General features: G+C 66.2%; 49 protein-coding genes (2 of these 49 only partly in view). 21 read left to right on the top strand and 28 right to left on the bottom strand.

Features of this window, described 5'->3' with window-relative positions; all coding sequences use genetic code 11:
- The 3 genes from AC07WS_RS19300 to AC07WS_RS19290 form a co-directional block, all read right to left on the bottom strand.
- Positions 1 to 997 carry the 5' portion of an alkaline phosphatase family protein gene (locus AC07WS_RS19300; RefSeq protein WP_494730636.1) on the bottom strand. Its footprint begins 668 nt before the window's first position, so 997 of the gene's 1,665 nt are visible here — the first part of the coding sequence; it begins with the start codon at positions 995 to 997; the stop codon falls past the left edge of the window.
- A gap of 98 nt (positions 998 to 1,095) precedes the next feature.
- Positions 1,096 to 1,614, bottom strand: coding sequence for a GNAT family N-acetyltransferase (locus AC07WS_RS19295; RefSeq protein WP_494730635.1), 519 nt, complete (start codon positions 1,612 to 1,614; stop codon positions 1,096 to 1,098).
- On the bottom strand, positions 1,602 to 2,162 hold the full coding sequence (locus AC07WS_RS19290) for a helix-turn-helix domain-containing protein (protein WP_494730634.1): 561 nt from the start codon (positions 2,160 to 2,162) through the stop codon (positions 1,602 to 1,604). Before AC07WS_RS19290 ends, AC07WS_RS19295 begins: the two co-directional genes overlap by 13 nt.
- Positions 2,163 to 2,289: 127 nt before the next feature.
- Between AC07WS_RS19290 and AC07WS_RS19285 the strand changes: the two genes are divergently transcribed.
- The 7 genes from AC07WS_RS19285 to AC07WS_RS19255 all read left to right on the top strand — a co-directional run bounded on the left by AC07WS_RS19285 (position 2,290) and on the right by AC07WS_RS19255 (position 12,125).
- Complete coding sequence (locus tag AC07WS_RS19285) at positions 2,290 to 3,855, top strand: S53 family peptidase (RefSeq protein WP_494730633.1); 1,566 nt, start codon at positions 2,290 to 2,292, stop codon at positions 3,853 to 3,855.
- 168 nt (positions 3,856 to 4,023) lie between these two features.
- Positions 4,024 to 4,632, top strand: a complete 609-nt coding sequence (locus tag AC07WS_RS19280; protein WP_494730632.1) for an EF-hand domain-containing protein — start codon at positions 4,024 to 4,026, stop codon at positions 4,630 to 4,632.
- Positions 4,633 to 4,826: 194 nt separating this feature from the next.
- Complete coding sequence (locus tag AC07WS_RS19275; RefSeq protein WP_494730631.1) at positions 4,827 to 6,377, top strand: efflux transporter outer membrane subunit; 1,551 nt, start codon at positions 4,827 to 4,829, stop codon at positions 6,375 to 6,377.
- A gap of 37 nt (positions 6,378 to 6,414) precedes the next feature.
- Positions 6,415 to 7,560: an efflux RND transporter periplasmic adaptor subunit gene (locus AC07WS_RS19270; protein ID WP_494730630.1), complete on the top strand. Its 1,146-nt coding sequence runs from the start codon at positions 6,415 to 6,417 to the stop codon at positions 7,558 to 7,560.
- Positions 7,561 to 7,573: 13 nt separating this feature from the next.
- Entirely contained in the window at positions 7,574 to 10,675 is a 3,102-nt protein-coding gene (locus AC07WS_RS19265; protein WP_494730629.1) for an efflux RND transporter permease subunit, read from the top strand.
- 20 nt (positions 10,676 to 10,695) lie between these two features.
- Positions 10,696 to 11,730 carry a GGDEF domain-containing protein gene (locus AC07WS_RS19260; RefSeq protein WP_494730628.1) on the top strand — a complete coding sequence of 345 codons (1,035 nt, stop codon included), beginning with the start codon at positions 10,696 to 10,698 and terminating at the stop codon, positions 11,728 to 11,730.
- Complete coding sequence (locus AC07WS_RS19255) at positions 11,727 to 12,125, top strand: hypothetical protein (protein WP_494730627.1); 399 nt, start codon at positions 11,727 to 11,729, stop codon at positions 12,123 to 12,125. Before AC07WS_RS19260 ends, AC07WS_RS19255 begins: the two co-directional genes overlap by 4 nt.
- Before the next feature lie 4 nt (positions 12,126 to 12,129).
- Here AC07WS_RS19255 and AC07WS_RS19250 read toward each other — a convergent pair whose 3' ends face one another.
- The 12 genes from AC07WS_RS19250 to AC07WS_RS19195 all read right to left on the bottom strand — a co-directional run bounded on the left by AC07WS_RS19250 (position 12,130) and on the right by AC07WS_RS19195 (position 24,245).
- Complete coding sequence (locus AC07WS_RS19250) at positions 12,130 to 12,705, bottom strand: NnrU family protein (protein ID WP_494730626.1); 576 nt, start codon at positions 12,703 to 12,705, stop codon at positions 12,130 to 12,132.
- A 73-nt stretch (positions 12,706 to 12,778) separates the two neighbouring features.
- Positions 12,779 to 13,684: a MaoC family dehydratase gene (locus AC07WS_RS19245; RefSeq protein ID WP_494730625.1), complete on the bottom strand. Its 906-nt coding sequence runs from the start codon at positions 13,682 to 13,684 to the stop codon at positions 12,779 to 12,781.
- On the bottom strand, positions 13,681 to 15,072 hold the full coding sequence (locus tag AC07WS_RS19240; protein ID WP_494730624.1) for a serine hydrolase domain-containing protein: 1,392 nt from the start codon (positions 15,070 to 15,072) through the stop codon (positions 13,681 to 13,683). Before AC07WS_RS19240 ends, AC07WS_RS19245 begins: the two co-directional genes overlap by 4 nt.
- Positions 15,073 to 17,469: a TonB-dependent receptor gene (locus AC07WS_RS19235; protein WP_494730623.1), complete on the bottom strand. Its 2,397-nt coding sequence runs from the start codon at positions 17,467 to 17,469 to the stop codon at positions 15,073 to 15,075. It abuts the gene before it with no gap.
- Positions 17,470 to 17,601: 132 nt separating this feature from the next.
- On the bottom strand, positions 17,602 to 18,114 hold the full coding sequence (gene rrtA / locus AC07WS_RS19230) for a rhombosortase (protein ID WP_494730666.1): 513 nt from the start codon (positions 18,112 to 18,114) through the stop codon (positions 17,602 to 17,604).
- Between the two features lies 1 nt (position 18,115).
- On the bottom strand, positions 18,116 to 18,946 hold the full coding sequence (gene rhlP, locus AC07WS_RS19225; protein ID WP_494730622.1) for a rhombotarget lipoprotein: 831 nt from the start codon (positions 18,944 to 18,946) through the stop codon (positions 18,116 to 18,118).
- A gap of 70 nt (positions 18,947 to 19,016) precedes the next feature.
- Entirely contained in the window at positions 19,017 to 19,529 is a 513-nt protein-coding gene (locus tag AC07WS_RS19220) for a redoxin domain-containing protein (protein WP_494730621.1), read from the bottom strand.
- A gap of 9 nt (positions 19,530 to 19,538) precedes the next feature.
- Entirely contained in the window at positions 19,539 to 20,081 is a 543-nt protein-coding gene (locus AC07WS_RS19215) for a carboxymuconolactone decarboxylase family protein (RefSeq protein WP_494730620.1), read from the bottom strand.
- A 77-nt stretch (positions 20,082 to 20,158) separates the two neighbouring features.
- On the bottom strand, positions 20,159 to 20,812 hold the full coding sequence (locus AC07WS_RS19210; RefSeq protein WP_494730619.1) for a MarR family winged helix-turn-helix transcriptional regulator: 654 nt from the start codon (positions 20,810 to 20,812) through the stop codon (positions 20,159 to 20,161).
- A gap of 51 nt (positions 20,813 to 20,863) precedes the next feature.
- Positions 20,864 to 23,038: a TonB-dependent receptor gene (locus tag AC07WS_RS19205; protein WP_494730618.1), complete on the bottom strand. Its 2,175-nt coding sequence runs from the start codon at positions 23,036 to 23,038 to the stop codon at positions 20,864 to 20,866.
- 123 nt (positions 23,039 to 23,161) lie between these two features.
- On the bottom strand, positions 23,162 to 23,431 hold the full coding sequence (locus AC07WS_RS19200; protein WP_494730617.1) for a hypothetical protein: 270 nt from the start codon (positions 23,429 to 23,431) through the stop codon (positions 23,162 to 23,164).
- Between the two features lie 118 nt (positions 23,432 to 23,549).
- A complete protein-coding gene (locus AC07WS_RS19195) occupies positions 23,550 to 24,245 on the bottom strand; it encodes a response regulator transcription factor (protein WP_494730616.1) in 696 nt (231 codons plus the stop codon).
- Between the two features lie 141 nt (positions 24,246 to 24,386).
- On the opposite strand from AC07WS_RS19195, the gene AC07WS_RS19190 reads away from it, so the two are divergent.
- From AC07WS_RS19190 to AC07WS_RS19170, 5 genes are all read left to right on the top strand, one after another.
- Entirely contained in the window at positions 24,387 to 25,082 is a 696-nt protein-coding gene (locus tag AC07WS_RS19190) for a response regulator (RefSeq protein WP_494730615.1), read from the top strand.
- A gap of 117 nt (positions 25,083 to 25,199) precedes the next feature.
- Positions 25,200 to 25,469: a DUF1427 family protein gene (locus AC07WS_RS19185; protein ID WP_494730614.1), complete on the top strand. Its 270-nt coding sequence runs from the start codon at positions 25,200 to 25,202 to the stop codon at positions 25,467 to 25,469.
- Positions 25,469 to 27,379 (top strand): amidohydrolase, encoded by a 1,911-nt coding sequence (locus AC07WS_RS19180; RefSeq protein WP_494730613.1) that lies wholly within the window; start codon positions 25,469 to 25,471, stop codon positions 27,377 to 27,379. Before AC07WS_RS19185 ends, AC07WS_RS19180 begins: the two co-directional genes overlap by 1 nt.
- Entirely contained in the window at positions 27,379 to 27,783 is a 405-nt protein-coding gene (locus tag AC07WS_RS19175; protein ID WP_494730612.1) for a DoxX family protein, read from the top strand. The genes AC07WS_RS19180 and AC07WS_RS19175 overlap by 1 nt, the downstream gene beginning before the upstream one ends.
- On the top strand, positions 27,783 to 28,439 hold the full coding sequence (locus tag AC07WS_RS19170; RefSeq protein WP_494730611.1) for a YoaK family protein: 657 nt from the start codon (positions 27,783 to 27,785) through the stop codon (positions 28,437 to 28,439). The genes AC07WS_RS19175 and AC07WS_RS19170 overlap by 1 nt, the downstream gene beginning before the upstream one ends.
- On the opposite strand, the gene AC07WS_RS19165 is transcribed toward AC07WS_RS19170, so the two are convergent.
- Both AC07WS_RS19165 and AC07WS_RS19160 read right to left on the bottom strand, forming a co-directional pair.
- Positions 28,436 to 29,068, bottom strand: coding sequence for a response regulator (locus AC07WS_RS19165; RefSeq protein ID WP_494730610.1), 633 nt, complete (start codon positions 29,066 to 29,068; stop codon positions 28,436 to 28,438). The genes AC07WS_RS19170 and AC07WS_RS19165 overlap by 4 nt on opposite strands.
- A gap of 10 nt (positions 29,069 to 29,078) precedes the next feature.
- On the bottom strand, positions 29,079 to 30,032 hold the full coding sequence (locus AC07WS_RS19160; protein ID WP_494730609.1) for an MBL fold metallo-hydrolase: 954 nt from the start codon (positions 30,030 to 30,032) through the stop codon (positions 29,079 to 29,081).
- 112 nt (positions 30,033 to 30,144) lie between these two features.
- Here AC07WS_RS19160 and AC07WS_RS19155 point away from each other — a divergent pair, with 112 nt between their 5' ends.
- A complete protein-coding gene (locus AC07WS_RS19155) occupies positions 30,145 to 31,116 on the top strand; it encodes a LysR family transcriptional regulator (RefSeq protein WP_494730608.1) in 972 nt (323 codons plus the stop codon).
- 7 nt (positions 31,117 to 31,123) lie between these two features.
- Here AC07WS_RS19155 and AC07WS_RS19150 read toward each other — a convergent pair whose 3' ends face one another.
- From AC07WS_RS19150 to AC07WS_RS19140, 3 genes are read right to left on the bottom strand one after another with little or no spacing between them, the layout of a single operon-like run.
- A complete protein-coding gene (locus tag AC07WS_RS19150) occupies positions 31,124 to 32,041 on the bottom strand; it encodes a tetratricopeptide repeat protein (protein ID WP_494730607.1) in 918 nt (305 codons plus the stop codon).
- A gap of 41 nt (positions 32,042 to 32,082) precedes the next feature.
- Positions 32,083 to 33,354: a D-amino acid dehydrogenase gene (locus AC07WS_RS19145; RefSeq protein ID WP_494730606.1), complete on the bottom strand. Its 1,272-nt coding sequence runs from the start codon at positions 33,352 to 33,354 to the stop codon at positions 32,083 to 32,085.
- A gap of 44 nt (positions 33,355 to 33,398) precedes the next feature.
- Positions 33,399 to 33,992: a YdeI/OmpD-associated family protein gene (locus AC07WS_RS19140; protein ID WP_494730605.1), complete on the bottom strand. Its 594-nt coding sequence runs from the start codon at positions 33,990 to 33,992 to the stop codon at positions 33,399 to 33,401.
- Positions 33,993 to 34,157: 165 nt separating this feature from the next.
- Here AC07WS_RS19140 and AC07WS_RS19135 point away from each other — a divergent pair, with 165 nt between their 5' ends.
- Positions 34,158 to 34,637, top strand: a complete 480-nt coding sequence (locus tag AC07WS_RS19135) for a cache domain-containing protein (RefSeq protein WP_494730604.1) — start codon at positions 34,158 to 34,160, stop codon at positions 34,635 to 34,637.
- A gap of 17 nt (positions 34,638 to 34,654) precedes the next feature.
- On the opposite strand, the gene AC07WS_RS19130 is transcribed toward AC07WS_RS19135, so the two are convergent.
- Both AC07WS_RS19130 and AC07WS_RS19125 read right to left on the bottom strand, forming a co-directional pair.
- Positions 34,655 to 35,800, bottom strand: coding sequence for a flagellin N-terminal helical domain-containing protein (locus AC07WS_RS19130; protein WP_494730603.1), 1,146 nt, complete (start codon positions 35,798 to 35,800; stop codon positions 34,655 to 34,657).
- Between the two features lie 143 nt (positions 35,801 to 35,943).
- A complete protein-coding gene (locus AC07WS_RS19125) occupies positions 35,944 to 36,759 on the bottom strand; it encodes a hypothetical protein (RefSeq protein WP_494730602.1) in 816 nt (271 codons plus the stop codon).
- Between the two features lie 64 nt (positions 36,760 to 36,823).
- Between AC07WS_RS19125 and AC07WS_RS19120 the strand changes: the two genes are divergently transcribed.
- On the top strand, positions 36,824 to 37,585 hold the full coding sequence (locus AC07WS_RS19120; protein WP_494730601.1) for a hypothetical protein: 762 nt from the start codon (positions 36,824 to 36,826) through the stop codon (positions 37,583 to 37,585).
- 25 nt (positions 37,586 to 37,610) lie between these two features.
- On the opposite strand, the gene AC07WS_RS19115 is transcribed toward AC07WS_RS19120, so the two are convergent.
- Both AC07WS_RS19115 and AC07WS_RS19110 read right to left on the bottom strand, forming a co-directional pair.
- The gene (locus tag AC07WS_RS19115; RefSeq protein ID WP_494730600.1) at positions 37,611 to 39,470 is read right to left on the bottom strand and encodes a DUF885 domain-containing protein; all 1,860 of its coding nucleotides are present in this window, start codon (positions 39,468 to 39,470) and stop codon (positions 37,611 to 37,613) included.
- A gap of 66 nt (positions 39,471 to 39,536) precedes the next feature.
- Positions 39,537 to 41,066, bottom strand: coding sequence for an FAD-dependent monooxygenase (locus AC07WS_RS19110; RefSeq protein ID WP_494730599.1), 1,530 nt, complete (start codon positions 41,064 to 41,066; stop codon positions 39,537 to 39,539).
- 115 nt (positions 41,067 to 41,181) lie between these two features.
- Here AC07WS_RS19110 and bla point away from each other — a divergent pair, with 115 nt between their 5' ends.
- Positions 41,182 to 42,069, top strand: a complete 888-nt coding sequence (gene bla / locus AC07WS_RS19105; protein ID WP_494730598.1) for a class A beta-lactamase — start codon at positions 41,182 to 41,184, stop codon at positions 42,067 to 42,069.
- Between the two features lie 29 nt (positions 42,070 to 42,098).
- The gene (locus tag AC07WS_RS19100) at positions 42,099 to 42,611 is read left to right on the top strand and encodes a hypothetical protein (RefSeq protein WP_494730597.1); all 513 of its coding nucleotides are present in this window, start codon (positions 42,099 to 42,101) and stop codon (positions 42,609 to 42,611) included.
- Positions 42,612 to 42,617: 6 nt separating this feature from the next.
- Here the strand turns inward: AC07WS_RS19100 and AC07WS_RS19095 are convergent, their stop codons facing one another.
- The 4 genes from AC07WS_RS19095 to AC07WS_RS19080 all read right to left on the bottom strand — a co-directional run bounded on the left by AC07WS_RS19095 (position 42,618) and on the right by AC07WS_RS19080 (position 50,005).
- On the bottom strand, positions 42,618 to 44,441 hold the full coding sequence (locus AC07WS_RS19095; RefSeq protein WP_494730596.1) for a hypothetical protein: 1,824 nt from the start codon (positions 44,439 to 44,441) through the stop codon (positions 42,618 to 42,620).
- A 145-nt stretch (positions 44,442 to 44,586) separates the two neighbouring features.
- Positions 44,587 to 45,309: a polysaccharide deacetylase family protein gene (locus tag AC07WS_RS19090; RefSeq protein ID WP_494730595.1), complete on the bottom strand. Its 723-nt coding sequence runs from the start codon at positions 45,307 to 45,309 to the stop codon at positions 44,587 to 44,589.
- Positions 45,306 to 45,887 (bottom strand): 4'-phosphopantetheinyl transferase family protein, encoded by a 582-nt coding sequence (locus AC07WS_RS19085; RefSeq protein WP_494730594.1) that lies wholly within the window; start codon positions 45,885 to 45,887, stop codon positions 45,306 to 45,308. Before AC07WS_RS19085 ends, AC07WS_RS19090 begins: the two co-directional genes overlap by 4 nt.
- Positions 45,884 to 50,005, bottom strand: a complete 4,122-nt coding sequence (locus AC07WS_RS19080; RefSeq protein ID WP_494730593.1) for a Pls/PosA family non-ribosomal peptide synthetase — start codon at positions 50,003 to 50,005, stop codon at positions 45,884 to 45,886. The genes AC07WS_RS19085 and AC07WS_RS19080 overlap by 4 nt, the downstream gene beginning before the upstream one ends.
- A gap of 144 nt (positions 50,006 to 50,149) precedes the next feature.
- Between AC07WS_RS19080 and AC07WS_RS19075 the strand changes: the two genes are divergently transcribed.
- The 4 genes from AC07WS_RS19075 to AC07WS_RS19060 all read left to right on the top strand — a co-directional run.
- Positions 50,150 to 51,646: an AMP nucleosidase gene (locus tag AC07WS_RS19075; RefSeq protein WP_494730592.1), complete on the top strand. Its 1,497-nt coding sequence runs from the start codon at positions 50,150 to 50,152 to the stop codon at positions 51,644 to 51,646.
- A 183-nt stretch (positions 51,647 to 51,829) separates the two neighbouring features.
- Positions 51,830 to 54,715: a TonB-dependent receptor gene (locus tag AC07WS_RS19070; protein WP_494730591.1), complete on the top strand. Its 2,886-nt coding sequence runs from the start codon at positions 51,830 to 51,832 to the stop codon at positions 54,713 to 54,715.
- Between the two features lie 56 nt (positions 54,716 to 54,771).
- On the top strand, positions 54,772 to 56,124 hold the full coding sequence (locus AC07WS_RS19065; RefSeq protein WP_494730590.1) for an MFS transporter: 1,353 nt from the start codon (positions 54,772 to 54,774) through the stop codon (positions 56,122 to 56,124).
- A gap of 19 nt (positions 56,125 to 56,143) precedes the next feature.
- Positions 56,144 to 56,152, top strand: the 5' portion of a protein-coding gene (locus tag AC07WS_RS19060) for a glycoside hydrolase family 43 protein (RefSeq protein ID WP_494730589.1). It continues 939 nt past the right edge of the window; only the first 9 of its 948 coding nucleotides appear in the window; the start codon lies at positions 56,144 to 56,146; its stop codon lies off the right edge, out of view.

Here is a 56,152-nt window from a genome sequence, read left to right as displayed (position 1 = left end):
GGTCCACGCGCTGCAGGTGGTCGTGCGACAGCTTGCTCTCCGGGCCGAAGGCGTGGTTGACGTAGTCGTGCGCCGACAGGCTCACGCCCAACAGGTCCGGTACGCCGGCCGGGTTGCGGCCGAGGTTCTCGCCTTCCACCGCGGCGCGCGCGAAGTCCAGCGTCAGCTGGTCGAGGAAGGGGCCGGTCTTCAGGCTGTTGTAGTAGCTGGCGTCGATCTCGCCGCTTTCGCTGTAGTAGGCGTAGGGCAGGCGGTTGTGGGTGCCCGGCTTGACCTGGTTCAGGTCTTCGCTGGCGTCGCCGGCGTAGGCCGCCTCTGGCAGCAGCGGCGTCCACGACTTGCCGTAGTAGCGGTCCTGCGGCTTGCCGGCCTGGTATTGCTGCACCCAGGCCGGATGCGCCTTCATGTAGAAGGTGCTGCTGGCGAAGTTGCCGCTCTTGTCCATGTACATGTAGGCGGTGCCGGTCTTGCCCGCCAACAGGATGGCGCCGCGGTCCTTGCCGGACACGGTGACCACCTTGCTGCGGCCGCCGGTGGCGTAGCGCAGCTGGTCGCCCAGCGTGTCGACCTTCAGGCGGGTCGGCGCGGTGCCGTCGCTGGGCTTGGTCTCTTCGCCGATGTAGCTGTAGTTGGTGTCCTCGGTGCAGTACACCGATTTCTTCGTGACGGGGTCGATCCAGTTATTGCCGATCACGCCGTGCACATATGGGTAGGCGCCGGTCAGCACGGCGCTGTGGCCGATCGCGGTGACGGTGATGCCGTGCGCCTGGTGGGCGTTGCTGAACGACGCGCCCTGGTCCAGCATGCGGCGCAGGCCGCCCTGGCCGAACTGGTCGCGGTAGCGCTGCACCTGCTCGTTCGGCAGGCCGTCCACCACCAGCACCACCACCAGCTTGGGCTGGGCCGCGTCGGCGGCGGGCGTGGCGGCGTGCGCGGCTTGCAAGGCCAGGCAGGAAGTCGCGATTACAAGTGCGGGCAGGGACAGTTTCTTGGTCATGTTGGGTCGTCGTCAGGTTGTCGGGATGGTGCGCGCACAGCCTACCATGCGCCGCGACATGGTACGCCATCGTTGTGACGGCTCGATGACACAGTCCGTCAGAGTCGCAGGTGCATGAAGGTGGCCGGGCCCAGCGTGCCGTCGGGCAGGGCGGCGTAGTCGGGCACGACGCCGGTGACGGCGAAGCCCAGTTTCTCGTACATCGTTTGCGCCGGGAAGCCGGTGCAGGTGTCGAGCACGACCAGCGTGCAGCCGTGCGCGCGGGCCCGCTCCAGCGCGTGCCGCATCAGCGCCTGGGCGATGCCCCGCCGGCGTGCCGAGGAGTGCACCAGCATCTTGGAAATCTCGGCCCGGTGACGGCCGTTGGGCAGGCCGCACAACACCAGTTGCACCGTGCCGCACAGCGCGCCATCCGCGTCGAGCGCGGCGTACAGCAGCCGTTCGCCGCGCTCGACCTGCGGCGCCAGCGCCAGCCAGAACGCCTGCGCTTCCTCCAGCGGGCAGGGCAGCAGGAAGCCGACGCTGGCGCCGTGCAGCACGCAGTCGCGCAGTACATGGGCCAGGTCGGTCGCGTGGCGGCGCAGGCCGGCGGCGTCGAGTTGGATTATGGTGGACATAGGGCGATCAGGTAGCGGGCCGGCGACGGCCCCGGACAGAAAAAGGCGGTGGCGCCGAACAAGTGGAAGCGCAGGCAGTCGCCCGGCGCCAGCCGGTGCACTGCGCCGTCGAGGGTATATTCCAGCGCGCCGTCGAGCAGCCACAGGTGCTGCTCCATGCCGGGCACGGGAGCGCGCTCGTAGTCGATGCGGGCGCCGGGCGGCAGCCAGCCTTCCACCAGCTCGACCGCGTAGCCGCGCGCCGGCGGCGACACCATGCGGCGCCGGAAGCCGGTGGCGGGGTCCTGCCACAGCGACTGGTCGGCCGCGCGCAGCAGCTCGCCAGGCTGGGCCTCGGCCTCGGCCACCAGGCGCGACATGGGCAGGCCAAACACGGCGCACAGCTTGCCCAGCAGCGCGGCGGTGGGGCTGGTCTCGCCGCGCTCCATGCGCGACAGCGTGGCCCGGCTGATGCCGCTTGCGGCGGCCAGCTCGTCGAGCGACAGGCCGCGTTCCTCGCGCAGGGCGGCCAGGCGCTGGGCCAGGCGGGATTCGATTTCGTTTCTCATAAATGGGAATATATCTCCATTGTGAGAGGTCAGCAAGCAAAAATCAGCGGCACGTCTGCGCTGCATCAATCGCGCCGCCATCGCGGCCAGTATCGTCTGAGTAGAACTCATTCGAAAGGAGACGACGATGGCCACGACTTCCCACCCCCACATCATCCCCGGCAGCGGCCAGCTGGCCCTGCAGGGCGCGGTTCCGCTGGGTCCGGTAGCGGACGAGCAGACCATAGAAATCACCGTGCGGCTGCGCGCCGCGCCCGACCGCCCGCAGCTGGACCTGCAGTCCGCCACGGCCGACACCCAGCCGGTGGCGCGCCAGTACCTGAGCCGCGAACAGTTCGCCCAGGAGCACGGCGCCAGCGACGCCGACATCGCCAAGGTCGAGGCCTTCGCGGCCGGGCACGGCATGGTGGTCATCAGCAGCAACGCGGCCCAGCGGCGCGTGGTGCTGGCCGGCACCGCCGCGCAGATGAGCAGCGCCTTCGGCGTCGAGCTGCAGGAATACGAATATCCGGACGGCAGCTACCGCGGCCGGGTTGGCGAACTGAGCGTGCCGGACCAGCTGGCCGGCGTGGTCGAAGGCGTGTTCGGGCTGGACGACCGGCCGGTGGCCACGCCCAAGTTCCAGCGCCTGCAGGCGGACGGCTTCGCGCTGGCGGCGGCGGCCAACATCTCGTTCTCGCCGCCGCAGCTGGCGCGCCTGTACAACTTCCCGCAAGGGCTGGACGGCAGCGGCCAGTGCATCGGCATCATCGAGCTGGGCGGCGGCAGCCGTACGCGCGACCTGAAGCTGTATTTTTCCGAGCTGGGCCTGACCGCGCCGTGCGTCAAGACGGTCAGCATCGACCACGCCAAGAACCGTCCCACCACCGCCAACAGCGCCGACGGCGAAGTGATGCTCGACATCGAGGTGGCGGGCGCGGTGGCGCCGGGCGCGCTGATCGCGGTCTACTACGCGCCCAACACCGAGCGCGGCTTCCTGGACGCCATTACCGCCGCCGTGCACGACGCGGTCAACCGGCCCTCGGTCATCTCGATCAGCTGGGGCGCGCCGGAATCGGCCTGGACCGGGCAAGCCATGACCGCCTTCGAACAAGCCTTCGCCGACGCCGCCGCCATGGGCGTGACCATCTTGTGCGCGGCCGGCGACAACGGCTCCACCGACGGCGTGGCGGACGGCGCCCAGCATGTGGACTTCCCGGCCTCGGCGCCGCACGCGCTGGCCTGCGGCGGCACCCGCGTGGTGCTGCAGGATGGCGGCGCGGCGGTCGAGACGGTCTGGAACAGCGGCCCCAACAGCGCCACCGGCGGCGGCTACAGCAGCTTTTTCGCCCGCCCGGACTACCAGCAGGGCGTGCTGGACGGCCAGGCCAGGCGCGGCGTGCCCGACGTTGCCGGCGACGCCGACCCGGCCAGCGGTTACAAGGTGCGGGTCGACGGCCAGAACCTGGTGTTCGGCGGCACCAGCGCGGTGGCGCCGCTGTGGGCGGGCCTGCTGGCGCTGATCAACCAGCGCCTGGGCCGTCCGGTCGGTTTCCTCAACCCGCTGCTGTACGGTTCGCTGCAGGGCAGGGGCGTGACCAGGGACGTTACGGCCGGCAACAACGGCGCGCAACAGGCTGCGCCGGGATGGGACGCGTGCACCGGTTGGGGCTGTCCTGATGGGGAAAAACTATTGCAAGCCTTGAGTGATTAATTTTGCAAATTAAGGTGATGCTTTCATGCAAGTTTCGCATGGGAAAAAGACACTTTTTCGCGCTACGTGCCGCTAAAAATGGTGATTGTTGCCAAATCCTTGTTAGAATGACGGGGTAGAAGTTTTTATTGTTCGACAGTCCCAGGCGTCGTCAAACAGGAGTCGATTATGATTATGGTGAACAACATTGGTGGTCCTGGCTTGACCGCGGCGAACGTCGCGGAGAAGGCGTTCGAGCCCAAGAAAATCGCCGCCGACGCCAACGTGGATTTGAACGCCTCGGTGGCCGCCTATCTGTCCCTGCCTGGCTTCAATGCCCCGCTGCAAACCGACCCCGCGCATCCCGTCAACGCCGCCGACCGCGCCAGCGCCGTCGTCAAGGCGGTGGCGGAATCGGACGACGATGGCATGAAGCTGGCGTTGAAGCAATTCGACGAGGGCTTGAAGCGCCTGGTGCAGCGTCCCGAGACCCAGTTCTTCAAAGCAAAGTTCGGCCTCGACGCCAGCAACGACGACAGCGCCAAGCTGGTGTCGCCGGAGCCGCTGCCGGGCGTGGATGAAAATGGCGTGTTGGGCAGCGGCAAGGTCGACCTGGCCGTCGCCGACACCAACAAGGACGGCAAGGTCAGCCCGGAAGAGCTGCGCCGCTACCTGATGCCGATCACCTACCGCAGCAGCGAACGCACGGCCGATTCCGTGGTCAACGGCCCTTCGGCCTTTTCGCTGACCGAAGCCAACCGCGCCTACGGCGTGGTGGCCACTGCCGAAGCCGCCTGACCCCCTGCACACCCCATCCCGAAAGCGGGCTACGCCATCACGGCGGAGCCCGTTTTTTTTTCGTCTTGCAAGTTTCTCGGCGCACAGCTCATACAAAAAACACACTCAGCACAAAAAAAGTGCGAATATGTCGGGCAAAAGTGCAGTTCAGTTAACCTTTTGGCCGGGCATGAACCTCAGGTGGGAGTTTTTTTGTGAGAAAACAGAACTTCAGGCAATTCCAGCGGCAGGCGTTACGCGCCGGCGTGGCGGCACTGGTGGCGGCACTGGTGGCGGCAGGCCTGGCCGGCTGCGCGCTCGGTCCCGATTTCAAAACCCCGGCCGCTCCGGCCGCGGCAGGCGATAGCTACACCCCCACGCCGCTGGCGGCCCAGACCGCCGCGTCGCCCGGCGCGGCCGGCGCCGCCCAGCAGTTCGCGCCGGGGCAGGACATTCCGGCGCAGTGGTGGACGGTGTTCCGCTCGCCCGCGCTGGACCAGCTGATCCGCAGCGCGCTGGAACAGAATCCGAACATGGCGGCGGCCGAGGCCGCGCTGCGCCAGGCGCAGGAAAGCTACAACGCCCAGGCCGGCAGCCTGGTCTATCCGTCGGTGAACGGCCAGCTCGGCGCGGCGCGCCAGAAGACGTCGGAAGCCGGCGGCGCCAAGGGCGGCGTGTTCAACCTGTACAACGCCTCGGTCAACGTGGCCTACACCCCGGACGTGTTCGGCGCCACGCGGCGCACGCTCGAAGGCGCCCGCGCCCAGGTGGACTACCAGCGCTTCCAGGTCGAGGCGACCTATCTGACCCTGAGCGCCAACGTGGTCACGACCGCCATCCGCGAAGCCTCGCTGCGCGCCCAGCTCAAGGCCACGCGCGAGGTGCTGGACGCGGTCAACCAGCAGATGGGCGTGATCGAGAAACAGTTCCAGCTGGGCGCCGTGCCGCGCAACAGCCTGCTCAGCCAGCGCAACCAGGCGGCGCAGATCGCCGCCACCCTGCCGCCGCTGGAGAAGGCGCTGGCGCAGAGCCGCCATCAATTGTCTGTGCTGGCCGGTAAGCTGCCGAGCGAGGCCGGCATGCCCGAGTTCGCGCTGGAATCGCTGACCTTGCCGGCCACGCTGCCGGTGTCGCTGCCGTCGGCGCTGGTGCGCCAGCGGCCCGACATCCGCGCCAGCGAGGAACAGCTGCACGCGGCCAGCGCGGCCATCGGCGTGGCGACGGCGGCCCAGTATCCGCAGTTCACGCTGAGCGGCAGCTACGGCTCCTCGGCCCAGACCTTCAGCAAGCTGTTCGACGCCGAAACCACGGCCTGGAACCTGGCCGCCGGCCTGAGCGCGCCGATCTTCAACGGCGGCGCCCTGAGCGCCAGGAAGCGCGGGGCCGAGGCGGCCTACGACGTGGCGGCGGCCCAGTACCGCGCCACCGTGCTCAACGCCTTCCAGAACGTGGCCGACAGCCTGCGCGCGCTGGACTCCGACGCCGCCGCGCTGAAGGCGCAGGCGGAGGCCGAATCGCTGGCGGCCGAGTCGCTGGCGCTGGCCACCCAGCAGTACAAGCTGGGCGGCATCAGCTACCTGGCGCTGCTGGACGCGCAGCGCAGCTACCAGCAGGCCCATGTGGCGCTGGTGCAGGCTCAGGCGGCCCGCTACGCCGACACGGCCGCGCTGTTCCAGGCGCTGGGCGGGGGCTGGTGGAACCGCGCCGGCGGCGAACCGGCCGCCACCGCCGTATCGGCCGCAGCGCCCTACGGCGCCGCCAAGTAAGCACCTCAAACAACACTAAAAAGCAGGAGAACGATACATGACCAAGCGTATGTTCATCATGATAGGCGCCGTCCTTGTCCTGATCGCCGTGCTGGCGTTCGGCAAATATTTGCAGATCAAGCAGCTGATCGCCAACTCGCCCAAGCCTGGCGCGCAGACCGTCACGGCGATCAAGGCCGAGGTGTCGGAATGGCAGCCGCAACTGAATTCGGTCGGCACGCTGGTGCCGGTGCGCGGGGTCGACGTCACCACCGAGATCGCCGGCCTGGTGCGCCAGGTGCACTTCAAGTCCGGCGACGAGGTCAAGGCCGGCCAGGTGCTGATCGAGATGAACGCCGACGCCGACATCGCCCAGCTGCGCGCGCTGCAGGCCGCCGCCGACCTGTCGGCCACCGTGCTCAAGCGCGACAAGCTGCAGCTGGCCGCCCAGGCCATCAGCCAGGCCCAGCTCGACAACGACGAGGCCGACCTCAAGAGCCGCAAGGCGCTGGCCGCGCAGCAGCAGGCCGTGGTCGACAAGAAGACCATCCGCGCGCCGTTCGCCGGCAAGCTGGGCATCACCGCCGTCAATCCCGGCCAGTACCTCAATCCGGGCGACAAGCTGGTCACGCTGCAAACCATCGATACCGTTTATATCGATTTCTTCGTGCCGCAGAAGCAGCTGGCCGGCCTGTCCATCGGCCAGAAGCTCAACCTGAGCAGCGACGCCTGGCCGGGCGTGGCCTTCCCCGGCAAGGTCACCTCGATCAGCCCCAAGGTCGACAGCGCCACGCGCAACGTGCAGGTCGAGGCCACCGTGCCCAACGCCAAGCGCCAGCTGCTGCCGGGCATGTTCGCCAACGTCAGCCTGGACCAGGGCGACAAGAAGAAATACCTGACGCTGCCGCAGACGGCCATCACCTACAACCCGTACGGCTCGACCGTGTTCGTGCTGGCGCCGCCGCCGGCCAACGCCAAGGACGCGCTCAAGGACGACAAGGGCAACGCCCACCTGGTGGCGCAGCAGGTGTTCGTCACCACCGGTCCCACCCGCGGCGACCAGGTCGCCATCCTCACCGGCCTGAAGGAGGGCCAGACCGTGGTCACCAGCGGCCAGTTGAAACTGAAGAACGGCACGCCGGCCGTGATCGACAACAAGGTGCAGCCGGCCAACAACCCGAATCCGACGCCGCAGGAACACTAAGGGAAGGCGCGCCATGAATTTCACCGACATCTTCATCAAGCGGCCGGTGCTGGCCAGCGTGGTCAGCCTGCTGATCGTGGTGCTGGGCCTGCGCTCGCTGTTCAGCCTGCCGATCAACCAGTATCCGAAGACGCAGAACGCGGTGGTGACCATCTCCACCACCTACTACGGCGCCGACGCCTCCACCGTGGCCGGCTTCATCACGCAGCCGCTGGAATCGGCCATCGCGCAGGCGCAGGGCATCGACTACCTGTCCTCGTCGTCCAACAGCGGCGTGTCGGTGATCACCGCCACCCTGCGGCTGAACTACGATTCCAACCGCGCGCTGACCGAGATCACCACCCAGGTCAACTCGGTGCGCAACCAGCTGCCGCAGCAGGCGCAGCAGCCGGTGCTGACGGTGCAGACCGGCCAGACCACCGACGCCATGTACATGGGCTTCTACAGCGACACGCTGCCCACCAACAACGTCACCGATTTCCTGGCGCGCGTGGTCAAGCCCAAGCTGGACTCGATCCAGGGCGTGCAGACCGCCGAGCTGCTGGGCGCGCGCCAGTTCGCGCTGCGCGCCTGGCTGGACGCCAACAAGATGGCCGCGCACGGCGTCACCGCGACCGACGTCAGCGCGGCGCTGGCGCAGAACAACTACCTGACCGGCCTGGGCGCCTCCAAGGGCCAGATGGTGACCGTGCCGCTGACTGCCGGCACCGACCTGCACACGGTCGACGAGTTCAAGGCGCTGGCCGTCAAGCAGGTGGGCGGCGCCATCGTCCACCTGGAGGACATCGCCACCGTCACGCTGGGCTCGGAGAACTATGACTTCAACGTCGCCTTCAGCGGCGTGCGCTCGGTGTTCATCGGCATCAAGGTCGCGCCCGAGGCCAACATCCTGGACGTGGCCAAGCGCGTGCGCGAGGCCTTCCCGCCGATCAAGGAACAGCTGCCGAACGGCCTGACCGGCGAGATCGTCTACGACTCGACCGAGTTCATCAACACCTCCATCGACGAGGTGGTCAAGACCCTGGTCGAGGCGCTGATCATCGTCACCATCGTCATCTACCTGTTCCTGGGCAGCTTCCGCGCGGTGATCGTGCCGGTGATCGCCATGCCGCTGTCGCTGGTGGGCACCTTCTTCGTGATGCTGATGCTGGGCTACTCGATCAACCTCTTGACCCTGCTGGCCATCGTGCTGGCCATCGGCCTGGTGGTGGACGACGCCATCATCGTGGTCGAGAACGTCGACCGCCACATGAAGGAGGGCATCAAGCCCTTCGACGCCGCCATCATCGCCGCGCGCGAGCTGGGCAGCCCGATCCTGGCGATGACGGTGGTGCTGATCGCCGTGTACGTGCCGATCGGCTTCCAGGGCGGCCTGACCGGTGCGCTGTTCACCGAGTTCGCCTTCACGCTGGCCGGCGCGGTGGCGGTGTCGGGCATCGTCGCGCTGACCCTGTCGCCGATGATGTGCGGCCACTTCTTCGACGCCAAGCAGGACGAGGGCCGCTTCGTCAAGGCCATCGACAAGGTGTTCGAGAAGGTCCACAACGGCTACCTGCGTTTGCTGCACAGCCTGCTCAACACCTGGCCGGTGCTGATTGTGCTGGGCGTCATCCTCAGCCTGCTGCTGGGCCTGATGTTCAAGATGTCGCAGTCCGAGCTGGCGCCGGAGGAGGACCAGGGCATCGTGCTGTCGCAGGTGGTCGGCGCGCCGACCGCCACCTCGGACCAGATGCAGGCCTACGCCAAGCAGATCTTCGACATCTCGCACTCGCTGCCCGAGTACGAGCAGATGTTCCAGATCACCGGCGTGCCGACCACCAACGCCGGCATCGGCGGCGTGCTGTTCAAGTCGTGGGACAAGCGTTCGCGCTCGGCGCACGAGATCCAGCAGGAGCTGCAGCAGAAGTGGAGCCATGTGGCCGGCGGCCGCGTGGCGGCCTTCCAGTTCCCGCCGCTGCCGGGCAGCTCGGGCTTGCCGGTGCAGTTCGTCATCACCACCACCGAACCGTTCGAGAACCTCAACACGGTGGCGCAGGCGGTGCTCGACAAGGCGCGCAAGGACAACAAGTTCTACTTCGCCGACGTCGACCTGAAGATCGATTCGCCGCAGGCGCGCGTCGAGGTCGACCGCGACAAGCTGGCCACGCTGGGCCTGACGCAGCAGGACTTCGGCAACGCCATGGGCGCGGCGCTGGGCGGCGGCTACGTCAACTACTTCTCGATCTCGGGCCGCTCGTACAAGGTGATCCCGCAGGTGCAGCAGGTCGACCGCCTCAACCCGTCGGACGTGCTGGACTTCTACATCAAGACCCCGAGCGGCGCCATGATCCCGGCCAGCACCGTGGCCAGCATCAAGTACAGCGTGCAGCCGGAATCGGTGACCCGCTTCCAGCAGCTCAACTCGGCCACCATCGCCGGCGTCACCGGCGCCTCGCAGGGCGAGATCCTGGAATACCTGCGCAACACTGTCAAGGAAGTGGCGCCGACCGGCTACACGGTGGACTACTCGGGCGGCTCGCGCCAGTTCATGAGCGAATCGGGCGGCTTCCTGGTGACGATGGCGTTCGCCGTCATCATCGTGTTCCTGGCGCTGGCGGCGCAGTTCGAGAGCTTCCGCGATCCGGTCGTGATCCTGTTCTCGGTGCCGATGGCGCTGTTCGGCGCGATGACCTTCATCTTCCTCGGCTTCGCCTCGATCAACATCTACACCCAGGTCGGGCTGGTGACGCTGATGGGGCTGATCTCCAAGCACGGCATTCTGATCGTGGAGGTGGCCAACCACCTGCGCACCGCCGGCAAGAGCAAGCGCGAGGCCATCGAGGAGGCCGCCGCCACCCGGCTGCGCCCCATCCTGATGACCACGGCCGCCATGGTGTTCGGCGTGGTGCCGCTGGTGGTGGCCTCCGGCGCCGGCGCGGCCGGGCGCCACGCGATGGGCCTGGTGATCTTCACCGGCCTGTCGATCGGCACCTTGTTCACGCTGTTCGTGGTGCCGGCCATGTATATGTTCCTGTCCGGCCAGCACAAGGCCGATCCGCAGGCCGACCCGCATGTCGACCCGCATGCGGCAGGGCACGGCGGCGCAGCACCGGCCCCCGCCGGCCAGCCGACCTGAAGCCGCAGGAGGTGTCCGGCATGAACCAGGGCGCGGGCCGCCGCTTCGGCTGGCTGCCCGGGCAGCGCAAGCGCAGCATCGAGGAAGTGATCCTGATGCTGTTGTGCGCGCTGACCGTCCCCAGCATCCTGCCGTTCGGCGTGTACCGGCTGGTGCAGCGCCAGTGGCTGTCGGCGGCGGTCGACATGGCGCTGGTGCTGGCCATGCTGGCGGTGATCGTGCACGTGTGGCGCACCGGCCGCCACCGCGTCGCCGGCTTCTGCGTCACGCTGTTCTATTCGGCCGGCCTGCTGGCCACCGTGCACCTGCGCGGCGTGTCGCTGATCTACTGGGTCTACCCGACCATGATCGCCTGCTACTTCGTGCTGCGGCCGCGGGTGGCGGTGGCGATCAACAGCGTCACGCTGGTGGCGCTGGTGGCCATTTTGATGACGCAGATGGCGGTGCTGAACCTGCTGACCATCGTCGTCACCATCGGCCTGGTCAACCTGTTCGCCTATATCTTCGCCTACCGCACGGGCGAGCAGAACAAGGCGCTGCACACCGAGGTCGAGCTGGATTTCCTGACCGGCGTGGGCAACCGCCGCGCGCTCGACCGCAAGCTGGCCGACCACGCCGACGAGCGCCGCCCGCAGCTGCCGGCGTGCCTGCTGTTGCTGGACCTGGACCATTTCAAGCAGGTCAACGACCTGTACGGCCACGCGGCCGGCGACCAGGCGCTGCGGCGGCTGTGCGACGTGATGCGCCTGCACACGCGCTCGACCGACCGCCTGTTCCGCTACGGCGGCGAGGAATTCGCGGTGATCGCCAACGGCGCCGAGCTGGCCGCGGCCAGCCGGCTGGCCGAGAACCTGCGGGCCGCCGTGGCCGCCGCCACGCTGATCGACGGCCATCCGTTGACGGTGTCGATCGGCGTGGCGCACATGGACAAGCGCAGCACTCCGGCCGACTGGCTCAAGCAGGCCGACACCCTGCTGTACGCAGCCAAGCAGGGCGGGCGCAACACCGTGCGCGTGGCGGGCCGGGAGACCGAATCGCAAGTGGAGGCCGGATGAGGGGAATCGTCGTAGCGGCCTGTCTGGCAGCCGTGCCGCCGGCCACGTGGGCGCTGCCGGAGGCGCCGGCCGCCAAGCCGGGCGAGCCGCTCGCGGGCGACCTGAGCCGGCCGCCCCCGCTGTCCGACGAGTTGATCCGCAAGGCCGTGCGCGAGATTATCGTCGCGGAACCGCAGCCGGTGGCGCCGGCCACGGGCGCGGCCGGCGTCTACGGCAGCACCGCGCCCAGCATGCACGACAAGATGAGCGCCGCCTTCGAGCAGGCCAAGGTGCCGGACTGCCTGCACGACGACGCGCTCAAGCTGCAGCCGGCCCATATCGGCCCGGTCGCGGTGGTGGGGCCGTACTCGCTGCCGTGGGTGATCGCGGCGGTGATCCGGGGCAAATGCCGCTGAGCGTTCAGAACGGGCTCACGCCGATCAGCATCCGGTGCAGCCAGTGGGCAAACACCACCGACACCGCAATCCCCGCCACCACCGTGACCGCCGTCGCCACGCCCTTGCCGGCCAGGTAGACGGTGCCGGCGGCGGCGTCGCGCCTGCGGGCCGAGCGGAACAGCAGCACCGACCACGCCAGGAAGCTGCCGAACAGGACGATGTCGTGCAGCGTGCCGTTGGCCAGCAGGTGGGCCAGCGCCCACACCTTGACGGCCAGCGTCATCGGATGATGCAGGCGCGCCTTGATGCCGTTGCGCGGCACATAGGCCGCCACCAGCAGGATGAAGGACAGCACCATCAGCGGCGCGGCGATGTGCCGCATGAACGGCGGCGGCGACCACACCACCACCGGTTGCTGGCGCGCCAGGCTGTAGCCCCACAACAGCAGCCCGAAGCTGGCCAGCGACAGCAGCGAATACACACCCTTCCAGGCGTTCCCGCCCAGGCGCTCGCGCATGGCGGTGCGCCAGCCGTCGGCGAAGATGCGGACTGAGTGCAGTCCGAGGAAGATCAGCAAGCCCAGTATCAGTATCGTCATCGTCGCATCCCCAGGTGTTGGTTGAACTGCGCTGACGATACACCGGCCGGCGGCGCCACGCAACGGTTACGCGTCAACGCAGCCGTCCTGCCAGATGCACGGTGCCGCCGCTGCCGGCCAGGCGCAGCGCGCGCCAGCCGTCGGCGTCGGCCGGCTGCGCCAGTTGCACCGACAGCGCGCCGCTGGGCAGCGCCACCGGACGCAGGAAGCGCACGTCAAGCTCGCTCCAGCTACCCGGCGCCAGCGCTTCGACGCTGCGCGCCAGGCTGCCGAAGCCGTGCAGCACCAGGCCGCCGAACAGCGAGCGGCGCGCCAGCGGCCCGCACCAGTGGATGGGATTGAAGTCGCCGGTCAGCAGCGCGAAGCGCAGGCCGTCGCCGGCTTCGGCGCGCCAGCTGCCCGCCGTGTGCCACGCGGGATCGGGCGGCCGCGCCGGCGCCGCGCCAGCGCTGCGCGCACCTGGCACGCGCACGCGCAGGTGCAGCCGGGTCTCCACCAGGCAGGCCTGCTGCGCCGTTCCGGTGAGGACGGCCACCACGATCCTGGCCCAGCCATCCGCATGCGTGAGCTGCTCGAGCGAGGCGCGCAGCACCAGCGGCGTGGCGCGCGGCAGCGGGCCGTGCACCTTCATCGATACGCCCTGGTTGATGATGCCGGTGAGGGGGTAGGGCAGCTGCATCAGCAGCGCGCTCACCAGCGGCAGGCTCCATTGCGACACCATGTGCGACGGCAGTTCGCCGTCATAGCGTCCGGCCGCGCCGCACCAGCGGATGTAATGGCCGGCCAGCTGCGCCGGCGGCGCGGCGATGCGGCGCTCGATGGGCGCGACGGCGTGCCGCCGCGTTCCGCCCGCCGCCTCCTGGCGCGGCGGCAGCAGCGCGCGGCCGGCCGCCTGCAGCAGCATGCCGGCGCTGGCCCGCAGCATCGGCCCCTGGTGGCGCAGCAGGCTGTAAGGCACCATGCCCTGCGCCGCCGTCATTCCAGCGCCTTGAGCACGGCGGCCACCAGCGCCTGCGGTTGATAGCGCAAGCGATCCGGCGTCAGGCCCAGACGCACCACCACCAGCTCCCTCGACGGCACGACGGTGATGGTCTGGCCGTCGTGGCCTTCCAGCCAGTAGGTATCGGCGGGCAGCTTGAACGGCGGGTCCGGGTCCTGTCCCTCCGGTGTGGCGCCGGGCGGCCCCCAGCGCCAGAGCTGCCCCTGTCCGTACTGGCCGCCGGAAGCCGGCGCCACCTGCTGCATGCCTGCCACGAAGCCCTCCGGCAGCAGGCGCTTGCCTTGCCAGACACCGTCCTGCAGCAGGAACTGGCCGAAGCGCGCCCAGTCCTGGGTGGTCGCATACATATAGCTGGAGCCGACCAGATTGCCGCGCGCGTCGGCCTCCATCACGGCGCTGCTCATGCCCAGCGGTTCGAACAGGCGCTCGCGCGGCAGCGCCAGCACGGCGGCCGACGTCGGCGCCTGCTTGCCGCCGGCCGCCGCCGCGCGCTGCCAGATCCGCGACAGCAGCAGCGTGGTGCCGCTGGAGTAGTTCCACGCGCTGCCCGGCGCCTGCGCCAGCGGCCGGGCGGCGGCGTAGGCCGCCATGTCCGGCTCCAGGTACAGCATGCGCGTCACATCCGAGACGTCGCCATACCCCTCGTTGAATTGCAGGCCGCTGCTCATCGCCATCAGCTGCGCCAGCGTGATGGCGGCGCGCGGATCGGCGGCGTCGGGCCAGAAGCCGCTGTGCTGCGGCGCGAGCGTGCCGTCGGCGATCTGGAGGCCGACCAGGGCCGCGCTGACGGTCTTGGTGATCGACCAGCCCAGCAAAGGCGTGGCGGCGTTGAAGCCCTTGCCGTAGCGCTGCGCCACCAGCCGGCCGCGGTGGATCACGGCCACGCCGCGCATGCCGGGGCCGGCCAGCGCATCCTGCTCCAGCAAGGCCTGCACCGCCGGCACGGTCAGCGGCAGCGATCCGGTCGGCCACGGCACGTTGGCCGACGGCGCCCAGATTTTAAAAGGGGAGAAGGTGTACAGCGCGGCCTTGCCGGCATCGCCGTCCGGCGCCACGGCGCAGCCGGTGCCGGGCCGGTACACGGCCAGGCCATTGCCGACAAACCCCAGCAGATCGGCGCGCACCAGCTTGCGCTCCTTGTCGACGCGCACCTTCAGCAGCTTGAGTACCGGATGGCCCGGCGCCTGCACATCGTCGGCCAGCACGTCCTGCGCGTCGCGGCCGGCGATGAACACGTTCGAGCACACCATCTTGGCGCCGTAGTTGGCCCCCACCCGCAGCAGCTCCGGCGGATGCAGCGCCAGCGCCAGCGCGCCGCCGGCCAGCACCGCTGCTGTCACGGCGGCCAGCTTGAACGCCTTGGCCATCTACAGGCTGGCCCGGAATTCCAGCGCGATCGCGCGCGGCGGCATCAGGTAGGCATAGGGCGCGCCGTATTGCTCCGTTTGTCCGCCCAGGTTGGTGATGTAGCGCTGGTCGAACACATTGTTGACCAACAGCGCCACGCCGTAGCGCGAACTGGGGCTGTCCCACCCCAGGCGCAGGTCGAACTTGCTGGTGGCGGTGCCGGTCTTGAGCTGCGCGGTGTGCAAGCACTGAAGCTTGGCGGTGTCGCTGTTGCAGCGCTGCGCGGTCGAATGCGTGCCCTGGAAATTCAGGCTGCCGCGGCCACCCAGCGTTTCCCAGTTGACGTTCACGCCCGCCATCGCCGTCATGCGCGGCGTGCCCACCGGCTGGCCGCCCAGGTCCAGCGTGACGTTGCCGGCGGCGTCGAGGCGCTGGTAGCGGGTGTAGGTCTGGTCGATGTACTCCATGCCGCCGAACACCGTCACGCGCGGCGTGATGCGGATGCGGCCATCGAGGTCCAGGCCATGCGCCTTCTGGTCGCTCGACACCACGTTATAGGTCGGTACCGTGCCCACGCTGTACAGCTGGATGTCCTGCAGGTTCTTGAACTTGTATGCGAACAGCGCAGCGTTGACCGTGGCGCGCAGCTCGGGCAGGGATAGCTTCACGCCGGCTTCGAAGTTGGTCATCTTCTCGGGCGCGAAGCTCGGGTCCTGGCCGGCGGCGGCCGGCGCGGCGGGATTGGGCGGCGTGAAGATGTTGAAGCCGCCGGCCTGGTAGCCGCGCGACAGGGATGTGAACAGCAGCGTGTCCTTGTTCAGCTTATGGTCCACCACCAGGCGCGGACTCCAGTCGGTCCAGTCCTTCTCGCGCGTGACGGGCGATCCCGCCAGCTGCGCCGCCGTGCTGAAGATCACATTGGAAGGGAAGGTCGAAGCATCCACCCCGGCCAAGGGCCCGAAGCTGTTGAGGAAGTTGTCCAGCTGCGGCGACACGCGGCCCGGCACGAACCAGGTCATGCGCTTCTTGTCCTGCGTGTAGCGCAGGCCGGCGGTGACGTTGGTGGACGGCGTTATGTGCCAGATGGTGTCGCCGTAGAGCGAGACCGACTTGGTCCTGACATCGCTGTAGTGCGTCTCGTCCCAGTTGAACACCGTGTCCGCGCCCACGCCCGGCAGGCCCGCCGCGCCCAGGCCCGCGAACAGCATGGCGAAATTCGGCTGGCCGCCGGCGAACTGGCTGAGGGTGTCGAGCGTGCCGGTGGTGACGAAGGCGCCGGCGTCCTGGTGCTCGTTGTTGTGGTAGAAGCTCAGGCCCGCGATCCAGTCCAGCTTATCGTTTTTGCCCGACAGCTTGAACTCCTGCTGGAAGCTGTGGGCGCGCTTGGCGTCCAGTGTGGTCAGATACAGGTCGGGCCGCGCGCCGCCGTCGTTGTCGGTGATGTTGTGGGTGGTGAAGCGGCGATAGGCGGTGGTGGAGCTGAAGCTCATGCCGGCCAGCGGCGTCTCGAAGCGCAGCGTGGCGCCGTCGAACATCCGGCCTTCGCTGCCCTGGTCGTCGTTCTGCAGCGGCGTCTTGAAGGGATCGACGAAGTTGGCGGTGTAGGCCGCGTCGTAGACGCCGGTGTAGCCGCCCAGCGGCAGCCTGGGGTCCTTGACGACGCCGAAGGCCGGACGGCCATACTGCTCCATGTTCTCGTGCTCCCACGCGAACACCAGCTTGGCCGCGTCGAAGTCCTTGCGCAGCGTGAGGCGGGTGGCCCAGTCCTTGTCGCCGCCGGATTTTTTTCCGGTGGACGTATTGTCGATCCAGCCCTCGCTGCCTGAACGCACCGCCACCAGCCGCGCGGCCAGGGTGTCGCTGATCGGGATGTTCATCATCGCGTCCGCGTTGGCGCGGCCGTACTTGCCCAGCTTGACGTGGCCTGCCGCGTCGAGCTCCTTGCCCGGCTCATTGGTGCTGATGGCGATGGCGCCGGCCGCGCTGTTACGGCCGAACAGCGTGCCTTGCGGCCCCTTGATCACTTCGATGCGCTGGACGTCGATGAAGTTCATCAGCGCGCCGCCGGTCTTGCCGGTGTAGACGCCGTCGACGTAGATGCCGACCGGCGAATCGGTGGCGATGCCGAAGTCCCCCGTCTGCACGCCGCGTATGCCGAAGCCGGGCTGCGTCGGCTCGGACGCGTCCACCACCAGGCCGGGCACGTAGCCATTCAGGTCGCCCAGGTCCTTGGCGCCGATGGCGTCGAGATCCTTGTTGGTCAATACCTGGATGGTCATCGGAACGTCCTGCACGAACTGCTTGCGGGACTGCGCGGTGACGACGACCGACGGGATGTCGTCGGCGGCCCACGCGGGCGGGATGAAGAAGGCTGCTGCGAGGCTGGCGGAAATTACGGTGCGGGCAGGGATGCTCAAATCGTCCTCCATCGGATAACAGCGGCAACTGGGCGGTGCTGACGATTATGCCTACATCCATGCAATATACACAAGAATTAACGGCAATGTTGAGGCTTGTGAAACACAAACAAGTCAGATTTACATCGATAGTTAATCCAGTTGCAGCCTGGGTTTCCTGAACGGCAGCGTGAAGGCGCCGGCGATCACGCCCAGCAGGTGCGCCTGCCATGCGATCACCACGTCCGGCGGCAGATTGGACCAGCCGTGGGCTGCGCCGGCGGCTTCGGCGCCGATCTTGGCGACCAGCGTGGCGGCCATCAACAGCAGCGCGGCGCGCATGGAGCGGGTGGCGCGCGGCCACAGCGCGCCGCCGGCCATCACCACCAGCATCGCGGCGATGCCGGACGCGCCCCGGTAGTACAGGCAGTGCGGCGCGATCAGCAGCATGCCCAGCGAGATGAAGGGCGCGCCCAGGCCCACCGCCAGCAGCAGGCGGCGCATGCCGGCGGCGGGCGAGGCGCTCAACTGCACCACGATCACGGCGGCGGCCAGCACCACCGCGAAATCGATCAGCGCATGCTGCGCCGAGTAGTGGACCAGATGGCCGGTCCACAGCCGCCAGAGCTGACCGGCCAGCAGCGCGTGGCGGTCGAACTCCAGCATGTCAGCCACGGCGGCGCAGGCGCCACGCCAGGCCTGCCAGCAGCGCTACCAGCGCCAGGCTGGCCCAGTCCATCGCACCGCCGCCCTTGTAGCCTTGCTTGTTTTCGACCTGGTAGCTGGCGTCGCGCTTGATGCGTTCGCGGAAGTTGTCCAGCTCCGATTGCAGGTTGGGGATCAGCTGGTCGACGGCGGCGTTGTAGCCCTCGGTCTGCGCGGCGCGCGCCTTCTCGCTGAAGCCCGCCATGGTGGCGCTGCCCTTGACCTGGCTGGTGCCGGGCGCGCGGAACAGCAGCTTGTGGCTCTGCACATCGAACACCGACGCGTCGAGCATGGTCTGCACGTCGTACTGGTCGCCGTGGACCACGTAGGCGCCGATGATGGTCCAGTACAGCATCGACAGCGCGTTGGAATCGTTGAACTGCACCTGGTCGTAGGACAGCAGGGCCACCACTTCGACGTCGAACATGCGCGCCACCTGCTCAAGGTTGGTGAAGCCGCCCTTGGCGCGCATGTACTGGCTCGGGATGATCTCGATCTTGCCGATGTACGGATGCTTGGAGAAGGAGTCGCGCACGCGCTCCAGCAGTTTCATGCGGGCCGTTTCCGGCAGGCCGTTGCCCCAGCCCGCGCCGGGCACGAAGGCGATGCCGACCCGCACCGGCGGCCGCAGTCGCGTGACGGTGGGCGTCATGGACGGTGCGTCCTTGGCGTCCGGGTAAAGGTAGTCGACGATGCTGCCGGTCTGCTTGACGCTGCGGCCATTGGTCATGGAAGCGCAACTGGACAGCAAAACAGCAGCCAGCGCGATGAGCAGGATATTCAGGATACGCATAGGGATTCTCCGGTGATCGCGGATTATACGTCGCTGTGCCTCCCGGGCGACAGCGCGGGAGGCACAGGGATCACCTTATGCTACAGGCGGTATCGTCGCAGTGTACTTCGGCCCGCGCCGGCGGCTCGGCCAGCAGCTGTCCGATCAGCGCGCCGACTTGCATGTCCTCGGCGCGGCCGAAGTGGTTCAGCCGCAGCCGTCCCTGGCGATCGATCAGCAGCAGCGACGGCGTGCCGCGTAGCTGGTACTGCGCCATCGTCAGCGGTACGGCGCCCTGCGCTGCCGGCCGGTCTATCGCCACCGGAAACTGGATGCGGTACTCGTGCACAAAGGCTTCCAGCGCTTTCGCCGTCATGGCGTCGTGGTGTTCGAAGACGGAATGCAGTCCGATCACGGCGACGTCCTGTTCGTCGAAAGTGCTGCGTATCGTCTTGGCCTGCGGGATGCCGTGCGAAACGCAGCCGGGACACAGCATCTGGAAGACATGGACGGCGACGACCTTGCCGCGCAACTGCCGCAACGACAAGGGCTGCGCGGTGTTCAGCCAGGCCGCGACCTGGAGTTCGGGGGCGATAGTGTGCATGGCAGCTCCTTACTTGGCGCGCAGTTTCACCACGGGGAAATCGACCGGCACCTTGAAGGCGACGTTGACGTAGTTGGTGAACAGGTTCAGCGCGACGTGGGCCATGATCTCGACGATGGCTTCGTCGCTGAAGCCGACCACGCGCAGCGCTTCCACATCCTCGTTGTCGATCTGTGCGCGGTTGCTGACGACCGCGATGGCGAAGCGCAGCGCGGCGGCGGTCTTGGCATCGCTGGACAGGCCGGCTTGCGCCGCGCTCATCTCCTCGGCGCTGGCGCCGGCCTTGCGTCCCAGGACGGTGTGCGCGGCCAGGCAGTATTCGCAGGCATTGCGGTCGGCGATGGCGACGGCGATCTGTTCGCCCAGCTTGGCGTCGATCACGCCGCCGCCCAGCGCGCCGAACGAGCCCCACATGCTTTTCAGCGCGGCGGTCGAATTGGCTACGGCCTTGAACATGTTCGGCGTGGCGCCGAACGCGCCCTGGATTTGCGCCAGCAGCTGTTGGCGTTCGCCGGTGGTGTCGGCGGGGGATACGAGGGAGATGCGGTTCATGGTATTTCCTTTCATGGTTGGAAAAAGTACTGCGGTTAAAACAAATAGGAGTCCTAACTATTATGGTCAAAAAAAACTCAGGCGAATACCTTCCAGTTGCGCTGGCGCGTGGCGGGATCGGCCGGCACCTGTTCCGGGCAGTCCATGCGCAGCAGCGCAACGGACAGCGGCGCGTTCACCAGCCCGCAGTGGTGCGGCGCGGCCTTGCCTGGATGGCGGTTCGCCTCAAAATACCGGCACGACAGGCAGGCGCGCATCTCGGGGAAGCGCTCGGTCTTCTGCAGCTGGGCGATCAGCTTGAACAGACCGGTCAACAATTCGGTCTGCTGGGCCGAGGGCAGGGCAGCGGCAGCGTTTTCGGCAAAGCTCAGCGCATCGCCGATGCGGGCCGCCGTGGCGGCGCCTTCGTCGGTCAGGAACAGGGCGGTGGCGCGGCCGTCGTCCTCCGCCCTGGCCTTGTACAGCAATCCCTTGGACACCAAAGCGGACACCGAATCGCTGGCACTGGCCGCGCTGATCGACAGCTGCGACGCCAGCCAGGACAGGCGCACACCCTGCTTGCGGCCTTGCAGCAGCTGCAGGATCTCGGCCTGCGCCGGATTCAGGTTTTCGGCCGTGGCGAACTCCCACATACCGGAGCGCATCACGCTGGCGATGCGTCCGATAGCGGTGACGATGCGCGCCGAGACGTCGGGCGTATCCTTCCACGGTTTGTCAGGTCTGGTGTCCATGCTCTGCATTATACACAGGGATTTCAATTTAACAAGGACTCCTAACTAAAATCAGAACCCGACCGAAATACCGGCATACAGCGTGCGGCGGGCGCCGTGCTGCGGTGCCCCCACGCCGACACCGGAACCGTCGCGCAGCAGATAGCTCTTGTCGAAGGCGTTGACCAGCGCGAGGCGGCCTTCGATATTGCCGATCGCCGTATGCTTCCAGTTGTGCGTCAGCGACAGGTTGACGGTGGTGTAGTGCGGCAGCGTGCCGGAGTTGGGCGCGGCGCCGTCGGGCGTCATGCGCAAGCCGCTGCCGTACAGGAAGTCGCCGTTCAATTGCGAATCGCCCCAGTGGTAGTGGGCGCCGCCCGAAACTGTGTAGGTCTGGTCGTGGTCGACGTAGATGTAGTGGTTGGCGATGTAGGCCAGTTCGTCCGGCCCGAACAGCGACTGCCCGGAGACGATGTTCTGTCCCTTGGCCTGCTGCGTGGTCAGGTTGAGGAAGCCGCCCCAGTTGGACTGGTTGTACACGGCCGACAGTTCCAGTCCCTTGGCGTAGCCACGGTCGTAGTTGAACGGCGACAGGATCAGCGCCTGGCCGAACTGGCCCTCGTCCAGCATGTTGCGGATCTTCTTGTAGTAGGCGTCGGCGGTGACGGTCAGCTGCTCGTTGAACTGGTGGCTCACGCCGATGTCGTAGTAGTTGGTGCGCTCGGCCTTGACGTTGTCCGACACCGGCACTTGCGGCGCGTTCGAGGTGTTGGCGTATTTGTCGATGCTCGATTGCGCGGCCAGCTCCTGCGGCGGCGGGGTGAAGTAGCGCGAATAGCCGGCGTGCAGCGCCGTGCCCTTGGCGACCTGGTAGGCGAGGTTGACGCGCGGGCTCCATTGCTGTTCGTCGACGAAGGCCGAGACCTTGTCGAAGCGTACGCCGTAGTTCAACGTCAGCGGCGCGGCGATGTGCCATTCGTCCTGCAGGTAGAAGCTGGACAGCTTGCCGGTCTTGCTGCTGTTGTCGACGATGGTGCGCGGATCGGTGCCCGATTGCGCGCCGTCGACGGTGTCGAATACCGCCACCGCGTTGTCGCTGTGGGTGTTCTGGCGCGAGTAGGCCAGGCCGGCGCGCACGGTGTGGCCGGCGTTCAGTTTATAGCTGGCGTCGAACTGCGCGCCGCTGGCGGAGTTGGAGCGCAGCGTATCGGAGGCCACGCCGTTGTAGATCAAGTCGCCCAGCGCGTCCGGCATGTAGTGCAGTTCCGAATATTGATGGAAGGCCGAGACCTGGTAATTCAGGTCGCCCACGCTCTTTTGCAACGACAGCACCAGGAAGCGGTTCACCTCGCGCTGGTTCTCGTCCAGCTGCGCCGACGGCAGCTTGCTGGTGCCGGCGGTGGCGTCGCTCTGGCCGGTGAGCGAGAAGCCGGGCGCCTGACCCGGATTGTTCGGAATCTGGAAGCGGCCGTTGTAGGTGCCGAACATCAGGCCCAAACGGGTCTGCTCGTCCAGGAACCAGGACAGTGCGCCGAAGGATTTGTTTTGTTTGGTGCGGTCGTGCAGGGCGCTGCGGTTCGGCAGCGGATTCTCGATGCCCTGCGCGTTCGACAGATAGCTGCCGGACAGGTAGTAGTTGAAGGCGCCCCGGGTGCCGAAGAATTCCGCGCTCGGTTCGACGTAGTCGTTGCCGCCCACCAGGACGCCGACGCGCCCGCCGGATTTGACCGCGCCCTCTTTGGTCTGGATGTCGACGATGCCCGAGGTGCGCAGGCCGAATTGCGCCGGCAGCGCGCCGGTGATGAAGTCGGTCTGCTGGACGAAGCGGGTATCGATCGACTGGCCGAAGCCGGTGATACTTTCCGGCAGCTGCACGCCGTTGACGCGGTACTGCACGTTGGCGTGGTCGTCGCGCACGTGGATGGAGCCCGAGCCTTTCGAATCCTGGCTCACGCCCGGAAGGCGCAGCAGCACCTCGTTGAACGGCGTATTGTCGCCGCGGCCCAGCTGCTCGATCATGTGGCGGTCGATCGAATAAACGGTGGTGCCGACGTTCGGCGACAGGTCGATGCGGGCGCTCTTCAGATGGGCGGCGGTCACTTCCACCTGCTGCATCGGGCTGCCGTCGGCGTTGGCCGGCGCGGCGGCGGGGCTGGCGGCCGCGTCGTCGGCGGCGCTGGCGTGGTGGGCGTAGAAGGCTGCGGCCAGCAGCAGTGGCAGGGTGCGGAGTTGTGGCGTGCGTTGCATGGTAAATCCTTGAATGTTCGGGCGTGGCTAGCCTCCGGCCTGCGCGAACGGGTCGGGCAGGCGCGCGGCTACGCGCACGGGGCGCAAAGGTGCGACCGTGTTAAACGTGACGAAAAAAGCGAATCAGAAGGAGAGAGCGGCAACGCCGGGCGGCGCGTGCGAGGGCGGGGTGAGGAAGTCGATCCGGCGGGCCCGGATGGAACGCTGCGGGACGAGGGCGGGCAGGGTGACCAGCATCGCCACCGGCACCACCGCAACCGCCGGCGGCGGAACACCGGCCGGCATGTGCGCGACCACGCAAGCAGCGCAATCGTTCTGGGTGTCGGTGTAGGCGTGCTTGTGCGAGCTCGCCCCGATCAGCTGCAGCGACAGGAACACCAGCACGAACAGCATCACGACGCGCTGGATGCGCGTCTGGCGATGTGAGGTGCCTACGGAGAGTGTATGTGCATGCATGCGCGGATTTTACAGCGCTTCCGCCAGATACGCCAATGACAATCTCGAAAGGGTCTCAATGCCGGCTGATGGCGCCTTCGCCCACCAGGCCGCGCCGGGTGGCCAGCACCACCGCATGGGTGCGCGCCGTTGCGCCCAGCTTGTCGAACAGGCCCTTGACGTGGGTCTTGACGGTGCCCACGCCTATCCCCAGTTCGCGCGCGATGGACTTGTTGCACTGGCCTTGCGCCAGCAGGTGCAGCACGTCGGTCTCGCGGCTGGTCAGGTCGATGCGGGTGAAGCTGTCGGCCACGCAGCGGCTCAGGTCCGCGCTCAGGTAGCGCATGCCCCGGCTGACCGTGCGCACCGCCGCCGGCAACTGGTCGGCCGTGCAGTTCTGCAGCAGGTAGCCGTGGATGCCGGCCATCATCGCGGTGCGCACCTCCCATTCGCGCTCCATCTGGGTCACGATCAGCACGCGCGCCTGCGGTTCGCCGTGCTGCGGCGCGTTGGCGCGCTGGCGCATGTATTCCAGCGCGCCCTTGTGATCGAGGATGATGACGTCCGCCTGCGCCGGCCCTGCCTCCGGCGTTGGCGAGGCCACCTGCATGTCGCACTCGGCGCCGAGCAGCGCGGCCAGGCCGGCGTTGACGATGGCGTCGCAGTGTGCGATCAGCACGCGCACTTTGCTATCGTGGTCGGCGGTGGCGCCGGCAGCCGTGCCGTTGCCGCCATGGGCGGTGTGTGACCAGTTTCTGGTATCCAGTCGCATCTTGATTCTCCCAAAGTGATTCCGTTATCGGTTGCTGTCCTGCGGCAGAAGAGTAAACTGGATTAACGATTTCACCACGCCCCGATCCGGGGTGCGTCCGCTACCTCGATAGGGTGATGGCCGGGGCGGCGCGTTTATGGCATGCTGCCCAATCCGGGCAAGACTAGTGAGAACGCGATGACAACGGCCCAGACAACGCCGATTACCATACTAAGCGTCGACGATCATCCCATGCTAAGGGAGGGCATCGCCAGCGTGATCGCCGCCGAAGCAGACATGCGGCTGGTGGCCGAAGCGGGCAACGGCCTGCAGGCCATCGAGTGCTATCGCCGGCTGCGGCCCGACGTCACGCTGATGGACATCCAGATGCCGGACATGAACGGCATCGACGCCACCATCGCCATCCGCAGCGAATTCCCGGGCGCCCGTATCGTGGTGCTGACTACCTACGAAGGCGACGCCCTGGCGCGCCGCGCGATAGCGGCCGGCGCTTCCGGCTATCTGTTGAAAAGCATGCTGCGCAAGGAGCTGCTGGCGACCGTGCGCAACGTGCATGAAGGCCGCCGTTGCATACCGCCGGCGGTGGCAAGCGGGATCGCCCAGCACTGGCACGAGAGCGCGTTGAGCAGGCGCGAAGTGGAGGTGCTGCAGCTGGCGGCGGCGGGGCAGAGCAACAAGCGCATCGGAATGCACCTGACGATTTCGGAGGAAACCGTCAAGGTGCACATGAAGAGCATCCTGGCCAAGCTCAACGCCAGCGACCGCACTCACGCGGTGACGCGGGCGATCGAGCGCGGCATCATCGACCTGCATGCTTGCGGCCAGCCCCTTTGCTGAGGGCCGGCGCCTATGCCAAAAGGGTGAGCAAAAGGGGATCAAAACCGGTGATGGCAAAAGCTGCGCGGCTCTCTAGACTGGGACCATGTAGTTTCACCCTAATTTGAGGAAATCCCCATGTCGAAAATGTATATCGTGTCGCTGGCCGTCGGCCTGCTGGTTGGATTAATCTATGGCTTCCTGAACGTGCGCTCGCCGGCGCCGCCGGTGGTGGCGTTGGTCGGGCTGCTGGGCATCCTGCTCGGCGAGCAGCTGCCGCCGCTGCTGCGGCAGTTGTGGCAGCCCGAGGCCAAGCAGGTCTCGTGGATCGAGGAGCATGTCAAGCCGCACTGCTTCGGCCAACTGCCGTCCGCGCACAAGAACGACGACACCAAAGGGAACGCATAATGAGTCCTGACCTGATCCTGCACCGCGGCCTGTTCACCACGCTGGACCGCAGCAATCCGCACGCCGAGGCGGTCGCCATCAAGGACGGCCGCTTCACGCACGTGGGCCGCGCCAACGAGATCCTGGCGCTGGCCGGCCCGCAGACCAAGATCATCGACCTGCAGGGCAAGCGCGTGCTGCCAGGCCTGATCGACAACCACCTGCACATCATCCGCGGCGGCCTGAATTTCAACCTGGAGCTGCGCTGGGACGGTGTGCGCAGCCTGGCCGATGCGATGGCCATGCTCAAGGCGCAAGTGGCGATCACGCCGGCGCCGCAGTGGGTGCGTGTGGTGGGCGGCTTCACCGAACATCAATTCGCCGAGAAGCGCCTGCCGACCATCGAGGAACTGAACGCGGTGGCGCCGGATACCCCGGTGTTCATCCTGCACCTGTACGACCGCGCGCTGCTCAACGGCGCCGCCTTGCGCGCCGTCGGCTACACCAGGGACACGCCGGAACCGCACGGCGGCCAGATCCTGCGCGACGGCGCCGGCAATCCCACCGGCCTGCTGCTGGCCAAGCCGAATGCGGCCATCCTGTATTCGACGCTGGCCAAGGGCCCCAAGCTGCCGCTGGAATACCAGGTCAATTCGACCCGCCACTTCATGCGTGAACTCAATCGCCTCGGCGTGACCGGCGCCATCGACGCCGGCGGCGGCTTCCAGAATTATCCCGAGGACTACCAGGTGATCCAGCAGCTGTCGGACGCCAAGCAGCTGACGATACGCCTGGCCTACAACCTGTTCACGCAAAAGCCGGCGCAGGAGAAGGAGGACTTCCTGAACTGGACGCAAAGCGTCAAGTACCAGCAGGGCGACGACTACTTCCGCCACAACGGCGCCGGCGAAATGCTGACCTTCTCGGCGGCCGACTTCGAGGACTTCCGCCAGCCGCGCCCGGACATGCCGGAGACGATGGAGGACGACCTGGAAGGCGTGGTGCGCGTGCTGGCGCAGAACCGCTGGCCATGGCGCATGCACGCCACCTACGACGAGACCATCAGCCGCGCGCTGGACGTGTTCGAGCGCGTCAACCAGGACATCCCGCTGGCGGGTCTGAACTGGTTCTTCGACCACGCCGAGACCATCTCCGACCAGTCGATCGAGCGCATCGCCGCGCTGGGCGGCGGCGTCGCCGTGCAGCACCGCATGGCCTACCAGGGCGAGTACTTCGTCGAGCGCTATGGCCACGGCGCGGCCGAGGCCACGCCGCCGGTCAAGAAGATACTGGAGGCGGGCGTGAAGGTTTCGGCCGGCACCGACGCCACCCGCGTGGCCTCGTACAACCCGTGGGTGTCGCTGTCGTGGCTCATCACCGGCAAGACCGTGGGCGGCATGCAGATGTACCCGCGCGCCAATTGCCTGGACCGCGAGACGGCGCTGCGCATGTGGACCGAGAACACCACCTGGTTCTCCAACGAGGTAGGCAAGAAGGGCCGCATCGAAGCGGGCCAGCTGGCCGACCTGATCGTGCCGGACAAGGACTTCTACGCCTGCGCCGAAAGCGAGATCGCCGACATGACGTCGCGCTTGACCATCGTCGGCGGCAAGATCGTCTACGCGGCGGGCGAATTCGCCAGCTACGACGAGGCGCCGCCGCCGGCCATGCCGGATTGGTCGCCGGTGCGGCGTTTCGGCGGCTACGCCGGCTGGGGTGAACAGATCGGCAACAACCGCGCCGCGCTGAAGGAACTGGAGCGGCGCAAGCGCGAACAGCAGCAGCTGCGCCAGCAGCAGGCCGCCTGCGGCTGCGCCAACCAGTGCAACGTCCACGGCCACCAGCACGCCAGCGCGTGGGCCAGCAAGCTGCCGGCGTCGGACCTGAAGAGCTTCTGGGGCGCGTTGGGCTGCGCCTGCTGGGCGGTGTGATGGAGGCGCTATTCAAACCTTTGCGCGCGCCGTGGCTGCGCTGGATTTGCCTGTTGTTGATCTGCGCCGCCTATCTGCAGGGCGGCATCGACAAGCTGCTGGACTTCCCGTCGGCCATCGGCGAGATGCGGCACTTCGGCCTGTCGCCGGCCGGCCCGATGGCCGCGCTGGTGATCGCCGGCGAATTGGGCGCGTCGCTGATGATCTTGTGCGGCTACTACCGCTGGCTGGGCGCTGGCTACCTGGCGGCGTTCACGCTGATGGCCACCTTCGTCGCCAACCGCTTCTGGGAAATCGCGGGGCCGGAACGCTTCATGATGGCCAACGGCTTCTTTGAGCATCTGGGTCTGGCCGGCGCGTTCCTGCTGGTCGCGTGGCACGACATCCAGAAGAAGGAAGCCTGATGCAGCGGGGCGACAACAAACAAAGCATGACGCTGGGCTTCCTGGCCGGCTACGTCGATACGCTGGGTTTCATCGGCCTGTTTGGATTGTTCACGGCTCACGTCACCGGCAACTTCGTGCTGCTCGGCCGCGCGATGGTGCGGCCGGCGCAGGACATCTGGCTCAAGCTGCTGGTGTTCCCGGTCTTCGTGCTGGCGGTGGCGCTGGCGCGGCTGCTGATACTGCGCTGGGAACGCGCCGGCAGCCGCCAGCTGCGCAACAGCTTCCTGCTGCAGCTGGCGCTGATGGCGGGCAGCGTCGCCAGCGCGTGGGTGGGCGCGCCCATCGAGGCGCCCAGCGCGCCGCTGACGCTATTGACCGGCATGCTGTGCGCCGCCGCGATGGCGGTGCAGAACGCCTATGGCAAGCTGCTATTGGGGAAGGTGGCCGCCACCACCGTCATGACCGGCAACGTGACGCAGCTGGTGATCGATCTGGTGGACACGCTGCGCGGCGACGCCGAAGCGGGCGCGCGCCTGAAGAAACTGGCCGGGCCGGTGCTGGCGTTCGCGGTGGGTTGCATCAGCGGCGCGCTGGCCTTCATGCAGGCCGGCTTCAACGGCCTGCTGCTGCCTTGCGCGCTGCTGCTTTGGCTGGCCTGCGCGGCCGCCGACTAGATCGACATAATGCCGCGCTTGAGGGCGATCGTCACCGCGTGGGTGCGATCGTTCGCGGCCAGCTTGGCCAGCACATTCTTCATGTGCGCCTTCACCGTCTCTTCCGAGATCGACAGCTGCTCGGCGATGCGGCGGTTGGACTGGCCGTTGGCCGCGTGACTCAGCACCTCCGTCTCGCGTGCGCTCAGCGGCCCCTGGCCCATGTGCTGGGCCAGTTCCATCGCGATCTCCGGCGGGATGCGGCGCTGCCCCTGGTGCACGCCGCGTATCGTATCGAGCAAATCCTTGCGCAAGGTACTCTTCAACAAAAAGCCGGCGGCGCCGCCCTGCACGGCGCGCAGGATCTGCACGTCGCCCTTGTAGGTGGTGAGCATGACGACGCGCGCCGACGGATGCGCGGCGCGTATCGCCTGCAGCGCTGTCACGCCGCACATGCCCGGCATGACGATGTCCATGATGGTGACGTCCGGCCGCAGCGCCTCGTACTGTTCCACCGCTTCGTGGCCGTTGGCGGCCTCGCCGACCACGCACATATCGTCCTGGCTGGCGATGGCTTCGCCCAACCCCATGCGCAGCAAGGGGTGGTCGTCAACAACCAGCACGTTGATGGGGCGAGGGATGCGTTCCATGTTGCTCAGTTTAGCGCAGCTGGGTGTAGTTGGTCGCCACCCACACGTAAGCCTTGCCGTTGCCGCGCAAGTGGCCCAGGCCGGGGAAGGGCAGGTGGGCCGCGCCGATCAGCGTGCCGTCCTTGGTGGCGGCGGTGAAGACCTGCTTGCGCGCGGCGGCGGCGGTCTTCGGATCGCTGTCGAAATTGATGGTCACCTCGGGATGGTCGAACTGCACGGCGCCCGCGTGGATCAGGTCCCCCACCAGCAGCAGCTTCTTGCCCTTGCTCTCGACCAGATAGCTGATGTGGCCCGGCGTGTGGCCATAGCTGGCGACCGCGCGGATGCCCGGCGTGATCTCGGTGGCGCCGTCGAACGGCTGCAGGCGCTGCTTGCCGCTGTACGGCGACAGCGACGCCATCGCGCCCTGGAAGTAGCCCTTGCTGTCGGCCGGCGCCTTGTCCATATTGGCCTGGCTGAGCCAGAAGTCGGTGTCGTGCTGGTCTGCGCGGACGACGGCGTTGGGGAAGGCCGCCTGGCCGTTGGCAGCCAGGCCGCCGACGTGGTCCGGGTGCATGTGGGTGATCAGCACCTCGTCGACCTGCTCCGGCTGATAGCCCGACGCTTTCAGGTTGGCCAGCAGCTTGCCCAGCGTCGGCCCGAACAGGTTGCCGGCGCCGGTGTCGATCAGCACCAGCTTGGAGCCCGTGTTGACCAGATAGCCCGTGACCGAGGTTTCCTGCGGATTGCTCAGGTAGGCGCGCGCCATTTCCTTGTCGGTCGTGGCCGGCGGCTGGTGCAGCAGCTTGTCCATCGGCAGGTCGACGGTGCCGTCGCTGATCGCGGTCACTTCAAAGTCGCCCAGCATGATGCGGAAAAAGCCCGGCGCGTTGGTGCCGGCCAGAGGAGCGGCTGCATAAGCCGGCGCGCCGGCGGCGAAGGCTATAGCGGCGGCGATCGGGGTAAGCTTGTGGATGAATTGCATTTTTATTCCTCTTGTTGGATTTACTAAACACAGTATGCAGCTTTGCAAAAAATGGCACAATACTCGTTAATGCAAATTAATTTTGCGTGATTTGCAAAGATCGGAGAGGGCGATGTTCGAAGGGTTGAGGTGCTTGTTGGCGGTGGTGGAGCACGGCAGTCTGTCGCGCGCGGCGGCCGAGTTGAAGATGGCGGTGTCGTCGGTGTCGCGCAAGCTCGACGCGCTGGAGGCCGAGGTGGGCTCGCGCCTGCTGTTGCGCAGTTCGCGGCAAATGCTGCTGACCGACGCCGGCGAACGCTTTCTGCCGCGCGCCCGCAACATTCTGGCCGAGCTGGCCGAAGGCAAGGCCGCCGTGCAGGAACTCGACAGCGAACCGCGCGGCCTGCTGACGGTGACCGCGCCGGCCGCGTTCGGACGGCTGCATGTGGCGCCGGCCATCGCCGATTTTTTGCAGCACTGTCCGCTGCTGGAGGTGGAGCTGCACGTCAGCGACGACATCGTCGATCTGTCAGCGCGCCGGGTGGATGTGGCGGTGCGCGCCGGCGTGCTGCCCGACAGCGGCCTGGTGGCGACGCGGCTGGCCATCCAGAACCGCGTGGTCAGCGCCAGCCCGGCCTATCTGGAGCGCCACGGCTGGCCGCAAACGCCGCTGGACCTGCTCAATCACCAATGCCTGACCGTGACCGGGCGCGCCGCGCCGCGCGGCTGGTGGCGCTTCGAAGGCGTGAACCAGAACCAGCCGCTGGCCGTCAAGGGCAAGCTGCGCTGCGACGACACCGACTCGTTGCTGCACGCGGCCATCGGCGGCGCGGGCCTGGTGCATCTGGCGAACTGGCTGGTGAGCGACGCCATCGTGGCGGGTCAGCTGGTGCCGGTGTTCCCGATGGCGCCGGTGCGGCGCTCCGCAAGCCAGGGCCGGCGCGACCCGTACGAGTCGGCCGTGCATGCGGTGCACATGCCGGGCCGCTCCAACCAGGCCAAGGCCCAGCTGCTGATACGTCATTTGAGGGAGTATTTCGGCGATCCGCCGTATTGGGATGTTGCGATGGAAGCTGCCGGGGCGGGCGAGCGCCGCGCCCCGTGAGGTGGGATTAGTCCCAGTCGCCGCCGCCCCCGCCGCCGCTGTCGCCGCCGCTGCTGCCGCCGTCGTCCCAGCCGCCGCTGACGCCGAAGTCGTTGCCGCCCATGTCGTCGCGGCGCAGCAGTTCGTCGCGCGACGGGTCGTCGTAGACGATGTCGTTGCGCGGCTGGTCGCGGTTGCCCGAATCGTGGTTGCCGCCGGTGAACTGGCGCGCGATCGCTTCGCCGGCCACGATGCCCGCGCCCACCGCGGCGCCGGTCGCCAGGCCGCCCATGATGCGCGAGCCCATGCCGCTACCTTGCGGCTGGCCGTAGCCTGGCTGCGGATAGCCCTGTTGCGGGTAGGCGCCGCCGGGTGCATAGCCGGGCGCCGCGCCGCCGGGGTTGTAGCCGGCCGGGTTGTTGTAGCTGTCGGTCTGCTGGTTACGGCGCGACATGAAGCGCGTCGCCAGCCAGATAAAGCCCAGCAGGCCGCCACCGAGGATCAGGATGGTGCCCCAGGGGATGCCGCTGCTCTGCGGCGCGCCGTAGTTGCCATTGCTGTAACCGGCGTTGCTGCGGGCCGGCTGCTGCTGCGAGTAGTTGGCGCGCGGCTTCTGGCCGTCGGCCAGCAGCGTGCGCAGCCTGGTCACCGCGGCGGGGTCCACCTTCGGCAGGCCGGGCGCCAGCCGTTCGGCAGTGGCCAGCTCGCCCTGCGCGGCGGCGAACTTGCCTTGCTTGGCCAGCAGTTCGGCCTCCACGAAGTGCGCCTTGGCGCTGTTCGGGTGGGCTTTGAGGACCTGGTCCATCAGCGCCTGGGCGTCAGTGTACTTGCCTGCTTCTGCGGCTACATAAACATCGTGTATCGTGGGTTCGGCCGCAAACGCCGGCACCGCCAGCGCCAGGGCGCCGGCCAGCAGGGTCATACGTGCGAAAGATTTTGCCGTCATGTCGGAACTCCTTGTAGGGACAGGCTGAATATGGTGGCAGTTTACGCCATTTTCAAGTCTTGCGCGGTACGTTGGCTAACGGATGGCGTTGGCGCGCCCAAGGCGGCCAACACCGATTCGGCGATGAGGTCGGCGGTGGCGGCCGACAGCGTCCAGCCCAGGTGGCCGTGGCCGGTGTTGTAGAACACGGTGGGCGCCTTGCCGCGGCCCACGCGCGGGACCAGGTTGGGCATCATCGGACGCAGGCCGGCCCAGGGCGTCGCCTCGCGCGTGGCGACGCCGGGGAAGCATAGCCGCACCCAGTCGGTCAGCGGCGCGATGCGGTCGGCGCGGATGTCGCGGTTGTAGCCGTTGAACTCCGCCGTGCCGGCCACGCGCAGGCGGTCCACGCCCAGGCGGCTGGCGACCAGTTTGGTGGCGTCGTCCACCAGGCTGACGTTGGGCGCCGCGGCCTGGCTGGCGGCGTCGTTCAGGTGGACGGTGATCGAATAGCCCTTCACCGGGTAGACGTTGACGCGGTCGCCCAGCATGGCCGCGATGTCGCGGCTGGCGGTGCCGGCGCAGACCACCACCGCGTCGTAGCGGCGGGTGTCTTCGGCATCGCCGTGCGCGACGGTGATGTGCGCGCCGGCGGCGTCGGCGCTGACCTTGGTCACCTGCTGGTCGAAGCGCAGGTCCACGCCCAGGCGCTGCGCGGCTTGCGCCAGGCCGGTGGTGAACTTGTGGATATCGCCGGAGCTGTCGCTTTCGGTGTAGTGGCCGCCGTAGAACTGGCCGCTCAATGCCGGCTCGATGGCGCGCATCTCGTCCGGCGTGACGGCGCGGCGCGGCAGGCCGCCTTGCGCCAGCAGCCTGGACACCTCGGCCGCGTGCTCGAAACCGGCGCGGTCGCGGTGGATGTGCAGGATGCCTTGGCGTTTGAGGTTGAAGTCTATGCCTTCCTCCTCGGCCCAGCTGAACAGGTGCTTGCGCGCGGCCACGGCCAGCCTGGTGGTGGCGATGGTGTTGTCGCGATAGTGGGGGATGGCGGCGATGAACTCCGCGAACCACGACAGCTTATGCCAAGTCGGTTTCGGATTGAGCAGCAGCGGCGCGTCGTTCTTCAGCATCCACTTCAAGCCCTTGACGACGGTGTCGCGATGGTTCCAGGCCTCGGCGTTGGATGCGGACAGCTGGCCGCCGTTGGCGAAGGAAGTCTCCATCGCCGCATAGCGATGGCGCTCCAGCAGCGTGACGGCGAAGCCGCGCCTGGCAAGCGCGTAGGCGGTGGTGACGCCGGTGATGCCGCCGCCGATGATGGCTATGGTTTTCATGATAGCCGCAAGTTTACCATCTAACGTCGGTAAGCCCCCCAGGGTTAGTCATCCAGTCCCTTGCCTTTGAGGATGTGCGGGACGCACTTTTCCACGCGCGCCATGCGGGTCTTGGCTTGCTTGGCTGAGGAGAAGTGGAGGAGGTAGCCGCGTTGCCGGCCCGGCGTCAGCGCGGCGAAGGCTTCCTGCAGTTCGGGGGATGCTTCCAGCCTGTTCAGGAATTCCTCGGGCATCGCGAATTCGGCGGTCTTCTTGAATTCCACCTGCGCGCCGGACTGTTCCACCTTGATGGCTTCACGGATGTAGGACTTCAAGGTCGATGCCATCTTGGCGATCTCCTCGGCGCTGGTGAAGCGGATCTGGCGGCCGGCCTGCACATTCTCCGTTTGCTGGATCAGGATGGATCTGGGGTCCTGCATCAAGGCGCCTTTGAAAAACAGCAGTGCGCAGTATTCCTTGAAGCCGTGCATCAGCACGATGTTCTGGTCGTCGAGCGTGTAGCAGGGATGGCCCCATTTGAAGTCCTCAGCCAGGTCGCAGTCGAGGGCGATGGCGCGCAGGTTCTTGAATGCGTCCTGCCATGTGCCTGGCTTGCCGACGTATGCATCAACCTTGGAGTTCAATGTCTTCTCTGTCATGGTGCGCCTCGATGGTATCAACAGTGGCAAAAAAATAATTATACCCGGCCCGCTGGCGCGGCTGCGCAGGGTGCTGAAAGCCGGATTCGGCCGGCCGGGTGGAGTAGAATCAAAGCAATGTCGCGAACGCGCGGCCAGTTTTCTTTCGACGAAGATGGAGTCACGATGAACACACTGTTGCGTAACACGCTGGGCGCCGTATGCTGTTTGACCCTGTTGAGCGCGGCGCCGGCCGGCGCGGCCGAGCACGGCAGCGAAAAGGAGGCGCAGGAGATGGTGAAAAAGGCGGTCGCGCTGGTTAAGTCGGCCGGGCCGGAGAGCGCCTACAAGGCTTTCACCGAACATCCGGACGGCGCCTTCAAGGACCGCGACCTGTATGTGTTCGTCTATGATTTCGGCGGCATCTGCCTGGCGCAGGGCGCCAATCCCAAGATGGTGGGCAAGAACCTGGCCGCCATCAAGGATGTCGATGGCAATCCTTTTATCCAGGGCATGATCGACATGGTCAAGAGCACATCGCGGGGCTGGTACGGCCCCTACAAATTCACCAATCCGAATAGCCAGGGCTATGAATTGAAACGCTCGTATTGCGAGCGCGGCGCGGGGGATACCATGGTCTGCGTCGGCACGTATTTTGTCAAATAGGCCGCTGTGCCGGCGCCCTATTTGAGCAGCGACATCAGCAGGGACGAGATGCTGTTGCTGCCCCGTAGCATGGCGCTGCCTGTCTTCATCAGCAATTGATTGCTGGCCATTTCGGCGCTTTCCTGTGCGAAATCGGTGTCCATGATGCGGCCGGTCGCCTGGATGGTGTTGGCGCTCATATTGGCCAGATTGCTGTCCGAATGGCTCAGGCGATTGGTCGTGGCGCCCAGGCTGGAGCGCACTGCGGCGACCGCGTCCAGCGCCTGGTTCAGTTTATCGATGGACGCGGAGGCCGCCGACGCGATGACCAGGTCGGTGCCGCTGCCTTTGACGGCGATGCCGAAGGTGTCGTAGGTGGTCGAGGCCGCGTGCAGGGCGGTATGCATATCGCTCAGCAAGGGCGTCAGGTTATAGACCAGCACCTCGCGGGCGGAGGCGCCGATCTGGAACGAGACCGAGCGGGAAAACTTGCCGTCGACCGCCGTCGCCGTCGCCACTGCGGCGGCGTAGTCCTGGGCGTCGGTGGCGGCGAGCGCGGCGACGCTGGCGGTCTCGGTCGCCGTGGCGGCCGCGCCCAAGGTGCTGGCGAGCGCCGCCCGCGTGGCCGGCGTCGATCCGGCGGCGTCGGCGGCGACGGCGGCGTTGTAGGCGGCCACGGCGGCCACGTGCGCGGCGGCCGCGTTGGCGGCGTTGGCGACCGCGTTGGCGGTGGCCACCACCACGCCCGCCCGCTCCGCCGCCGTGTCGCCCAGCAGCAGCTTGCTGCCGCCGAAGGTGGTCGCGCTGGAGATATTGCTCAATTCATGACTGAGCGCGGTGTATTCGGCCTGCATCGCAACGCGGTCGCCGGCCGTGGCCGAGCCGTCCGCGGCCTGGGTGGCCAAATCCTTCATGCGGATCAGGATGGCGCTGCTCTCATCGAGCGCGCCGTCGGCCGTCTGCAGGATCGAAATGTCCTTCTGAATATTATTCCGCGCCGCCGCCATGCCATGGGACTGCGAGATCAGCCTGGTGGCGATCTGCAAGCCTGCCGCGTCGTCGCGCGCCGAGTTGACGCGGAAGCCGCTGCCCAGCCGCGTCATGGCGACCGCTGTCCTGCTCTCCGCGTGGAGCAGGGCGGCTTGCGCGGACAGCGAGGCGGCGTTGGTGTGTAGGCTCAGCATGCGGCGATAGATGCGGTGTCAGGCCCGTCCCTGCGTATCCTGGGCGAGGGCCGGGGGGCGAATGTGATGGCCGCGACCATCTCTTCGTCTTGTTCAGGACGAAGTCCAACTTTACCACTTGTGTTCTCGCTTGGGGCGATCAATCAGGGGCCGCCGCGTTCCTCCATCCCGTATTTGAGCTTGAGCGCCTGCAGCTGCGGACGCTCGCGCCGCAAAAAAGCGTCGAATTCCTCCAACACCTCGGCGTGGCGCAGGGTCGACAGGCTGAAATCGCTGCGCGCGTGTGGCAGACCCGGGTCGAACACCAGTCCACCCGGCGTCTTCAGCTCCGACGCCAGCAGGAAGTTGGCGACATCGACATTGATGTACACGGCGTCGAGATGGTTGGCCAGGGCATGCCTGAGCAGGCCCTCGAAGCCGTTGCTGGTGCTGAGCGCGATGGCCTTGCTGTCGATCGCCGGCAGATAGGACCAGGGGGTAAAACAGAGCACCGTGCCCAGCGACTTGATCTGGCGCAGCGCGCGCCCTTTGTTCTGGGGCAGCACCATCGCTCCCTCCTCCGAGGTGACCAGCGTCGCGCTGTAACGGATCTTGGCCGCGCCGCGCAGGTCCTCCCGCCATTTGGGATTGTCGGGGTATTTGAAGTCGAGCGTGCGCTCCTTCAGGAAGGCGACATACAGGCGGTTGACCGGCAAGGGCACATAACGGAAGGTATAGCTCTTTTCCTTGGCGAACATGTCCAGCACCTCGCGCGCGAAGCCGCCGAAGGTATTGCCATTGCTGGTCGTATGCAGGGGGTAGTATTGCAGGTCCTCGACCCCGATCGTGTAGCTTTTGAGCGGCTTGACGTCAGCCGCGGCGGCCCCGGCCATGGCGAACGCCATCAGGGGTGTCAGCCGGCCGGCCAAGGCCAGCATGGCGGTTGGGAGGAACGACCGGCGCGTCCAGCCAGCGTGCATGTGATCCTCTAGCTTCAGAATTGATGGCGCTTCCCGGCGCCCCCGTCTGGCGCGGCTAGCGTGAATGTTTACTTTTACTCTGATTCGTAATGTCGCTCAATATACCAGGGGCAATTTCGGAATATTTCAACGGCAGGCGCGCTGGCATGTGCGTTGCAGATGCCAGATTGGAGGAAACGACCCGGCTTGGGTTGGCATGAATAATAGAACTTTGTATAATAATTTATACAATAAAATCGTGATGCCTTTCAAGATTTCAATGATAACGTTTTGGACAGTTTTAGGATTTACAGCTTTAGTCGCCCTACCGCAGGGTTCTGCACAAGCGCTTGAGAAAGATACAGGTCGCGTGATTGCGCAGGCTGTGGCTAATCTCGTAAAAAATGACCAGGAAGTGGACTTTCTGGCACTGGCGCGCGAATTAAAATTACCCGGTTTAGAGGAAAAGATGACGTGGCAGGGACCTTTCGATGCGCACACATCTCAAAGATTCAGTGCCTATTATTTCCCCTCTGAATCCGAGCTGGGCGTAAAGAGAGTTTTCATTAGCTGGAGCCCATACCGCTCCCCGTCCGCGCAGGCGAAATTTCTCAATGTCCTTGAGTTGGAGTTTTCTTCCACTTCCTGCCCCACTTCAGCAGCGCTCGAAGAGTCAATCGGAAGCAAACCGAACCAATATACCAGCCTTGGCTATGATGGAGGGCCGTCGTATGACAGGACTAGTTTTTCTGTCCCACAGGGCAACGACGATCCGGTTTTTGTGAGCTTCAATGGCACTGATACTTGCCGAATTACCGTGTCGCGTACCCGCGGGATATTCGGCTGAGTATGGTATCAAGCCACCAGTCTGCTCAGGCTTTCTTGGCGCCGCCGATGTAGCGGTCCACCACCGTCGGCAGCACGGTCAGCGGCACGCCGCAGCTTTGCACCAGCGCGTCGTTGAAGGCGGCCAGGTCGAACCTGCCGCCCAGCGCCGCCTTGGCGCGCTCGCGCTGGCGCAGGATTTCGTTGTGGCCCATCTTGTAGCCGCAGGCCTGGCCCGGCGACACGCAATAGCGGTCGATCTCGCTGGTCATCGCCTGCAGGCCGCGCCCCGTGTTCTCCACCAGGAAGCGGATCGCCTGCTGGCGCGTCCACTTCATCGCGTGGATGCCGGTATCGACCACCAGCCGGCAGGCGCGGAACTGCTGCGCCTGGAGATAGCCGATCTGACTGAACGGATCGTTCGCGTACAAGCCGAATTCGTCGACCAGCTGTTCCGCATACAGCGCCCAGCCTTCGACGAAGGCGTTAAAGCCCATCAGCGATGCGATCAGCGGCAGCTGGTCGTGGTGCTCGGCCAGATACGCGCCCTGGAAGGCGTGGCCCGGCAGGCCTTCGTGCGCGGTCAGCGTGGCCAGCTCCGACTTCGGCCACAAGGTGGTCGATTTCAGGTTGATGTAGTAGATGGCCGGACGCGATCCGTCCAGCGAGGCGAAGTTCATATAGCCCAGCGCCGCACCGGCTTCGATATCGGCCGGCACGCGCTTGACCTGCAGCGGCACCTTCAAATCCATGTGCGAGATCTTCGGCATCAGCGCGCGCACGGCCTGGATGCGCTCATTGCAGTAGGCGATCAGCTGCTCGCGGCCCTGGTCGTTGTCGGCATAGAAGCGCTTCGGGTCCTTGGCCAGCGCCTGCAGGCGCGCGCCCACCGTGCCGTGTTTGATGCCCTGCGCCTTGAGGATGGTGTCGATGCGCGCCTGCAGCTGCTTGTTCTGTTCCAGCCCGATCGCATGGATCTCGCGGGCGCTGTGGCTGGTGGAGGTGCCCAGCTTGAGCGCCCACTCGTAGTACGCGGCGCCATCGGGCAGGCGGTGCACGCCGGCGATATCGCTCGCCTTGGCCGTGGCCTTGGCGAAGGCGGCGATCTGCCGATCCAGCGCCGGATAGACCATGCCGTCGACCAGCTTGGCCGCGCGCGCGTTCCAGTCGCCGGCGATGCCCAGTTTTTCGGTGCGCTCGCTGATCGACGTGACCAGCTTTTGCGCGGCGACCGCGGTTTTGCGGTAGTCCTTCAGCTGCCCCAGCGCGGTGCGGGCGATGAAGTCCGGCGGCATGATGCCGTGGCCGGCCTGTTCGACGATGCGGGCGGTCTCCTGGTCCAGCATGCGCGCCATGCCGGCCACGCGTTCCAGATAGGCCTCGGCGTCGGCGGCGTTGGCGATCTGGTGCTGCGAGTCGAGGAATTCGGGAATGCGGGTCAGCGCGCCATCCTGCTGGGTGACGGGGAAGGGCGAGGTGCCGCCAAAGAAGCCGCTGGCGGCGCCGCCGAACGGGAAGCGCAAGCCGGCCACGCCTTCGCTGGCGGCGTAGCGCACGGTGTCGTAGCGGATCTGCGCGTCGGCGCCGAGCGCGTTGCGGTCCAGCGCGGACAGGCGCCCCAGCATGGAGCGCACCTGCGCGGCCCAGGCGGCGTCGCCGGCGGGCGAGAGGTCTTCCAGCTGCGCCTTCAGGCCGGCGCGCGCGCCCTTGTCCAGGCCCAGCGAGGTGGCGCTGGTCGGCGCCAGACGTAGAATCTCGTCGGCGAAGTTCTCCAGCAGCGTGGAGAACTGGGCGTCGGCCGGTGCGGCTTGCGCCAGCGCGAAGCCGGGCAGCGTGTTGACGGCGGCGGCGGACAGCGCCGACAACAGCAGTTGACGGCGGGAGAAATTCTGGGGCTGATGGTTCATGGCTTCCTTTATGGGCAGGCAGAGAATTCGTGCGGTGAAGACCTTAGCCTGATGCCGGGAAGCGTGTCAATCAATTTTGCGATGGGCGAAGCGCAGGTGGTAGCGCGCCGCCATGTGGTGCAGGGAGTCGAGTTCCTGGCGCGGCATGGCCAGCGCCACGTGCATGTCGGGCCGGATCAGATAGGCCGCGTCGCGCAGCAGGCCGGCGTTGGAGGTGGCCTCGGTCCACGGGTAGACGTGCAGCGGCAGCGACAGGCCGCCTGCGAAGGCCTCCAGTTCGGGCATGGCCGCGCCGTAGACGTGCAGCTGCCAGTCCAGCGATTGCAGCGCGTCGAAGTTGTCGCCGCCGTCGGCCTGCGGCACCCACGGCAGCCGGTCGCCGCCGATCACGTCGCCGGCGCGGCCCGCGCTCAGGTGGCTGTCGGGATAGTGGATGCGCACCTGCGACAAGGTCCGGAACAGCGTGCGGCGCGCGGCGGCGAAGCCGGCCAGCATCGGGAACAGATGCGGCACCAGCCAGTTGCGCAGCAGCTGTCCGCCGGCGCCCTGCGACACCACCATCTGGAAAGCGCGGTCGGTGGTGGCCACCAGCTTGCGCGCGAACACGATGCGTTCGGCCTGGTAGGTGTCGAGCATGGCAGGATCGGCGCGGCCTTGCAGCACCTGGGCCAGTTTCCACGACAGGTTGACGGCGTCGCCGATGCCGGTGTTCATGCCCTGGCCGCCGGCCGGGCTGTGGACGTGGGCCGCGTCGCCGCTCAGGAAGCAGCGCCCGGCGCGGAACTGCGAGGCCACGCGGTGGTGCACGCGGTAGGTGGAGAACCAGTTGACCTGCTCCACCCGGATGCCGAGCAGCGGCTCCAGCACCGGGCGGACGTCCTCGAAGCCCGGCTCCGGCACGGCCTCCGCCTGCGGCGGCATGATGCCGATCAGGCGCTGCATGCCGCGCGAGCGCACCGGCAGCATCAGCGCAAAGGTGTTGGCGCCGACATGGCCGATCAGGTCGCGGTTGTCCGGGCCCGAGGTCTTGACGTCGGCCACGTAGTACAGATGGTCGTAGGTGCCGCCGGAGAAATCGAGCTTGAGCGATTCGCGCACGCGGCTGTGGGCGCCGTCGCAGCCGCACAGGTAGACGCTGCTGCACGCGATGCGCTCGCCGCCACGCGCCAGCACGGCGCGCACGCCCCATTCGTCCTGGGTGAACGATTCCAGCCCGGTGTTCCATTCGACGGCGATGCCGAGCGCCTCCAACTGCCCGACCAGGAAGCGTTCGTGATCGTCCTGCGGGTAGGCCAGCACGAAAGGGTAGGGACTGAGGCCCGCGCCGATATCCTTGAGCGGCAGCTCGACGACATCCTCGCCGGCTTCGCGCAGGTGGATCGCTTCGACCTTGATGCCGAGATTGACGACGACATCGGCAAAGCCCAGCTGCCGGTAGAACTCCAGCGTGCGGGCGTGCACCGCCATGGCGCGCGAAGCCTGGCCCGGGCCGCTGTTTTTGTCGATGATGCGCACGGCCACGCCATGCCGCGCCAGGCGGATGGCGAGCACCAGGCCAGTGGGACCTGCGCCGACGATGAGGACTTGAGGGGCCATGCGACGAGTCTACATCCGGCGCCAAACGGGGTGCGTTCAATTGAACACGGGCCCAATACGAGCTTAAGAAACGGCTGGTAAGATGCGAAACATTGTTTAACTTACACCTAGCACCATGACCGTTTCCGTCACCCGCCGTACCCTGTTGCTGGCGCTTGCCGCCGCTCCCTTCGCCAACGCCGCCGACCTGCTGGACAACGCGCCATCGTCCATGCCGCTGTCGGCGGCGGCCTTGCTGGCCAAGCTGGAGGCCGATTCGGGCGGACGGCTGGGCGTGGCCGCGATGAACACGGCCGACGGCCGCCGCCTGCTGCACCGCGCCGACGAGCGTTTCCCGTTCTGCAGCACCTTCAAGACGATGCTGTGTGCGGCGGTGCTGGCCAGGGAGCCGTCGCTGCTGAAGAAGCGTGTGCGCTATGCGAAGGCGGACATGGTGAGCTATTCGCCCGTCACCGAAAAACACATCGGCAAGGGTATGACCGTCGCGGCGCTGTGCGAGGCGACCATCCAGACCAGCGACAACACGGCGGCCAACCTGCTGATGAAGCAGATCGGCGGGCCGGCCGCGGTGACGGCCTTCGCGCGCTCGATAGGCGACATGGAATTCCGCCTGGACCGCATGGAGACGGAGCTCAACACCGCGCTGCCCGGCGATCTGCGCGACACCACCACGCCGGCGGCGATGGTGGAGTCGCTGCACAAGCTGGTGCTGGGCGACGGCCTGGGTGCGGTGCAGCGCAAGCAGCTCAAGGACTGGATGCTGGGGACCACCACCGGCGACACCCGCATCCACGCCGGCGTACCGTCGGGCAGCCTGGTGGCCGACAAAACCGGCACCGGCGACTATGGCAGCACCAACGACATCGGCGTGATTTGGCAACCGGGGAAGGCGCCGCTGGCGCTGGTGGTCTACCTCACCCAGCCTGGCAAGGACGACAAGGCGCGCAGCGAGATCATCGCCGAAGCCACCAGGATAGTCGTCGAGGGCTTCCGAGTCGGTTAAACTACGGCCTTACACATTAAGGCCTGACCATGACGAACCAAAAACAAGCGCCTGCGGGCCGGGTAGCGAATCCCTTCCTGAACGCCGATTTCTACTCGCGCATGCGCGACTACACGGAGCGCGACGCCGCCTTTTCCAAGGAAGCGAAGGCGATCGGCGACAGCGGCGCCGGCAAGCAGAGCACCGACGCGCGTTACGCGCCGTCGCTGCAGGTGCTGCGCGCCGTGGTGAAAAAGGGCCTGACGCTGGAAGTCATGTTGAACCGCATCGTGCAGGGCGTGGAATCGGGCCTGTGGGAACCCTGGCTGACCGCCTACGGCATCGAACTGCGCGGCGTGAACTACGCCAAGACCGGCGAGCGCAATGCGCGCTTGGCGATCGACATGAGCATGAGCTCCAAGGCGCATACGATATTCTCTGCCGCCGGCGTGGGCAACTGGCGTAGCCTGGTGGCCGAGGACTGCGCCCAGATCCAGATCGACAAGCCGACCGAGAAGACGCCGGCCAAGCTCACCGCCATCTTCTTCCTCGACGCCGCCTGACAGCGGTCAACCACCTTCACATTGGTGCACCACCTGCACGGTGTCCGGCGAGCCTTGGTTGCCGGTGACTGTGGAATCGGGGCTCACGTTGTAACGCGAGGAAACAATGGTTTGGGTTCCGTGGCTGGGGCCACAGCTGACGGCGGGGCCGGTATGCGCGCTGCCCAGGTTGTTGTTGGAGATGGTGATGGGATGCGCAGGCGTTCCTCCACCATCGACGTTCAGCGTAATGACGCCACCGGTCAAGGTGTTGTTGGTAAAGGTCGCGCCGAATACGTTGCTGGACGACGGGTTCCATGGATGGGCGCCGATATTCACGGCAAAGAAGCATTTTCCCGGAGCGCAGTTGACGGTGTTATTGGTGATGCTGCCGCCGCTGAAATCGCCCGACCAGTTGTTGGCGAAATTGTCCAGCTGAATACCCGCAAACGCGTGATTGTTGTTCATGACGATGGTGTTGTTCTTCACCGGCGTATTGACGCCTCTTACCAGCACCATATTGACATCGCTATTGTTGATGAATTGATTGTCATGAATGCTGCCGTTATCGATGCCGACCGTCAGCCCATCCGACCATGCGCCTGGCACGCTGCCATCGCCATTGTCGGAAAACACGCTGTTGGCGATCTCGCCAAAATCGCTGTCGAAGGACAATGCCGAGCCGCACAGCGCCCGTGTGGTGATGGAGTTGGTGAATTTGCCGTACGGGCTGTTCAAGAATTCCGCGTTGTAGCCATACGAGGAGTCGTACGCGGTGGTGGAGGTGCAGCGCGAATAGGCGACGCTGCCCAGGCGCTTGAAGCGGTTGCCGTCCAGGATGATGTGGTCGACCGTCACGTGAGGCGTGTTGGCCACATACAGGAAGCCGGTATGTACCAATTGGTTCGGGCTGGCCAGCAAGGTGGCGCAAGGCGTGGACCGGCCACACGGCTCTACCGCCGTGCCGCCTGAGGGAGCGGTTCCCAGCGTGCGCAGCGTCATGGCCTTGTTAATGAGTAGCTGCCCATCGATCAGGTAGGTGCCGGCCGGTATCGCCAGTTCGGCGCCCGCCGTGGTGCTGTTGATGCAGTTCTGAATCGCGCTGGTCGCGGAAATGCGGCCGGTCGGATCGGCCGAGTTGCCAGGGCAGATCTGCGCGGTCTGAGCTGCCGGCAGGCAGGTCATGAGGGTGGTGCCGCCGCGGTTCCCGTTAACCATGATCTCGGCCCGGTGCGGCTGCCCGCTGAAGTTGGCCGGGCAGCTGCAGCCGCCGGTGTAAGGGTTGGCTGCGCGGCATGAGTTGTCGTCGTCGTACTGGTAGGCGCCGCCGAAGTTTTGCGGAACCGACGTGGCCTTCATGCACATGTACAGACTGCTGTTAAGGAAAATGCCGCTGGTGCCATCGACCGCGACACGCATTTGCACCGAATTCGTGCCGGCCGGGCAGGAGCATGAGCCGGTGATGCCGTTGGCGAAGCGGCAACCGGCGCCGCCGGCGACCGCGTCATCCAGTTGATAGCCGCCGGCGTATTCGCTGGCGGTATTGGTGCCGGCGGAGCACATCATCAAATTGCCGCCATGGACCGAACCTGGCCCGCTCACATCGTTTAGTACCCGAAATTGCGCCTGTGGTTGCACACCGCCGGGACAGCTGCAGCCCGCGCTGTAGGCGTTGCCGTTGACGCAGGTGGCGCCATAGCCGTCCGTGGTTTCGTAGGACCCTCCATAGGCCGATATTCTGCTGGGCAGGCTATCACTGGCATATGCGCCGGCATTGATGGCAAGGCACAGCATGCATAAGAACAGCATGACAGTGCGTACCGGCCAGCTTCTTGCTGCGTGGTTTTGCATTACATCGCTCCTGGTTGGGTTGTTGGTAGCGACATATTATATTAAATGCAATTTTGAAATATCACCAATAGTCACGATGGTGAAATTGCGCGGAAGGCGAGGGCATATGCGCGCGGGCGGCGGGAGACTTTCCCGACGCCGTCGCTTAATTCCACTCCAGATGTACGACGCTGTAGCCGCGCTGCTTGAGTAGTTTGAGCAGCGCCGGCAGCGCCTTCGCGGTCGGCACGTTCACGTCGTGCATGAGGAGGATGCCGCCGCCAGTGGCGTCCAGGCTCTTGACCAGGCGTTCGACCAGAATCTCGGTGGTGTCCTCCGGCAGCCAGTCGTTGATGCCGAGGTCTATCGACATCACGGTGATGCCGGCGTCCTTGAGCGCCGCCAGCATGGGCGGCGTCTCCTCCAGGTACGGGAAGCGGTAGGCCGGCGTGTCCTTGCCGAAGACGGCCAGGTAGGCCGCCTGTGCCTGGCGCAGGTCCGCCAGTTGCTCCGGCACGCTCATCGCGGCCAGGTGCGGGTGCGTCTGGCTGTGTATTCCGGCCGAGTGGCCTTCCGCCACCACGCGCCGCGCCAGTTCTGGCGATTTCTCCAGATTGGCGCCGACCATGAGGAAGGTGGCCCGCGCGCATTGATCCGCCAGCGCCTTGAGCACCAGCGGCGTGGTTTCCGGCATCGGGCCGTCGTCGAAGGTCAGTACGATTTCCTTCTTTTGAAGCGGCAGCGGTGCGTGCTGCATCGCGCCGTACAGCGCGGCCTCGCGTTTCAGCGTGATGGTGCGGGCGGTGCCCAGTTTGTCGGGGCCGCAGTCGGCGGCGCCGGCTAGGCCTGCCAGCGTAAGCAGCAGGCCTGCTATCGAGATTCTTTTCATGGTTGGTCCGGAAGTGGGCATGCCAGCGAGGCTACCAGATTATCCGCCAGCAGGGTCGATCGCGTGATGGTCTCCGGCAGCGCAAGGTCTTCCGACCATTCGACCAGTTGCATGCCGTGGCATTTGAGCGCGGCCTCGTGCCGGCTCCAAGCCAGCGCGAATGCGAGTGTGCAGTCGGCGGCGGGCGTGGCGGCCAGCGCGGCGCAGGCTTCCGGGCCGAGATAGTCGCGCGCCACGGCCTGCCAGTCGAAGACTTCGTACACGCGCATCAAGTCCACGCCTACCGCGCCGTGCAGGTTGACGGCGGCCAGCGAGTGGCCGTCTTCGTGCGAGAAGGAGCAGCCGATGCGGCGCCCGTCGCCGTCCAGCGCGATGTGTGGCGGCTGGCCGGGTGTGCTGTCGATGTGGATGGTCTCGGCCGGGATGCCGAGCACCGCGGCCAGCGCCGCGCAGGTGGCGGCGCGGACCTGCTGGCGCGCCACCTCCCGCAGCGTGCTGCTGGCCACGCGGATGACGAACACGCCGTCTTGCGGAGCCGGCACGGGGCCGGGCCAGGAGTGGACGGTGAACTCGCTCATCGCGCCGGCGCGGCGGGACAGCCGGCCCAGTAACCGTTGGCGGGAATCTGCTCGCCCTTCATCACCAGCGTCAACGCGCCGAGGCGGGCGTTGTCGCCGACGACGGCGCTGTACAGCACCGCGCTGCGCGGTCCCATGTAGACGTTCTTGCCGATGGTGACGCGGTCGATCTTCATTACACGGTCCTCGAACAGGTGGGTTTGCGGGCAGGTGAGCGCATTCAGTTCGCTGTGGTCGCCGATGTGGACGCAGTCGAATTCCGTGATGTCGGTGGTGTCGAGGTAGACGCCCTTGCCGATGCGGGAACCCAGCACGTTGAACGCCAGCGGCAGCCACGGCGTGCCGCGCAGGTAGCGCATGAAGTTCGGCACGGCGATGCCCTCGTACAGATTGGTCACGCCTTCGGACAGCCAGACGAACGGCGTCCACATCGGCTCCGACTGTTTGCGGTAACGGCCGATCAGCAGCCATTTGAGCAGTACCACGAAGATGTAGTTGCCGATGCCGTAGCCCAGGCCCGCCAGGGTCAGGTCCCAGGTCACCTCGGCCCAGCGGCCGGCGCCGGCGGCTGGCATCACCGCCAGCACCAGCGTGTAGCCGACCGCGATCACCAGCGCGTGCGGCGCGACGATGCGGAACGCTTCGATCAGGCCGCGGCCCAGGCGGCGCAGGGGCGACGGGTGGAAGGTCAGGTTTTCCGGATAGCCGCTGGTCTGCTCGCGCGCCGGCAGGTTGATCGGCGGGGAACCGAGCCAGGTGTCGCCGCTGTTCATCTGCTCATTGTCCGGCGCGCGCGAGTGCACGCCGATCAGCACATGCTCGGGCAGCACCGTGCCGTCCGGGATGTAGGCGCCGTTGCCGACGAAGCTGCGGTGCGAAATCACGGTCGGCTTCATGATCATCCAGCCGCCGTCGATCTCCTCGTCGCCCAGCATGACCGCGTCGGCGATGAAGGTTTCGTCGCCCAGCGTCAGCATGTCCGGCACCACGCCCAGCGCGGTGGAGATCTCGGCGTCCTTGCCGACCTTGGCGCCCAGCAGGCGATACCAGTACGGCGCGAACACGGTGGCGTAAATGCCGTGCAGGACGTTGAGGCTCGATTCCTGGATCTGGCTCACCAGCCATTTGGCGCAGTAGGTGTTGCTGTGGATGGCCGAGCGGCCCGGCTGCAGGCGTGGCAGCACGCTCCAGCGGATGCCGGCCGACAGCAGCGCCGTCAACACGATCAGCACCGTGCTGGCGGGGAAGGCCAGCAGGAAGTAGCGCAGCAGCTGGATGCGCACGTCATCGCCCTGTATCCACGGCAGCCAGCCTTGTTCGTCGAACCAGTCGATCAGCACGAAGCTGGGGAACACCGGCATGAAGAACAGCGTGACGATCAGCAGGATGCCGAAGATGAAGAACAGGCTCTCCGCCAGGAGGCGCGCGGCGCTGGCTTGTGGGCGCGGCGGCAGGCGGGTGGTGTCGAAGGCGCCGGTGTCGCGCGCCGGCGAACCGGCCCATACGCGGCCGGCCGGCACGCGCGCGCCGTCGCCCAGCGCCGACTGGCCTTCCAGGTGGCCCAGCGCTTCGATGTGGGTATTGCCCTCCATGACGGCGAAGGAGCTGACGCAGGTGTCGTTTTCCAGCGTGATCTGGCCCAGCAGCAGGCGGCCGCGCTGCACGCGGGCGTTCTCGAAGTTGACGGCGTTGCCGATGCTGACGTTGTCGCCGATGCTCAGCAGGTCGGGCGAGCGCAGGGTCATCGAGCCGATGATGACGTCCTTGCCCACCTTGGCGCCCAGTGCGCGCAGCCACCAGGCGTTGAGCGAGGAACCGCTCAGCAGGTAGGCCGGCGCGGCTTCCACCAGCCGGTCGGCCAGCCACCAGCGGTAGTAGGTGACGCCCCACAGCGGATAGTCGCCGGCCTTCAGGCGGCCGACGATCAGCCATTTGCCGGCGATGGCGATGCCGAATTCGCCTATCGTCGCCAGCAGGAATACGCCGACCGAGGCGGCGATCGCGCGCGCCACTGAGTCGCCGGGATCGCCGGTGAAGAAGTGGTAGGTGAAGAACGGCGCCAGCCACTGCGCCATGCGCAGCGCCACCAGCGCCGGCATCGCGGCCACCTGGGCCAGGCCGCAGGTCCAGCGCTTGAGCGCGGACGGCGGCGTCCAATCGGCTTCCGCCTCGGCGGCCTTGGGCGCGTCGGCCAGCACCAGCGCGATCTTGCCGATCTGGCGCTGCTGGTAGATGTCGCGCACGGTGATGTGGGCGTAGCGCGGATCGGCGCGCAGGGCCGAGGCCAGGCGCGCCGCGAAGAACGAGTGGCCGCCAAGGTCGGTGAAGAAGTCGGCCTGGCGCAGCACCGGCTGGCCGGGGAACAGCGCGGCCAGCGCGGCGAACAGCGCTTCCTCGGCCGGGGTCTCGGGCAGGTCGGATTCCTCGTTGCCGCCGGCCGGCGGTGCGCTCAGCGGCATGGCCTTGAGCGCCTTGCGGTCGATTTTGCCGGAGGTCAGTCGCGGCATGGCTTCCTGCATCTCGTAGCGGCCGGGGACCATGTACGGCGGCAGCGTGGCGGCCAGGCTGGCGCGCAGCGTCTTGGCGTCCAGCGCGGCGCCGGCTTCGGGCACGATGTAGGCCACCAGCTGGTCGATGCCGTCGTCCTTGCGCAGCAACACGGCGACGGTGCCCACGCCTTCCTGCTGCGCCAGCACGGCTTCGATCTCGCCCAGCTCCACGCGGAAGCCGCGTATCTTCACCTGGTCGTCGGCGCGGCCCAGGCACAGCACCTCGCCGTCGGCGTCGATGCGGGCCAGGTCGCCGGTGCGGTACAGGCGGGCGTCGTGCCGGCCGCTGGACCATGGATTGACCAGGAATTTTTCCGCCGTCAGGTCCGGGCGGCCAAGGTAGCCGGCCGCCAGGCCAGGACCGGTGATGCACAGCTCACCGATCTCGCCGCGCGCCAGCAGGCGCAGCGCCGGCTCGTGCGGCGCGACGGCCGCTTGCGCCAGCGGGTTGTCCGCGTCGATGCCGGCCGGCGCGTCGGGCCCTTGCGCGACGGCCGCTGCGGCGATGGCCGGCTCGGTGTTGGTGTCGATCACCAGCAGGCCGTAGTTGGGCAGCGGCGTGCCGATGGTGACCGGATGGCCGGGCTGCAGGCGCGCCAGGCTGGCCGACACCGTCGCTTCGGTCGGGCCGTAGGTGTTGAACATCTGCCGGCCGGGGCGCGACCAGCGCTCCACCAGCGATTCCGGGCACATCTCGCCGCCCAGGTTGATCAGGCGCAGGCTGGGCACTTCCTGATTGAACAGCGCCAGCAGGGTGGGCACCGCGTGCAGCACGGTGACCTGGTTCTCGTCGAGCATGCGCGGCAGCGTTTCGGGATCGCCGCTGATTTCCTTGGGACCTATCCACAGCGTGGCGCCAACCAGGTAGGCGATCCAGATCTCTTCGAACGACATGTCGAAGGCCACCGAGAAGCCCTGGTAGACCTTGTCCTGCGCGCTCACGCCCAGCACCGCGTTCTCGCTGCGCAGGAAGTGGCAGATGCTGCGCTGGGTGATCAGGATGCCTTTCGGCTTGCCGGTCGAGCCGGAGGTGTAGATGACGTAGGCCGGCACGTCGGGCGATACCGCGCCGCGGCGCGACAGCGTGGCGCCGGCCGCCGGCGCGGCCAGCAGCGCCTCGGCGGTCCACACGGGACGGCCAAGGTCGGCCAGGCGCGGCGCGAAGGCGGCGCAGGTGAGCACGCCGGCGCCGTCGGCGTCGTCCAGGCATACTTGCAGGCGCTCGACCGGGATGTCCTCGTCGACCGGCAGCCAGGCCGCGCCGGCCTTGGCGATGCCCGCCTGCAGCACCAGCAGCTCGATGCCGCGCGGCAGCCACAGGCCGACGATCTGGCCCGGCCGCACGCCGGCGTCGATCAGGCGGGCGGCCACCAGGTCGGCCTGGGCGTTCAGTTCGCGATAGCTGAGGCTGCGGGCGCCGAAGATCAGCGCGGTGTGGTCGGGGGTGCGGGCGGCGCTTGCTTCCAGCAGATCCGCCAGGATTTCCTCGCGCAGCAACTCGCTTTGCGGTTTCCCGTAAAGGATGTCTGGATGCGATTGCGGAATGTGCGGCGTTACTGGGTCGTTCATGCTGATACTTTATTTTGTGTTGGCGGGTGTCATTGTACGGTACGGCTGTGCGTTCCAATAGAGGAAGAATGCAAGTTCCGCGTCCAGCCTTTACAATAGGAAATATGGGAGTATTTTCCTGTGTCACCAAGGAGCCGCATGTCAATGAACCGTCCGTTTATCGCCCCCTTGCAATTTGACGATCCGATTGCCGCTTATGAACAGGTTTTGGCCATCTACGAGGCCAACGTCGCCCACCTGCGCGACGCCATGAAACGCTTTGTGGCCGGCGAGGACGTCGGCGAGCATGTGCGCGGCTGCTACCCCTTCGTGCGGGTCCATACCGACACCGTGGCGCGCGCCGACTCCACGCTGGCGTTCGGCTTCGTGGCAGGCCCCGGCACCTACGAAACCACGCTGACCCGGCCCGACCTGTTCGCGCGCTACTACCAGCAACAGTTCAAGCTGCTGCTGAAGAACCATGGCAGCCACCACCTGCGCATCGAGGTGGGCACCAGTTCGCAGCCGATTCCCATCCACTTCTCGTTTGCCGAGCACGAGCACATCGAAGGCAATATGAGCGCGGAGCGGCGCCTGCTGATGCGCGACGTATTTGACCTACCCAACCTTGCCGCGATGGACGACGGCATCGCCAACGGCACCCACGAGCCGCCGCCGGGCGAGGCGCAGCCGCTGTCGCTGTTCACGGCGCCGCGCGTGGACTACTCGCTGCAGCGCCTGCGCCACTACACCGGCACCTCGTGCGAGCACTTCCAGAAGTTTGTGCTGTTCACCAACTACCAGTTCTATATCGACGAGTTCGTCAAGCTGGGCCACGAGCTGATGGGCCAGGCGTCCGGCGCGCCGGGCGACGACTACATCGCCTTCATCGAGCCGGGCAATATGGTCACGCGCCGTGTCGGCCAGGCGGTGCAGGCCAGCGACGCGCACGGCGCGCAGCCGCCGCGCCTGCCGCAGATGCCGGGCTACCACCTGGTGCGCGCCGACGGCACCGGCATCTCGATGGTCAACATCGGGGTCGGCCCGGCCAACGCCAAGACCATCACCGACCACATCGCCGTGCTGCGCCCGCATGCGTGGCTGATGCTGGGCCACTGCGCCGGCCTGCGCAACACCCAGCAGCTGGGCGATTACGTGCTGGCGCACGGCTATGTGCGCGAGGACCACGTGCTCGACGAGGACTTGCCGCTGTGGGTGCCGATCCCGCCGCTGGCCGAGGTGCAGGTGGCGATCGAGGCCGCCGTGGCCGAGGTCACGCAGCTCACCGGCCACGATTTGAAACGTGTGATGCGCACCGGCACCGTCGCCAGCACCGACAACCGCAACTGGGAGCTGCTGCCGCAACGCACGCCGGAGCGCCGTTTCAGCCAGAGCAGGGCGATCGCGCTGGACATGGAAAGCGCCACCATCGCCGCCAACGGCTTCCGTTTCCGCGTGCCGTACGGGACTTTGTTGTGCGTGAGCGACAAGCCCATGCACGGCGAGATCAAACTGCCGGGCATGGCTAACCAGTTTTACCGCGAGCGTGTCGACCAGCATTTACGGATCGGCATTCGCGCGCTGGAGCTGCTGCGCGCGCTGGGCGTGGACAAGCTTCACAGCCGCAAGTTACGCAGTTTCACCGAGGTCGCGTTCCAGTAAATCCATGCAAAAAATGCATGAAGCCCGCCGAGTGCGGGCTTTTTTTTGGTTTTCTCTGCCTTTGGCGATACTTTTTTTGATATCAAAAACCGGAAAAAATTGATTGGTTTGTTTTTTGACCAGCCCATAAGATGATTTCCGAGGTAGCTGCAAAAACCATAAAACAGATAACACTGGAGACATATGAACAAGCAAATGACCGGGACTGTCGAGTCCCAGGCGAAGCATCGCCTTGTCCTGAAAACCGGCGTCGCCGCACTGACCGCGGCCGGCCTGCTCAGCAGCGCCTCGGTGTGGGCGCAAGCTGCCGCCGAAAAGACCGAACCGACCGAGGCCGCGACCGTGGTCGTCACGGGCGTCAAGGCATCGCTGATCAAGAGCCTGGCGATCAAGCGCACCAACGACCAGGTCGTGGAATCGATCGTTGCCGAAGACATCGGCAAGCTGCCCGATAACAATGTCGTCGAAGCGCTGCAGCGCGTGACGGGCATCCAGGTCACCGACCGCGCCGGCGGCGAAGTCGGCACCTTGTCCATCCGTGGCCTGCCCGACGTCCAGACAACCTGGAACGGCCGCACTATCTTTACGGCGTCCGGCGCGCAGGTCGCGCTTCAGGACATTCCGTCGACCCTGGTTCGCCAGATCGACGTCTACAAGACGCGCGACGCCAGCCAGCTGGAAACCGGAATTGCCGGCCAGGTTGACGTCAAGTCGCTGCGGCCGTTCGATTTCAAGGGTTCGAAAATTTCGCTGTCGGCGCGTGAAACCTATCTCGAGCCCGCGAACAAGGCCAACCCGCAGCTCAGCGCCATGTTAAGCAACCGCTGGCAAACCGGCATCGGCGAAGTCGGTGCCCTGGTCAACCTGTCGGAAGTCAAGACGAAATACCGCAATGAAAGCGTGACGCCGGGTGCCATGGTGCCGTTCACCAGCCCCAATGCCGCCGAAGTTCCCGCAGGTTACACGCCCTTGCAGCGCATCTTCGACAACAACATCTGGACGCCAGGTACCCATACCGGCTTGCCGACTGCGGCCGGTTCTACGCTCGATTTCAACGGCAAGCCTTATCCTTACTACCTGGCGCGCGACGCCGTTTTCCAGAGCGACCTTCAGGGCGAGCGCGAGCGTCCTGCCGCCAACATCGCCTTGCAGTGGAAGCCGAACAGCGATTCGGTCTACACCTTCGAATCGATGTACAACGGTTATCGCGACAAGTCCTTCAACCAGCTGCTGTTCAGCTTTGTCGACTGGTGGGGTGATCTCGGCAGCAACCCTGCGGGTTCGATCACGACCTTCCCGGGAACGAACATCATCAAGAGCCGTAACGTCAACAACGTCTATGGTTTCAACAGCGGCGACTACACCACGTCGGCAACCGATTCCTACGTTTATGCCCTGAACGGCAAGTGGGACATCAGCGACAAGCTGAAGCTGGAAGGCGATCTGTCGTACCAGACCAGCACCTTCCACTCGGAATTCACCGCCACCCGGATCGATCGCGTTGCGCCGTCCATCTCGGTCGACTTCAATGACGGCGGCAACAACACGGCGTTCCGTTTCAATAACAATGCCGACCTGACCGATCCGACCAAGTGGAATGTCGCGCAGTTCTACGATAACGCCAACCGCAACAAGGGCAGCGCCGCGACGGCCAGCCTGGCGGGCGTCTACGATGCCGACTGGGGTGCGTTGCAGTCGGTCCAGTTCGGCCTGCGCTTCGACGACCGCAAGGCGTCCGAGGCCAACCGGACGCAATCGGCCTTCCTGGGCCGCAACCTGGCCTCGCTGGGTTCGGCGTATTCCTCCACCAACTCGAACTTCGGCACATCCATCTCGGACGTTCCGCGCGCATGGGTGGAGCCCAATGCCTACTACATCCGCGACCATATCGACGACTGGCGCAAGATGTATAACTCGGCCGACGCGAACTTCCTGACAACGGACAAACTGAGCCTGCAGAAGACGTTCGACGTCGATGAAAAGACGAAGAACCTCTTCGTGATGGGGAATACCCAGAACGAGCTGTTCGGCCATCGCCTGCGCGGCAATTTCGGCATGCGCTATGTGAAGGTCGATACCGATATGAACTTCTATAAGGTTGATGCCAGCACCAAGGCGGTCACGCCGTCCGGTGCCAGCAAGTCGACCAGCAAGTTCCTGCCCAGCATGACCCTGATTTACGACCCGTCCAAGGATGTCGTGCTGCGCTTTAACTATGGCCAGACCCTGCGCCGTCCGAACTTCGGCGATCTGAATCCTGTCCTGCAACTCGGTGACGACGTTTCGAAGGTGGGTTATGGCTCGGGCAGCGGCGGCAATCCCGACCTGAAGCCGACGCGCTCGACCAACCTCGATCTGACGGGCGAGTGGTACTTCCAAAAGGACAGCGCACTCTACGGCACTCTGTTCAAGCGCAAGATCGACGGCCTGGTCGTGAGTCTGCGTCACAAGGTTCACGTCGATCCGGCGAACGATCCGTACCGCAACTCGACCTCGGGCGGCGACCATACGAACGGCTATGACTACGTCATCAACTCGCCGGTCAACGCCTCCAACGGTGACATCAAAGGCGCCGAGCTCGGCCTGGTCTACTTCCCGAAGGGGCTGCCGAGCCTGCTGGACGGCCTGGGCATCCAGGGCAGTTATACGCGGCTCACCTCGTCGCAGAACGTGCCTGACGCCAACGATGCCGGCGTCATCGTCTCCCAGCTCGAGACACCGTTCTTCGGCGTGTCGCACAGCTCCTACAACGCCACCCTGGCTTACGAGAAGGGCCCGATCAGCGCGCGCCTGTCCTATGTCTGGCGCTCCGGCTTCCTGGCCAGAAACGAAGCGGCCTTGTTTGCCAATCCGATCGGTATCTGGCGTCATCCGGAAAAGAGTGTGGACATGCAAGTATCCTATAAGATCAACGACAGGATGTCGGTCGATATCAGCGGGGTCAACCTGACCAATGAAATGCAGCAGCAGTACTACCACTTCGGCAGCGCGGGCACCCCGCAGTTGACCAATTTCGGTACGCTCCAGATCGGACGTTCGGTCTCGGCCGCCGTGCGCTGGCAGATGTAACTGGAAGTTCTAAGAGCGTTCCCGTTAGCGGGAACGCCAACCTGTTGGAGTATCTGATGTCGAATCAAAAATTATCGTTGCTGGAAAAAGTGGGCTTTGGCGCCGGCGACATGGCGCTGAACGTGGTGATTTCGTCGATGATGTTGATCATCACCTTCTTCTACACCGATATCTACGGCCTGAAGACGGTCGACCTGGCGATGATGTTCGGCGTGGTGAAGTTCGTCGGCGCGATGGCCGACCTGACCATGGGCCAGATCACTGACCGCTACACCAGCCGCTGGGGGCGTTACCGTCCCTGGCTGCTGCTGTTGGCCGTGCCGTATGGGCTCAGCGTGTTCTTCGTCTTCACCACGCCGGACTGGGGCTACAGCGCCAAGCTGGTGTGGGCCTATTCGACCTACATCATCATGACCATCATGACGGCGGGCGTCGGCATTCCGTACATCTCGCTGCCCAGCGCCTTGTCCAAGAATCCGCAGGAGACCTTGTCGGCCAACGGCTATCGCCTGTTCTTCGCCAAGATCGGCGCCTTCATGGTGACGGTGATCGTGCCGCTGCTGTCGGAGCGCTGGGGCGGCGGCAACGCGGCCGCCGGCTACCAGTTCGCCATGGCCGTGATGGCCGGCATGGGCGTGCTGCTGTTCCTGTTCTGCTTCTTCACCACCCAGGAGCGCGTGCGGCACGTGGTGCAGCGCCAGTCGCTGTGGGAGCAGATCAAGGTGCTGGTGAGGAACGACCAGTGGCTGATCCTGTGCGGCGTCTGCGTGACCGGCACCATCGGCTACGTGGTGCGCGGCTCGGTGGCCATCTACTACGCCAAATACTATCTCGGCGCCGACGGCCCGACCATCTCCGCCTTCCTGTCCACCGGCGTGGCGGCCGCCATCGTGTCGATGATCGCCTCGACCTGGATCACCAAGTTCTATTGCAAGGTCAAGCTGTTCCGCTGGACGCAGATCGGCGTGGGCCTGATCAGCGCCGCGATGTACTTCCTCGTCGGGCCGGGCGACACCATGCTGGCGTTTGTGCTGTACTTCCTGCTGTCGTTCGTGGTGGACCTGCATGCGCCGGTGTTCTGGTCGTCCATCGCCGAGACCATCGACTACGGCGTGGTCAAGACCGGCAAGCGCGTATCGGGCTTCGCGTTCGGCGGCATCTCGGTCTGCCAGAAGGCGGGCATGGGCATCGCCGGCATCCTGGTCGGCAAGCTGCTGACGCATTTCGCCTATGTGCCCAACGTCGAGCAGAGCGCCTATGCGCTGCACGGCATCGTCTTGATGATGACGTTGATACCGGGCTTCTTCCACACCGTCATGGGGCTTTTGATGTTCAAGTATCGTATCAACGACGAGTACTACACCGAGGTCAAGGCGGCGATGGGAGTCAAAGGCTATGTGGCAGTCTAATTTTCTGGAAATGGAAGCAATGGAAGAA

It is taken from the genome of Duganella sp. GW821-FHT01E12 (genome assembly GCF_059422325.1).
This window is presented reverse-complemented; position numbering and strand designations above follow the sequence as displayed.

What these genes read in the sequence shown, in the direction of transcription:
- AC07WS_RS19205 (WP_494730618.1), bottom strand. Translation starts at nt 23,038, where the DNA reads ATGCAACGCACGCCACAACTCCGCACCCTGCCACTGCTGCTGGCCGCA.
- AC07WS_RS19290 (WP_494730634.1), bottom strand. Translation starts at nt 2,162, where the DNA reads ATGAGAAACGAAATCGAATCCCGCCTGGCCCAGCGCCTGGCCGCCCTG.
- AC07WS_RS19075 (WP_494730592.1), top strand. Translation starts at nt 50,150, where the DNA reads ATGAACCGTCCGTTTATCGCCCCCTTGCAATTTGACGATCCGATTGCC.
- AC07WS_RS19250 (WP_494730626.1), bottom strand. Translation starts at nt 12,705, where the DNA reads ATGACGATACTGATACTGGGCTTGCTGATCTTCCTCGGACTGCACTCA.
- AC07WS_RS19245 (WP_494730625.1), bottom strand. Translation starts at nt 13,684, where the DNA reads ATGACGGCGGCGCAGGGCATGGTGCCTTACAGCCTGCTGCGCCACCAG.
- AC07WS_RS19280 (WP_494730632.1), top strand. Translation starts at nt 4,024, where the DNA reads ATGATTATGGTGAACAACATTGGTGGTCCTGGCTTGACCGCGGCGAAC.
- AC07WS_RS19170 (WP_494730611.1), top strand. Translation starts at nt 27,783, where the DNA reads ATGCAGCGGGGCGACAACAAACAAAGCATGACGCTGGGCTTCCTGGCC.
- AC07WS_RS19200 (WP_494730617.1), bottom strand. Translation starts at nt 23,431, where the DNA reads ATGCTGTTCGTGCTGGTGTTCCTGTCGCTGCAGCTGATCGGGGCGAGC.
- AC07WS_RS19260 (WP_494730628.1), top strand. Translation starts at nt 10,696, where the DNA reads ATGAACCAGGGCGCGGGCCGCCGCTTCGGCTGGCTGCCCGGGCAGCGC.
- AC07WS_RS19155 (WP_494730608.1), top strand. Translation starts at nt 30,145, where the DNA reads ATGTTCGAAGGGTTGAGGTGCTTGTTGGCGGTGGTGGAGCACGGCAGT.
- AC07WS_RS19180 (WP_494730613.1), top strand. Translation starts at nt 25,469, where the DNA reads ATGAGTCCTGACCTGATCCTGCACCGCGGCCTGTTCACCACGCTGGAC.
- AC07WS_RS19135 (WP_494730604.1), top strand. Translation starts at nt 34,158, where the DNA reads ATGAACACACTGTTGCGTAACACGCTGGGCGCCGTATGCTGTTTGACC.
- bla (WP_494730598.1), top strand. Translation starts at nt 41,182, where the DNA reads ATGACCGTTTCCGTCACCCGCCGTACCCTGTTGCTGGCGCTTGCCGCC.
- AC07WS_RS19295 (WP_494730635.1), bottom strand. Translation starts at nt 1,614, where the DNA reads ATGTCCACCATAATCCAACTCGACGCCGCCGGCCTGCGCCGCCACGCG.
- AC07WS_RS19185 (WP_494730614.1), top strand. Translation starts at nt 25,200, where the DNA reads ATGTCGAAAATGTATATCGTGTCGCTGGCCGTCGGCCTGCTGGTTGGA.
- AC07WS_RS19130 (WP_494730603.1), bottom strand. Translation starts at nt 35,800, where the DNA reads ATGCTGAGCCTACACACCAACGCCGCCTCGCTGTCCGCGCAAGCCGCC.
- AC07WS_RS19085 (WP_494730594.1), bottom strand. Translation starts at nt 45,887, where the DNA reads ATGAGCGAGTTCACCGTCCACTCCTGGCCCGGCCCCGTGCCGGCTCCG.
- AC07WS_RS19195 (WP_494730616.1), bottom strand. Translation starts at nt 24,245, where the DNA reads ATGCGACTGGATACCAGAAACTGGTCACACACCGCCCATGGCGGCAAC.
- AC07WS_RS19210 (WP_494730619.1), bottom strand. Translation starts at nt 20,812, where the DNA reads ATGGACACCAGACCTGACAAACCGTGGAAGGATACGCCCGACGTCTCG.
- AC07WS_RS19100 (WP_494730597.1), top strand. Translation starts at nt 42,099, where the DNA reads ATGACGAACCAAAAACAAGCGCCTGCGGGCCGGGTAGCGAATCCCTTC.
- AC07WS_RS19255 (WP_494730627.1), top strand. Translation starts at nt 11,727, where the DNA reads ATGAGGGGAATCGTCGTAGCGGCCTGTCTGGCAGCCGTGCCGCCGGCC.
- AC07WS_RS19240 (WP_494730624.1), bottom strand. Translation starts at nt 15,072, where the DNA reads ATGGCCAAGGCGTTCAAGCTGGCCGCCGTGACAGCAGCGGTGCTGGCC.
- AC07WS_RS19165 (WP_494730610.1), bottom strand. Translation starts at nt 29,068, where the DNA reads ATGGAACGCATCCCTCGCCCCATCAACGTGCTGGTTGTTGACGACCAC.
- AC07WS_RS19070 (WP_494730591.1), top strand. Translation starts at nt 51,830, where the DNA reads ATGAACAAGCAAATGACCGGGACTGTCGAGTCCCAGGCGAAGCATCGC.
- AC07WS_RS19285 (WP_494730633.1), top strand. Translation starts at nt 2,290, where the DNA reads ATGGCCACGACTTCCCACCCCCACATCATCCCCGGCAGCGGCCAGCTG.
- AC07WS_RS19095 (WP_494730596.1), bottom strand. Translation starts at nt 44,441, where the DNA reads ATGCAAAACCACGCAGCAAGAAGCTGGCCGGTACGCACTGTCATGCTG.
- AC07WS_RS19090 (WP_494730595.1), bottom strand. Translation starts at nt 45,309, where the DNA reads ATGAAAAGAATCTCGATAGCAGGCCTGCTGCTTACGCTGGCAGGCCTA.
- AC07WS_RS19080 (WP_494730593.1), bottom strand. Translation starts at nt 50,005, where the DNA reads ATGAACGACCCAGTAACGCCGCACATTCCGCAATCGCATCCAGACATC.
- AC07WS_RS19270 (WP_494730630.1), top strand. Translation starts at nt 6,415, where the DNA reads ATGACCAAGCGTATGTTCATCATGATAGGCGCCGTCCTTGTCCTGATC.
- rrtA (WP_494730666.1), bottom strand. Translation starts at nt 18,114, where the DNA reads ATGCTGGAGTTCGACCGCCACGCGCTGCTGGCCGGTCAGCTCTGGCGG.
- rhlP (WP_494730622.1), bottom strand. Translation starts at nt 18,946, where the DNA reads ATGCGTATCCTGAATATCCTGCTCATCGCGCTGGCTGCTGTTTTGCTG.
- AC07WS_RS19265 (WP_494730629.1), top strand. Translation starts at nt 7,574, where the DNA reads ATGAATTTCACCGACATCTTCATCAAGCGGCCGGTGCTGGCCAGCGTG.
- AC07WS_RS19110 (WP_494730599.1), bottom strand. Translation starts at nt 41,066, where the DNA reads ATGGCCCCTCAAGTCCTCATCGTCGGCGCAGGTCCCACTGGCCTGGTG.
- AC07WS_RS19145 (WP_494730606.1), bottom strand. Translation starts at nt 33,354, where the DNA reads ATGAAAACCATAGCCATCATCGGCGGCGGCATCACCGGCGTCACCACC.
- AC07WS_RS19190 (WP_494730615.1), top strand. Translation starts at nt 24,387, where the DNA reads ATGCTGCCCAATCCGGGCAAGACTAGTGAGAACGCGATGACAACGGCC.
- AC07WS_RS19065 (WP_494730590.1), top strand. Translation starts at nt 54,772, where the DNA reads ATGTCGAATCAAAAATTATCGTTGCTGGAAAAAGTGGGCTTTGGCGCC.
- AC07WS_RS19115 (WP_494730600.1), bottom strand. Translation starts at nt 39,470, where the DNA reads ATGAACCATCAGCCCCAGAATTTCTCCCGCCGTCAACTGCTGTTGTCG.
- AC07WS_RS19220 (WP_494730621.1), bottom strand. Translation starts at nt 19,529, where the DNA reads ATGCACACTATCGCCCCCGAACTCCAGGTCGCGGCCTGGCTGAACACC.
- AC07WS_RS19175 (WP_494730612.1), top strand. Translation starts at nt 27,379, where the DNA reads ATGGAGGCGCTATTCAAACCTTTGCGCGCGCCGTGGCTGCGCTGGATT.
- AC07WS_RS19215 (WP_494730620.1), bottom strand. Translation starts at nt 20,081, where the DNA reads ATGAACCGCATCTCCCTCGTATCCCCCGCCGACACCACCGGCGAACGC.
- AC07WS_RS19140 (WP_494730605.1), bottom strand. Translation starts at nt 33,992, where the DNA reads ATGACAGAGAAGACATTGAACTCCAAGGTTGATGCATACGTCGGCAAG.
- AC07WS_RS19125 (WP_494730602.1), bottom strand. Translation starts at nt 36,759, where the DNA reads ATGCACGCTGGCTGGACGCGCCGGTCGTTCCTCCCAACCGCCATGCTG.
- AC07WS_RS19120 (WP_494730601.1), top strand. Translation starts at nt 36,824, where the DNA reads ATGTTTACTTTTACTCTGATTCGTAATGTCGCTCAATATACCAGGGGC.
- AC07WS_RS19160 (WP_494730609.1), bottom strand. Translation starts at nt 30,032, where the DNA reads ATGCAATTCATCCACAAGCTTACCCCGATCGCCGCCGCTATAGCCTTC.
- AC07WS_RS19150 (WP_494730607.1), bottom strand. Translation starts at nt 32,041, where the DNA reads ATGACGGCAAAATCTTTCGCACGTATGACCCTGCTGGCCGGCGCCCTG.